The 57671-nt window shown below is 46.8% G+C and carries 53 protein-coding genes and 1 tRNA gene (1 of these 54 cut by a window edge); 21 read left to right on the top strand and 33 right to left on the bottom strand.

The genetic code is table 11. The features are described from left to right. The 3 genes from ylqF to fdxA all read right to left on the bottom strand — a co-directional run. On the bottom strand, positions 1 to 359 hold the start of the coding sequence (ylqF, locus tag F458_RS0101005) for a ribosome biogenesis GTPase YlqF (protein ID WP_018981505.1). Its footprint begins 640 nt before the window's first position; the window shows 359 of its 999 coding nt (coding positions 1–359); it begins with the start codon at positions 357 to 359; its stop codon lies beyond the left edge, outside the window. A 90-nt stretch (positions 360 to 449) separates the two neighbouring features. Continuing rightward, on the bottom strand, positions 450 to 1187 hold the full coding sequence (locus F458_RS0101000; RefSeq protein ID WP_026294395.1) for a TrmH family RNA methyltransferase: 738 nt from the start codon (positions 1185 to 1187) through the stop codon (positions 450 to 452). Between the two features lie 166 nt (positions 1188 to 1353). After that, complete coding sequence (fdxA, locus tag F458_RS0100995) at positions 1354 to 1677, bottom strand: ferredoxin FdxA (RefSeq protein ID WP_018981503.1); 324 nt, start codon at positions 1675 to 1677, stop codon at positions 1354 to 1356. Positions 1678 to 1862: 185 nt separating this feature from the next. On the opposite strand from fdxA, the gene F458_RS0100990 reads away from it, so the two are divergent. Together F458_RS0100990 and F458_RS0100985 are read left to right on the top strand one after the other, a co-directional pair. Then, on the top strand, positions 1863 to 3470 hold the full coding sequence (locus tag F458_RS0100990; RefSeq protein ID WP_018981502.1) for an NAD(P)/FAD-dependent oxidoreductase: 1608 nt from the start codon (positions 1863 to 1865) through the stop codon (positions 3468 to 3470). Between the two features lie 412 nt (positions 3471 to 3882). Continuing rightward, positions 3883 to 4650, top strand: coding sequence for a PEP-CTERM sorting domain-containing protein (locus tag F458_RS0100985; RefSeq protein ID WP_018981501.1), 768 nt, complete (start codon positions 3883 to 3885; stop codon positions 4648 to 4650). Between the two features lie 150 nt (positions 4651 to 4800). Here the strand turns inward: F458_RS0100985 and F458_RS0100980 are convergent, their stop codons facing one another. Genes F458_RS0100980 through F458_RS0100965 form a run of 4 tightly spaced genes read right to left on the bottom strand, consistent with a single transcriptional unit; the run spans position 4801 to position 10476 of the window. After that, positions 4801 to 6414, bottom strand: coding sequence for an amino acid ABC transporter ATP-binding/permease protein (locus F458_RS0100980; RefSeq protein ID WP_018981500.1), 1614 nt, complete (start codon positions 6412 to 6414; stop codon positions 4801 to 4803). Continuing rightward, a complete protein-coding gene (locus F458_RS0100975; RefSeq protein ID WP_018981499.1) occupies positions 6414 to 8072 on the bottom strand; it encodes an ABC transporter ATP-binding protein/permease in 1659 nt (552 codons plus the stop codon). The genes F458_RS0100980 and F458_RS0100975 overlap by 1 nt, the downstream gene beginning before the upstream one ends. 2 nt (positions 8073 to 8074) lie before the next feature. Beyond that, complete coding sequence (cydB, locus tag F458_RS0100970) at positions 8075 to 9082, bottom strand: cytochrome d ubiquinol oxidase subunit II (protein ID WP_018981498.1); 1008 nt, start codon at positions 9080 to 9082, stop codon at positions 8075 to 8077. A gap of 11 nt (positions 9083 to 9093) precedes the next feature. Then, complete coding sequence (locus F458_RS0100965; RefSeq protein WP_018981497.1) at positions 9094 to 10476, bottom strand: cytochrome ubiquinol oxidase subunit I; 1383 nt, start codon at positions 10474 to 10476, stop codon at positions 9094 to 9096. Between the two features lie 333 nt (positions 10477 to 10809). Between F458_RS0100965 and F458_RS0100960 the strand changes: the two genes are divergently transcribed. Together F458_RS0100960 and F458_RS0100955 are read left to right on the top strand one after the other, a co-directional pair. Further along, positions 10810 to 11454: a hypothetical protein gene (locus F458_RS0100960; protein ID WP_156824136.1), complete on the top strand. Its 645-nt coding sequence runs from the start codon at positions 10810 to 10812 to the stop codon at positions 11452 to 11454. Positions 11455 to 11794: 340 nt separating this feature from the next. Continuing rightward, a complete protein-coding gene (locus F458_RS0100955) occupies positions 11795 to 12997 on the top strand; it encodes a transporter (RefSeq protein WP_018981495.1) in 1203 nt (400 codons plus the stop codon). Positions 12998 to 13010: 13 nt separating this feature from the next. On the opposite strand, the gene F458_RS19990 is transcribed toward F458_RS0100955, so the two are convergent. Beyond that, entirely contained in the window at positions 13011 to 13790 is a 780-nt protein-coding gene (locus F458_RS19990; RefSeq protein ID WP_018981494.1) for a winged helix-turn-helix domain-containing protein, read from the bottom strand. Between the two features lie 434 nt (positions 13791 to 14224). On the opposite strand from F458_RS19990, the gene F458_RS0100945 reads away from it, so the two are divergent. The 9 genes from F458_RS0100945 to F458_RS0100900 all read left to right on the top strand — a co-directional run bounded on the left by F458_RS0100945 (position 14225) and on the right by F458_RS0100900 (position 22973). Beyond that, positions 14225 to 15460, top strand: a complete 1236-nt coding sequence (locus F458_RS0100945) for a hypothetical protein (RefSeq protein ID WP_018981493.1) — start codon at positions 14225 to 14227, stop codon at positions 15458 to 15460. Between the two features lie 64 nt (positions 15461 to 15524). After that, on the top strand, positions 15525 to 15872 hold the full coding sequence (locus F458_RS0100940; protein ID WP_018981492.1) for a hypothetical protein: 348 nt from the start codon (positions 15525 to 15527) through the stop codon (positions 15870 to 15872). Beyond that, positions 15872 to 16558 (top strand): C39 family peptidase, encoded by a 687-nt coding sequence (locus F458_RS0100935; protein ID WP_018981491.1) that lies wholly within the window; start codon positions 15872 to 15874, stop codon positions 16556 to 16558. Before F458_RS0100940 ends, F458_RS0100935 begins: the two co-directional genes overlap by 1 nt. Before the next feature lies 1 nt (position 16559). Further along, positions 16560 to 16988, top strand: a complete 429-nt coding sequence (locus tag F458_RS0100930) for a hypothetical protein (protein ID WP_018981490.1) — start codon at positions 16560 to 16562, stop codon at positions 16986 to 16988. Between the two features lie 456 nt (positions 16989 to 17444). Then, positions 17445 to 18020 (top strand): DVUA0089 family protein, encoded by a 576-nt coding sequence (locus tag F458_RS0100925; RefSeq protein WP_018981489.1) that lies wholly within the window; start codon positions 17445 to 17447, stop codon positions 18018 to 18020. Between the two features lie 276 nt (positions 18021 to 18296). Next, positions 18297 to 20828, top strand: coding sequence for a UvrD-helicase domain-containing protein (locus F458_RS18835; RefSeq protein ID WP_018981488.1), 2532 nt, complete (start codon positions 18297 to 18299; stop codon positions 20826 to 20828). Positions 20829 to 21043: 215 nt separating this feature from the next. Further along, a complete protein-coding gene (locus F458_RS18830) occupies positions 21044 to 21394 on the top strand; it encodes a hypothetical protein (RefSeq protein WP_018981487.1) in 351 nt (116 codons plus the stop codon). Between the two features lie 71 nt (positions 21395 to 21465). Continuing rightward, entirely contained in the window at positions 21466 to 21933 is a 468-nt protein-coding gene (locus tag F458_RS0100910) for a YchJ family protein (RefSeq protein WP_026294393.1), read from the top strand. Positions 21934 to 22337: 404 nt separating this feature from the next. Beyond that, on the top strand, positions 22338 to 22973 hold the full coding sequence (locus F458_RS0100900; protein WP_018981484.1) for an SDR family oxidoreductase: 636 nt from the start codon (positions 22338 to 22340) through the stop codon (positions 22971 to 22973). Positions 22974 to 23017: 44 nt separating this feature from the next. On the opposite strand, the gene F458_RS0100895 is transcribed toward F458_RS0100900, so the two are convergent. From F458_RS0100895 to yceD, 14 genes are all read right to left on the bottom strand, one after another. Further along, a complete protein-coding gene (locus tag F458_RS0100895; RefSeq protein WP_018981483.1) occupies positions 23018 to 23578 on the bottom strand; it encodes a pyridoxamine 5'-phosphate oxidase family protein in 561 nt (186 codons plus the stop codon). Between the two features lie 9 nt (positions 23579 to 23587). After that, positions 23588 to 24361 (bottom strand): TatD family hydrolase, encoded by a 774-nt coding sequence (locus tag F458_RS0100890; RefSeq protein ID WP_026294392.1) that lies wholly within the window; start codon positions 24359 to 24361, stop codon positions 23588 to 23590. Positions 24362 to 24418: 57 nt separating this feature from the next. Beyond that, positions 24419 to 25321: a DNA polymerase III subunit delta' gene (gene holB / locus F458_RS0100885; RefSeq protein WP_018981481.1), complete on the bottom strand. Its 903-nt coding sequence runs from the start codon at positions 25319 to 25321 to the stop codon at positions 24419 to 24421. Next, positions 25312 to 25935 carry a dTMP kinase gene (tmk, locus tag F458_RS0100880; RefSeq protein ID WP_018981480.1) on the bottom strand — a complete coding sequence of 208 codons (624 nt, stop codon included), beginning with the start codon at positions 25933 to 25935 and terminating at the stop codon, positions 25312 to 25314. Before tmk ends, holB begins: the two co-directional genes overlap by 10 nt. Positions 25936 to 25943: 8 nt before the next feature. Further along, complete coding sequence (gene mltG, locus F458_RS0100875) at positions 25944 to 26957, bottom strand: endolytic transglycosylase MltG (RefSeq protein WP_018981479.1); 1014 nt, start codon at positions 26955 to 26957, stop codon at positions 25944 to 25946. Next, positions 26947 to 27753 carry an aminodeoxychorismate lyase gene (gene pabC, locus F458_RS18825; RefSeq protein ID WP_018981478.1) on the bottom strand — a complete coding sequence of 269 codons (807 nt, stop codon included), beginning with the start codon at positions 27751 to 27753 and terminating at the stop codon, positions 26947 to 26949. Before pabC ends, mltG begins: the two co-directional genes overlap by 11 nt. 123 nt (positions 27754 to 27876) lie before the next feature. Next, a complete protein-coding gene (gene fabF / locus F458_RS0100865; RefSeq protein ID WP_018981477.1) occupies positions 27877 to 29115 on the bottom strand; it encodes a beta-ketoacyl-ACP synthase II in 1239 nt (412 codons plus the stop codon). 75 nt (positions 29116 to 29190) lie between these two features. Beyond that, positions 29191 to 29430 (bottom strand): acyl carrier protein, encoded by a 240-nt coding sequence (gene acpP / locus F458_RS0100860; RefSeq protein ID WP_018981476.1) that lies wholly within the window; start codon positions 29428 to 29430, stop codon positions 29191 to 29193. Positions 29431 to 29626: 196 nt separating this feature from the next. Beyond that, positions 29627 to 30367, bottom strand: coding sequence for a 3-oxoacyl-ACP reductase FabG (fabG, locus tag F458_RS0100855; RefSeq protein ID WP_018981475.1), 741 nt, complete (start codon positions 30365 to 30367; stop codon positions 29627 to 29629). Between the two features lie 10 nt (positions 30368 to 30377). Beyond that, positions 30378 to 31307: an ACP S-malonyltransferase gene (gene fabD, locus F458_RS0100850; RefSeq protein ID WP_018981474.1), complete on the bottom strand. Its 930-nt coding sequence runs from the start codon at positions 31305 to 31307 to the stop codon at positions 30378 to 30380. A 36-nt stretch (positions 31308 to 31343) separates the two neighbouring features. After that, positions 31344 to 32309, bottom strand: a complete 966-nt coding sequence (locus F458_RS0100845) for a beta-ketoacyl-ACP synthase III (protein ID WP_018981473.1) — start codon at positions 32307 to 32309, stop codon at positions 31344 to 31346. Further along, positions 32306 to 33331 carry a phosphate acyltransferase PlsX gene (plsX, locus tag F458_RS0100840; RefSeq protein WP_026294391.1) on the bottom strand — a complete coding sequence of 342 codons (1026 nt, stop codon included), beginning with the start codon at positions 33329 to 33331 and terminating at the stop codon, positions 32306 to 32308. Before plsX ends, F458_RS0100845 begins: the two co-directional genes overlap by 4 nt. A 21-nt stretch (positions 33332 to 33352) precedes the next feature. After that, entirely contained in the window at positions 33353 to 33523 is a 171-nt protein-coding gene (gene rpmF / locus F458_RS0100835; protein ID WP_018981471.1) for a 50S ribosomal protein L32, read from the bottom strand. Positions 33524 to 33526: 3 nt separating this feature from the next. Then, positions 33527 to 34054 carry a 23S rRNA accumulation protein YceD gene (gene yceD / locus F458_RS0100830; RefSeq protein ID WP_018981470.1) on the bottom strand — a complete coding sequence of 176 codons (528 nt, stop codon included), beginning with the start codon at positions 34052 to 34054 and terminating at the stop codon, positions 33527 to 33529. Between the two features lie 149 nt (positions 34055 to 34203). Here yceD and F458_RS0100825 point away from each other — a divergent pair, with 149 nt between their 5' ends. Beyond that, positions 34204 to 34839 (top strand): Maf family protein, encoded by a 636-nt coding sequence (locus tag F458_RS0100825; RefSeq protein WP_018981469.1) that lies wholly within the window; start codon positions 34204 to 34206, stop codon positions 34837 to 34839. Here F458_RS0100825 and F458_RS0100820 read toward each other — a convergent pair. Together F458_RS0100820 and rluC are read right to left on the bottom strand one after the other, a co-directional pair. Further along, positions 34828 to 35481 (bottom strand): HAD-IA family hydrolase, encoded by a 654-nt coding sequence (locus F458_RS0100820; protein WP_018981468.1) that lies wholly within the window; start codon positions 35479 to 35481, stop codon positions 34828 to 34830. The genes F458_RS0100825 and F458_RS0100820 overlap by 12 nt on opposite strands. Next, complete coding sequence (gene rluC / locus F458_RS0100815; protein WP_018981467.1) at positions 35481 to 36422, bottom strand: 23S rRNA pseudouridine(955/2504/2580) synthase RluC; 942 nt, start codon at positions 36420 to 36422, stop codon at positions 35481 to 35483. The genes F458_RS0100820 and rluC overlap by 1 nt, the downstream gene beginning before the upstream one ends. Before the next feature lie 646 nt (positions 36423 to 37068). On the opposite strand from rluC, the gene rne reads away from it, so the two are divergent. Further along, complete coding sequence (rne, locus tag F458_RS0100805; RefSeq protein ID WP_026294389.1) at positions 37069 to 40311, top strand: ribonuclease E; 3243 nt, start codon at positions 37069 to 37071, stop codon at positions 40309 to 40311. A 48-nt stretch (positions 40312 to 40359) separates the two neighbouring features. Then, positions 40360 to 41346 (top strand): phosphotransferase, encoded by a 987-nt coding sequence (locus F458_RS0100800; protein ID WP_018981464.1) that lies wholly within the window; start codon positions 40360 to 40362, stop codon positions 41344 to 41346. On the opposite strand, the gene F458_RS0100795 is transcribed toward F458_RS0100800, so the two are convergent. Then, positions 41330 to 42268 carry a LysR family transcriptional regulator gene (locus F458_RS0100795; protein ID WP_018981463.1) on the bottom strand — a complete coding sequence of 313 codons (939 nt, stop codon included), beginning with the start codon at positions 42266 to 42268 and terminating at the stop codon, positions 41330 to 41332. The genes F458_RS0100800 and F458_RS0100795 overlap by 17 nt on opposite strands. Positions 42269 to 42623: 355 nt before the next feature. Here F458_RS0100795 and F458_RS0100785 point away from each other — a divergent pair, with 355 nt between their 5' ends. Further along, positions 42624 to 43082 carry a YaiI/YqxD family protein gene (locus tag F458_RS0100785; protein WP_018981461.1) on the top strand — a complete coding sequence of 153 codons (459 nt, stop codon included), beginning with the start codon at positions 42624 to 42626 and terminating at the stop codon, positions 43080 to 43082. A 20-nt stretch (positions 43083 to 43102) separates the two neighbouring features. Continuing rightward, entirely contained in the window at positions 43103 to 43603 is a 501-nt protein-coding gene (locus F458_RS0100780) for a GNAT family N-acetyltransferase (RefSeq protein WP_018981460.1), read from the top strand. 88 nt (positions 43604 to 43691) lie between these two features. Here the strand turns inward: F458_RS0100780 and F458_RS0100775 are convergent, their stop codons facing one another. Together F458_RS0100775 and F458_RS0100770 are read right to left on the bottom strand one after the other, a co-directional pair. After that, positions 43692 to 44489: a substrate-binding periplasmic protein gene (locus F458_RS0100775; RefSeq protein WP_018981459.1), complete on the bottom strand. Its 798-nt coding sequence runs from the start codon at positions 44487 to 44489 to the stop codon at positions 43692 to 43694. A gap of 11 nt (positions 44490 to 44500) precedes the next feature. After that, a complete protein-coding gene (locus tag F458_RS0100770; RefSeq protein WP_018981458.1) occupies positions 44501 to 45619 on the bottom strand; it encodes a porin in 1119 nt (372 codons plus the stop codon). Between the two features lie 615 nt (positions 45620 to 46234). Here F458_RS0100770 and F458_RS0100765 point away from each other — a divergent pair. Beyond that, on the top strand, positions 46235 to 46708 hold the full coding sequence (locus F458_RS0100765) for a LabA-like NYN domain-containing protein (protein ID WP_018981457.1): 474 nt from the start codon (positions 46235 to 46237) through the stop codon (positions 46706 to 46708). Between the two features lie 158 nt (positions 46709 to 46866). Here the strand turns inward: F458_RS0100765 and F458_RS0100760 are convergent, their stop codons facing one another. After that, positions 46867 to 47415, bottom strand: coding sequence for a DUF2058 domain-containing protein (locus F458_RS0100760; RefSeq protein ID WP_018981456.1), 549 nt, complete (start codon positions 47413 to 47415; stop codon positions 46867 to 46869). Positions 47416 to 47426: 11 nt separating this feature from the next. Continuing rightward, on the bottom strand, positions 47427 to 50066 hold the full coding sequence (topA, locus tag F458_RS0100755) for a type I DNA topoisomerase (RefSeq protein WP_018981455.1): 2640 nt from the start codon (positions 50064 to 50066) through the stop codon (positions 47427 to 47429). A gap of 359 nt (positions 50067 to 50425) precedes the next feature. Between topA and astB the strand changes: the two genes are divergently transcribed. Then, a complete protein-coding gene (astB, locus tag F458_RS0100750) occupies positions 50426 to 51766 on the top strand; it encodes an N-succinylarginine dihydrolase (protein WP_018981454.1) in 1341 nt (446 codons plus the stop codon). 59 nt (positions 51767 to 51825) lie between these two features. Here astB and F458_RS0100745 read toward each other — a convergent pair whose 3' ends face one another. Further along, entirely contained in the window at positions 51826 to 54102 is a 2277-nt protein-coding gene (locus F458_RS0100745; protein WP_018981453.1) for an Ig-like domain-containing protein, read from the bottom strand. A 122-nt stretch (positions 54103 to 54224) separates the two neighbouring features. Between F458_RS0100745 and F458_RS0100740 the strand changes: the two genes are divergently transcribed. Next, a complete protein-coding gene (locus tag F458_RS0100740) occupies positions 54225 to 55571 on the top strand; it encodes a dicarboxylate/amino acid:cation symporter (RefSeq protein ID WP_018981452.1) in 1347 nt (448 codons plus the stop codon). Positions 55572 to 55582: 11 nt separating this feature from the next. Here the strand turns inward: F458_RS0100740 and lolE are convergent, their stop codons facing one another. From lolE to F458_RS0100725, 3 genes are all read right to left on the bottom strand, one after another. Next, on the bottom strand, positions 55583 to 56818 hold the full coding sequence (gene lolE / locus F458_RS0100735; protein ID WP_018981451.1) for a lipoprotein-releasing ABC transporter permease subunit LolE: 1236 nt from the start codon (positions 56816 to 56818) through the stop codon (positions 55583 to 55585). Next, positions 56815 to 57507 carry a lipoprotein-releasing ABC transporter ATP-binding protein LolD gene (gene lolD, locus F458_RS0100730; protein ID WP_018981450.1) on the bottom strand — a complete coding sequence of 231 codons (693 nt, stop codon included), beginning with the start codon at positions 57505 to 57507 and terminating at the stop codon, positions 56815 to 56817. Before lolD ends, lolE begins: the two co-directional genes overlap by 4 nt. An 87-nt stretch (positions 57508 to 57594) precedes the next feature. Then, positions 57595 to 57671, bottom strand: a tRNA-Asp gene (locus F458_RS0100725).

The following is a 57671-nucleotide window of genomic DNA, read 5'->3' as shown; positions in this document are numbered from 1 at the left end:
GTGATCATGGCATTTATCGACTTTACCTGAGCATCTTTTTGCGCGCAGACGCTGCGAATGAGATTAATAATTTGCTTACCACCTGCCGGGTTATCATTGGAAGTCGTAATTGTTTTAACGCCGCGCTCCGATTCCAGGTGCGCCTGCCACTGTGCGGTAAGTTCAGGGTCAGCCAAATCAAATTTATTCAAAATTTTAATACAGGGTTTGTCGCCTCTGATTTTAGCAATTTCCGGATTTTCGCTGGAAAAGGGAATGCGGGCATCAAGCACTTCAATTAAGACATCAACCTGACTTAATGATTCTTTTATTTCTTTCAGGGCCTTGTGCATATGCCCTGGAAACCACTGTAACGCCACGTTTTTTTTCCTTTACATTAATAAAATAGGAGCAAGTTTTAGCCCAAACGAACCGGATGTGCTGACTGGATAACACCCTGTTATTGCCCATCAAAGGGTTAACTGAAAAACCGATAAGGTGACCGCACTGGCCAGGTTCAGCGAATCAATTTTACCGCTACCGTTAATAGTAAATGGCTGTGCATCGCATTCAACAAGTGCCTGAGCAGGGACACCACGTGCCTCATTGCCGAATAAGTAACAGTCAAAGTCGCGAAAGTGACTATCACTGATGTTGGTACCCTGCATATCTAGACAGGCAATCGAACTAAAACGGCCCGGCAAAGCAGATAAGCTCACATCCAGCTCAACAGGAACATGAAATATGGCTCCCATGCTGGCGCGAACAACTTTAGAGTTATACGGATCCACACTGCCCGGGCTTAGTAACAAACGAAATTGTCCGAACCACGCCAGACTGCGCAAAATCGTGCCCAAGTTGCCGGGGTCCTGGACTTCATGCAGATAAATACAGCGTGCACTTGATTTGCCCGACGCAGGCGCTTTGCCGGGTATTGGCACACAGGCAATAATTCCCTGTGGCGACTTAGTATCGCTAAGCTGGCTCATTTGTCGCTGACTGACTGGTTTTACAGTGTACTGACTATCTAACTGTTCAGCCCATGATTCGTATTCCGGCGTCACATAGAGTGTGATCGTTACATTGGTATACCCGGCAGTGCAGGCTTTATCCAACTCCAGTATTAAGTGCTCACCTTCTACCAGATAGAAGCCAAACTGTGAGCGATATTTTTTTTGATGGAGCTTTTTGACATCATCCAGTTTCATAATCACCTGTTTTTGTGCCCTGGTGTGCATTCGCTTTCTGACCGATTCCAATGATACTTCAACGTCGATACCCGTAAACTGCGTACCTTATACGCGTTCAGTGTCTGTTTTCAGGTATGCCGGCAATTGTGAATATTGGCGTGTCCTATTCGTGAAAATACCCGGGCTAATAGTTAAGCAGCCCAATTTTATCTGGTACACCGTTCCACTCATCAGCATCTGCCGGTGCGGGTTTAAGCTCTGTGATGTTAGGCCACTGTTGTGCCAATTCATCATTCAGGGCTAAAAACGGTGCCTGGTCAGGCGTTAAGTGGGTATCCTGCACAATTGCATCCGCCGGGCACTCTGGCACACAAAGCGCACAATCTATACAGATAGCCGGATCAATTGCTAAAAAATTAGGCCCTTCAAAAAAGGCATCCACAGGGCACACTGCAACACAGTCTGTATATTTACAATTGATGCAATTGTCGGTCACTACAAAGGTCATTACTAGCTAGTTACGAGATTATTTTTCATAGCTGACAAGTCTAAAGTAGCACGGTCAAAAAACAAGTTTTCTTCATACACTGGCTTGTGCAATCTGTCCCGGCCCTATCTAAAGCACAATAAGTCATTTAAAATGCCCGGCCCTGACAGAAAAGGCTGTCCGGTGTTTATAAGAGTAACTGTATTATGCTGCGTTTAACCGATATTAAATTACCCCTTGATCATGATGAGCAGGCTATTGAACTGGCTGTGCTGACAAGGCTGGACATCGGTAAAGATGACCTCAAGGCCGTTACCGTGTTCAAGCGCGGTTATGACGCCCGGAACAACAAAAATATACTGCTTATTTATACGCTGGACGTGGAGGTCGCTAATGAGGCGGAATTGTTACAGCAATTCAGTCAGGACCCCCGGGTACGGTTGACGCCGGATATGCAATACAAGTTTGTAGCTGAAGCGCCGGCTACACTGACCCAACGCCCGGTGGTAGTCGGGCTTGGTCCCTGCGGGTTATTTGCAGCGTTGATACTGGCGCAAATGGGTTTTAAGCCTATTGTGGTCGAACGCGGTAAAGCGGTGCGTGAACGTACCAAAGATACCTTTGGCTTCTGGCGCAAACAACCGCTCAATCCTGAGTCGAATGTGCAATTTGGTGAAGGCGGGGCCGGTACATTCTCTGATGGCAAACTGTATAGTCAGGTTAAAGATCGTAAGCATTATGGTCGCAAGGTATTGCACGAATTTGTCGCGGCCGGTGCACCCGAAGAAATTATGTATGTCAGCAAGCCGCATATTGGCACCTTTAAGCTGGTCAACATGGTGGAAAAAATGCGTGCCCAGATCATCGCGCTGGGAGGCGAAATTCGTTTTAGTACTCGCGTGGAAAAGCTGGATATTCAGGATAATAAAATTCAGGGCTTGTTTCTTTCTGATGACCAATACCTGGCCAGCAATCATGTGGTACTGGCAGTGGGTCATAGTGCCCGCGATACCTTTAAAGCGCTTTACGACCAAGGCGTCTATATCGAAGCCAAGCCTTTTTCGGTGGGTTTTAGAATTGAACACGAGCAAAGTATGATTGATCAGTGCCGGTTTGGTGACAATGCCGGCAATCCTATTTTGGGCGCCGCGGATTATAAGCTGGTTCATCATTGTAAAAACGGGCGAACTGTCTACAGCTTTTGTATGTGTCCTGGCGGCACAGTGGTCGCTGCAGCCTCAGAACCTGGCCGGGTAGTCACCAATGGCATGAGCCAGTATTCACGTCATGAACGTAATGCCAATAGCGCTATTGTTGTGGGCATTACACCTGAGCAGGATTTTCCGGGTCATCCGTTGGCTGGCATTGCTTTGCAACGGCAGTTGGAAGAGCTTGCCTACACGGCGGGCGGAGAAAACTACCATGCGCCCGCGCAGTTGATCGGTGATTTTCTGGCTGGCAAACCCAGTTCCGATTTAGGTGACGTTGCCCCCTCCTACACCCCGGGGGTCACGCTGACAGATTTAAGCAAAGTTGTGCCTGACTATGTCACTCAGTCTATTCAGGAAGCTATACCGGCGTTCGATAAGCAGATCAAGGGGTTTGCCAAACGGGACGGGCTTTTAACCGGCGTTGAAACCCGCACCTCTTCTCCGGTATGTATTAAACGCGGTGCCAACTATCAAAGCGTGAACACCCAGGGCCTCTACCCGGCTGGCGAAGGGGCTGGCTATGCAGGTGGTATCTGGTCGGCAGGTATCGATGGCATCCGGGTAGCAGAGGCCGTTGCGCTGGCAATGATCGGCAGTGACTAATACCGCTGTCATATTCCGTGTAGTTGTAATTAGCTTCCGTTGCAGACGCTTTGAAACGCGCCGAGTAATGCCTGAACCTATGCTGCATAAACTTGCATAAAAACAATAAGCCGCTCTAATCTTCAGTACCGGGCACTATAGGTATCTATCAGATGTTTAAAGTCGAGGTCGGCTGACAGACAAGTCGAAAAAAATCATAGTCGCGTACAGATATTGATTTCTTTGATTATAAAATAAACTAATTAATGTCAAAATAATTAACACTTTAGTATTATAAGCATCTTAGAAAATTTATAACTTATTGTATTTCAACATTTATTACGGTTGGCACATTTGGTGCATTACCCGGTCAGATCAACCTTTTAATCGCGTCGGAATAACCCCTGCGATTGCAGTAGTAAAGGAAAATACAATGAAACTACGTCATATTTTTGCCTCCTTAGCCTTATCTCTTACAGCTATCGGCTCCGCCAGCGCTGCTACCATTATACTTGATGAACCAGGTAGAGGTTTTACCTCCAGTGCGATGGCAGATGCACCCTTAGGCAATGGCGCGTGGTCTGCCAATACCTTTGGAGAACCTGAAAGTTATTCTCAACAGTATATTTTATGGGAAAGTAGCGCCGCTGATGCTGACTATCGTCTGGGCGATTTGATGAGCTTAAGTTTCGAGACACTGAAACCTTCAGGCGACAATGACTTTTTTATACAAATTTATACATTCAAAGATGGTACAAATGATGGCGCTAGTTGGTACGGCCAACGCATCACCTTTGACCCGCTTTATGCAAAAAATAAAAATGCACCGGCCGATACCTGGAATACGTGGTCAACCGCAGAAGGTGAAAACCAACTCGCTATATATGACCATCAGAATTTTGGTGGATATGAAGCTCCTACATTTGCTGAGCTTATGGACGAAAATTACAGCGATGATGAATACTACACTTTCCCCGGGGTAAATTATGCATCAGAAATTATTAAGGGAATTGTAGTGAAGACCGGCAGTGGCTGGGCCAACACATTCGAAGGATCTATAGATAATATCAATCTGGAATTTACCGGCAACCGCAGCTTACAGATTGATTTAGAACCTGCTTCTGTTCCTGCGCCGTCTACTTTTGTTTTATTCGTACTGGCCCTGGGTGGGCTGGCGGCGCGCCGCATTAATCGCGCGTAAAAACTGTAAGCAGTAGCGCTGCTAAACCCATTTGTGCATAACAACGGGTTTAGCAGCCTTTATTATCCATCATTCTACGCCTTCTGAAATCCCCCGCTACCTGATCTTTCGCAACAAGCTGAGCTATCAGCCAGCCCCTACTTGTATGTTTCAGGTTTGGCCAGCCAGCCTGTCAAATGTCAGCTTTACCACATCGGCATCGTCAACCGGAAAGGTGTGGCTGATAACGATAAGTATACGGCTTTCATACAATGGTTTTATATTGGAATAGATCCGCCGGGCCAGCGCTGTTTCAATGCCCGTAAAGGGCTCATCAAGAATACATATTGATCTTTGCTGCAGTAACACTCTGGCCAGCGCCAGACGACGCTTTTGCCCCCCGGAAAGCAGAATACCCGCCTCTTCAGGCTGGCAATTGAGACCCTCAGGCAGTGTTTTAAGCAGAAAAGATAACTCAACCAACTCCAGCACGCTTATCAACTCGGCGTCACTATAGCGGTTGGCCGGGTCAAGATTGTCGCGAAGGCTGGCGTCCAGAAAATCTGGATGTTGTGTCAGATAAGTCACGGCTGTGTTGTCAGTTGTGTCAGGCAGTGTAATATAGCCCGCTGACAAGGGGTGAACACCCGCGATCACACTGGCCAGCGTAGACTTCCCGCGGCCGGATTCGCCCTGTATCCAATAAATGTTGTCTGGCTCAAATACCGCATTTACCTTATTCAGAATTCTGCGATGAGACTGAAAAGCACTTACCCCGGTTAGCTGTAAATTTTGATTATTGCCTTTAACGTAAAACTCCGATTCCGGCATGTTATCGCCAACCCGGCTGTCGAGACGCCGTGCGGCTGCCAGTGTTTTTCCATATTGCGCTAACTGCCCGGGCAGTTCAGCTATTACCTCAGCCCACACCAGCGTGCTCAAGGTAAGCATAATCGCCTGGGCAGCCTCAGCCGGAGATGCTGTAAGCACTAACAGCGTATAAGTGAAGGTAAACACAAATAACCCCTGCCCTGCCATATTCACTATAGTCTGCGCGAAAGACGTGTGCTGAAAATAGCGCTTCTCGATAGCCGTAATTTGCTCAGACAATTGCATTATATGCTTACAGGCATCCTCTTCGTGGTCCCAGACAACAAGCTCTGTCATGGCAGCTGTGATATTCATCGCCAGGTGTCTGTGTTTATAGCGATAATGAAGAAGTTTTATGGCCAGCACCCGCTGCATGCGAACCATCCGGATAACAGTCACTAACGTGATAACCGCAGCCACAAATAGCGCCGCCGCTAATATTGCTGTGTAAAATTGCCAGAAAATAGCCAGCACAACGCTCGCACCAAGTGATGTGACAACTGGCATAAATATTCGCAGATACAGGTTATCCATTGTGGCTATGTCGCCCACATACTGCTGTACTTTTTCAGAGAGGCTGACGGTGGCCTTAGACTGAAACGATGCCAGATTTAAGCCAGCGAAGAATTGTTCCCTCCAGGCGGCCTGCAATGATAAAACCAAGTCATGACTAAATAGCCGCTCACAGTAACGACTGACGGTTCGCCCCACTGCGAAAAATCGAATACCCGCACCTGGCGCGTAGACCTCAAGTGTCATCATCACTGCCGATGCCGTAATTAACCAACCCGACAAGGAGAGCAGGCCCACCCCGAATAAGACCGTCAGCAAGGCCAGAGAGCAAACAAAAACTGCGATAAATTTTGTACCGCTAAGAGGACGTAACCATTGAGTTAATAGCTTTACATCCTGCATTAATCGTCCACCCGCACAGTAAGGTCAGCCATCGCTATTAATGTTTCATCATGGGTCGCCACTATTACCAGTTTGCCGTTGTTTGCTGCACTGGCCAGGCATCCCCGAACGATATAGGCGGATTGCTCATCAAGGTTTTCGGTTGGCTCGTCGGCAATGATAACGGGCTTGTTGCTCAGCAAACATCGTAACAATGCGATACGACGTTTTTCACCGCCTGAGAGCCCCTGACCTTCTGGTAAATGAGTATCCAGGCCAAATGTCAGTTGTGAGAGCAACGCCGCCATGCCAATTTGCGACAGGCCTTTGATAATCGCTTCATCACTATGTGTTTCAAACTGATTGATGGTATTGCGCAGTGATCCTGCGGGTAAAAAAGGCTCCTGAGCCAGATATGCAAACATGTGGCGGTAGTTAGCGGGCCGGACCAGCACGCCCTCATAGGGCTGCATACCAGTGATAATGCGCAGCAGTGTTGTTTTTCCGCTACCAGAGCCACCACATACTGCGGTCAAAGAAGAACACGGCAATGTGATATCTGGAAAAGAAATAAAATAACCACCGGGTAACGCTGCACTTAATGCCTTCCAGTATATTAGGCGGCTCGTTCTGGTACCGTCTGTGAACGCTGTGGTTAGGCTTTGCTGGCCTTCGGTCAATTGCCCGCCTGCATTTCTGCTCATGTTACAAATGAGCGAGGCTGCGCCTAACGCCTCTGCTCTGTCATGATAACTTTGTGCGAACTTACGTAATGGCGAGAAGTATTCCGGCGCAAGCAGCAGTAAATACAGGCCGCTAAAAAGTGTCAGCGTATCAGCGCTAAGCCAGCTGATATAACCCAGCAGGCCAAATCCTACATACAAGGCAATAGCGGCGATAGCAACACTGGAAAAAAACTCCAGCACAGCCGAAGAAAGAAAAGCTATTTTAAGTACCGCCATGTTGGCGTGCTTGTATCTTTTTCCTGCTTCGACAACTTCTTTTGTGGCAATATCTTGCGCATCGAAAAGATGGAGAAGAAGCAGGTTTTTTACTTTGTCAGTGAACGTTCGGTTTAACAAATAAGCTTCATGACTATGTTTTCTGCTGACTTGCTCTGCCCCCATGCCCACGATGACCATAAATATCGGAATGATCGGTCCGCTTAACAGAAGTAATGTTCCGACAACCGGGTTGACAGCAACACTAACCACTAAAATGATAAGGGGTGACAGAACCACCAAATAGCGGTTTACTGTAAATCGCTCAATATAGCCTTCCAACGCTGCAATGGGCTCGCTAACGAGCGCCCCGTCTGCACGTCTTATAGTGTGACCTGACTTAACCAGCGCCTGCCAGTCGCCTAAAATGCCGGCAGATGCTTGGTCCAATGCCTGACGGGCCGCGATACTGGCAAACCATTGCTGAACAACTGGCATCGTCACCCTCAGCAGGGTAACGATTGCCAGCCAGAAAAACGGCCAGTAAAGCCGAGCAACAACCACCTCGTTCACAATAACTTGCTCAGCCAACCAGGCCACCAGATACAACTGAATGACTGTAGCGAACGTGTGAAACACTCCTGCCACTACTGCCAGCCGGGTAGATTGCTTAACCCTGGCAGACAGACCTTTGAGGTAACCTGCAGGCGATATCGCCTCGCGCGCTTTTTGGATCAATGTTAATGGTATCCATCATCCGCAGTCACCTTGCCTCGGAAAACCCAGTATGTCCAGGCGGTATAAGCCAGCACAATGGGAATGACAAAAAGAAAACCGATCAGTAGAAACAGCTGCGATTCCGGCGCTGAAGCAGCATCCTTAAGCGTGTAAGTGGGTGGCACCACGTAGGGCCACTTGCTGGCAAGCAAGCCAAGATAGGTGAAAATAAACATGCCCATCGTGGCCACGAATGGTGAACCCTGGCGCTTTTTGGATACTGAGCGGTAGAGCCAAATGACACATAAAAAGCCGAGCACGGGTAACAACCAGATGTATGAAGGGCCACTAAACCATCTGTCGGCGGTAAAAGTATCTACAAAAGGGGTCCAGGTACTAATGACACAGAATACTGCGACTACCACAAACAATAATGGTTTTACCAGCCTGTACGCCCACTGCTGCGTGGCGCCGGTCGACTTCATCACCAACCAGGTAGCGCCCAGTAACGCATACCCTGCCACCAGCCCTAGTCCGGTAAACGCGGTGAAGGGAGTAAGCCAGTCGAAAGCACCGCCTACATAACGCATGTTTTCCGTTTCAAACCCCTGGATATAAGCTCCTACTACAGCACCTTGCGCGAATGCGGCAATCGTAGAGCCTATGGCAAATGACCAGTTCCACAGATAGCGCGACGTATGGGCTTTGAGCCTGAATTCAAAGGCCACACCGCGGAAAATCAGCCCTGCCAGTAATAAAAACACCCCGATATAAAGCGCGGGTAAAAATATCGTATACACAATGGGAAAGGCAGCCAGAAGACCCGCACCGCCCAATACCAGCCATGTTTCATTGCCATCCCACACCGGTGCGATAGAATTCATCATAATGTCCCGGTCTTCTTCTGTCGGCGCGAACATAAATAATACGCCAAGGCCGAGGTCAAAGCCATCCATTAGCACGTACATGATTACACCAAATGCGATAATACCAGCCCAGATGTAAGTTAAGTCGAAGATAGGTTCACTCATCACTATTGTCCTTAATCAAAGCTAACATCAGCAGCCGACAGCGGCCGTTTGGGGCGATGCTGTTCATCATTAACATGATCGGGAACTTCCGTGCCTTTTTGCAACACCCGGGTTAAATAGTACAGGCCAGCAATAAAAACACAGGCGTATACCAGCATATATCCAATCAATGTGAATAGCGCCATGCCACCGGTAAGCGAGGGAGTGACTGCCTCAGCATGTGTCATTTGTTCATAAACAAGATAAGGCGCCCGTCCTACTTCGGTGACAATCCAGCCCGACAAAACAGCGATGAACGGCGTTATCGTCATTACTCTTAACGTCTGCAAATACCAGCGTTTGTGCATGTAAGCCCGCTTGCGACGTAATAATAAGCCCGTAAAAGCCACCAGCACCATAAGCAGCCCCATTACTACCATCACACGAAATGCCCAAAACACAACGGGGACATTGGGCTGTAACTCTGGAGGTTTTTCTTTGATACCGGGTACCACCCCGTCCCAGTCATGGGTTAAGACATAACTTGCCAGCTTTGGAATTTTCACTTCAAAGTGGTTGGTCTGGTTTTCCTGATCAGGTATGGCAAATAAAAGCAATGGCGCGCCTGCCCGGGTTTCCCAATTACCCTCCATGGCTGCCACTTTTGTAGGCTGATGCTCCAACGTATTCAGGCCGTGAAGATCCCCGACAAAAACCTGTAAAGGGGTTAAAAACAATAACAGCCAGAGTGTCATGGACAAGGATTTTCGATGCAACTGCATATCGTGTTTTTTAATCAAAAACCAAGCGCTTACACCCGCAACAACAAATCCACCAGTTAAAAAGGAGGCTAATGCCATGTGCGAGAATCTGTACCAGAATGAATCGTTGAAAATTGCAGCCTGCCAGTCAACAACCCGATAAATTCCATCGATGACTTCAACACCCGCGGGAGTATGCATCCAGCTGTTTGCTGACAAAATCCAGAAAGAGGATATAAACGTGCCAAATGAAACCATACAAGCTGCAAAAAAATGAACACCATTTGGGACCTTTCCACGGCCGAATAACAATATTCCCAAAAACGCCGCTTCAAGAAAAAAAGCGGTTACGACTTCGTAACTTAAAACCGGTCCCAAAAAATTTGCCGTAGCCAGCGCAAAATTACTCCAGTTGGTACCAAACTGAAACGACATAACAATACCCGATACCACTCCCATACCAAACACAACTGCGAATACCTGCGTCCAAAATGCGCCAAGCCTTTCCCACTTTGGATTATCAGTTTTAAACGCCATGCCATACACCAGCGCCAAATAAGATGCCAGACCTATGGTGAACACTGGAAAAATTGCGTGAAAAGAGACAACAAAAGCAAACTGAATGCGTGAAATGACAACGGGGTCGAGCTCCATTTGTATATCCTTTTATTGCAGGTTGGTTAGCGCAGATTGTGCAATAATTAAACGTTTTAAATTTAAAATCGTACTAAAAGCACTTATATCGCAATTGTACGATATAAAGGTTTATAGGGAGGGTCAAGTTACATTTTTATTATATCCAACCTCCATTAGGAATAAGCAGAGGGTGATTTCAACAAGATGGGACGGTTGCACAACATTACATTTGTCTAATTTTTAAACTATTGAAATTGGAGCAACGTAAATTCAGGTTAGACATAAACGCGCATTGTGTAGCACTAGAGATAGGTAATTGCGTGTGATTTTCCATCACAAAAGAGGATTTACATGATGAAAAAAGTCGTAACAGGCGCCCTTGCTGGTGCTGCTATCTTGTTTCATACGCCGGTTTTTGCTGCGCCAATTATGGGTGGCCAGACCAATGTTCAGGTGACGGCACCTTTAGCGGATTTGGGCATCACCCCGGCGCTGCTTAACGGGGAGTTAGTTTCTGCAGAGCCGCTTACTCTGGGTTTTGGCATTACCGGAGGAGATCTGGATTTCACTTCTCTTGCAGGCACCATTGAACACACCGGATCCAGTATAAGCTTAACCGGGGACTTAGGCACAGACGACGAAAGCGATGATGTAACCGTAGTGTTGAGCGACTTTTTAATCGACACAACCACGGCAACGCTGGCAGCAGATGTTAATGGTGGAGGAATGACGGATTTGTTTAGTCTTGATCTGTCAGGCCTTGATGCCGCTGCCATAACAGATTTGGATAATCCTCAGATTTCCCTTACTTTTTTAAGCGCGGCCAGCGAACTGCTGGAAGATGTTTTTCAGCTACAGGAAGGGGCCTTAATGGGCGCGCAGTTTGGTCTTGCTGCAACCTCTCCTATGCCCGCTGAAGTTTCCGAGCCTGTGCTTTTCGGCGCACTTGCCGGTGGTTTTTTCGGCCTTGCACTTTACAGACGCAAGGTCAGATAATGTAAACGTCTGTTGAAAAGCCGGTTGCAGCAAACAACGCCATCCGGCTTTATTTACTGCTTTTTAATGCTATGTAATGTGTATTCCAAATAGTATTGCAGTCTTGCAGACTCACTCCCTGTATTTAATATCGCGCCTGGTTAGCCTCTGTGTACTGCTTTGATACCTGCATGTCGTAGCGTCCTATCATTAAGCGATAAGTTTTGTAAAAAACCGCAACATATTAATTCTCATCGCTAAATGTTAGTCATTTATATTGTGAAACAGCGCACCCTCATATACATTTAAAAAGCTGTTTATTTTTCAACCGCAATATGACAACCCTGGCTAAGGAAACGGCATGGAGCACCTCAATCAGAAACAGCCTGTCGCAATACCATTATTTGTAATGTTGAATTGTGCTTTAGTATTTGCACCACAGACATCAGCACAGTCGGCATCGTCACCCGCTTATGAAGATGAGTTGAGGCGCCAGGGTGCGCTGATAGAGCAGTTACAAAAAGAAATCGACGCATTAAAAAAGCAGCACCATTCTGATGAGCCCCCACCAAATAAGCAGGCTTTTACAGCAACCCGGTCATCCGCTGCGAACCCACAACCCCAGGCTCCCGTAGGGCAGAAACCGCCAGAGCCCGAGGCTGATGTAAGAGCATTGCCGGAGTCTAACAGTAGAAATGGGGTATTAGTGGGCGATGGTCAATGGGCAATGGAGACTTCACTTAGCTATTCTTACAATGATAATAATCGGGTATTTCTTGATGGTTACTCATTTATTCCTGCTTTGATTGTTGGTCTTATCGATATTCGCGAAGTGAAGCGTCATAGTGCTATTGCGAGCCTGTCACTGAAATACGGGCTTACCGAGCGCTGGGAAATAGAAGTAAAAACCCCTTATGTTGCCAGAAACGATACGCAACGCTCACGACCAGTGAGTGTCAGTGTCAGCGAAGATGAGATTTTTGATGCAAGTGGTGAAGGGCTTGGGGACATTCAGGTTGCCACCCGGTATCAGCTCAATGAGGCAGGTAACGGCATCATTTATGTCGCTAATCTGCAGGCCTCCTTTCCAACCGGTACTAGCCCTTTTGATGTAGAATTTATTGAATCAACACCTGGCGCCGTTTTTCCCACCGAGTTACCTACAGGTGCCGGCTACATGAGTATTCAACCAAGTCTGAGTGCGATTTACCCGACTGATCCGGGCGTGTTTTTTGGTAATGTCAGCTATTCCTATAATGAAAAAATAGAGGATGAAGAGATTGGCGAAGTCGATGCAGGAGATGGAATTGGGGTTAGTTTTGGACTGGGGTTATCTTTGAATGCCCGCACGTCAATGAGCGTAAGCTACGCCCATAAGCATGTGCTTGAATCTAAGATAAACGATGTAAAAATTGATGGGAGCGAACTGGACATCGGTCAACTGATTATTGGTTACTCGTTCCGCTACTCTCCTTCAACCAATATAAATGTATCAATGGCTGTCGGTGTCACTGATGATGCCCAGGACATTCGGTTAAATCTGCGGGTCCCTATTACATTTTGATAAATAACTAATTTTACAGACAAAGCTGGTAACCTACCCCTTTGACCGTAAGCAAACATTTGGGGTCGCAAGGATCAGGCTCGAGTTTTTTGCGTAGTGTATGAATATACTGATAAAGGTCGGATTTGTTGGCCCGGGAGGTATTAGGCCAAAGCTGCTTCATAATAAATTCGGCGGTATAGACCTGAGACCGCTCAGATAAAAGCATGGTAAACAGGTCAAATTCTTTTCGGGTCAGTTGTAGATCGCGGTTGTTTTTGAACACTGTTTTGGTCTGATAATTTACGCAGATATCGCCAATCTGAACAGGCGAGTCAGCACGGGTTTCAATCTTTTTCACTTGCCCATTATGGTTCGATGAAATACGCCTGTCCGGACACCGGCGCCGTTCTTTTACCCGTCTTTCATAGCCTGAACCTGGCACTCGCGTATTATTGAATAAACGATCGAGTTCGGGCAGGATTTCAAACTCTTCAATGAATGTCAGGTTTGAGTAAGCACGCGCTTGCGGGGGGACGTTTTGTCTATACACAACCAGTATCGGCAGTCCACTGCTATGGCTCGCGATGTCGATGATCTGATGAAAATCAGACGCGAACTGCTCAGCAGAGTATCTTGCATCAATTACCATCAAGTCGGTTACGTTTAAATCATCACACGAGCTTGAGCCATTTAACGTATTCAGGCAGGTCACCGTTAGCTTTTTACTTCGGCAATAACCAGTCATCAATGCCGAAAATGAGATGTCTTTTGATATAACTATGATGCTGCGGTTATCAGATAATACTGTCATTATTGTATCCTTGACAAAATGAGCAGCGAGAACACGATCGAAGATTGCATTCAACATTCAGATAAACCGTTGAAACGAAAGTGTCTCTTAACGTACGAGTTAACGAGATGTCAGCACATGTTCCCTGTCACCCCCCTTGGGGCTGCCCCCGATAGTCGGTTGAGCATCAACACATATTCCATACTTCTTTTATTTTTCGATGCCCATGCGGAACATACACTAACTGTTAAAAGTGTGATGCATTATTTCGTAATTGCAAATTTTGAGTGTTTTTTGAGCACCTCTTGATGGAATTTTGAGTTTGCCGTGAACTAAAGTTTTGAAGCGGGCGGAAGTGAGTCAGCCCCACACCCAACCTTAAAGGCGTTATCGTTGCTTCGAACAGGCAAATATCGTCGTTGGCAACAAAGCGCATTTCAACGGAGAATGAAATAATGAAAACCTTTAATAAGAGTTTACTTGCCACCGGTTTGACAATAGCATTTGGTCTTTCCGCTAGCGCATTTGCTAATCCTACCAACACCGCTGATGAAGTGATAGATTCTCAAACAGCGACAGCTACTGCCGATAGTACCGGTGCAGGGTCTGCTGCTGCCAACGATTACTCCACCGCAATGACGGATTACAGCACAGATAATTCGAATAACTCAGATAACAGTGACAGCTCTGACAACTCAAATAACAGTGATGGCAGCAACGCCGCGGGTACAGACTCTGCCGCCAATAACTACAGTTCTGCCATGAGCGACCGCTCAAACAACTCCGATAACTCAAACAGCTCGGATAACTCTAACAATTCAGACAATTCTGACAATTCAGACAGCTCGAATAATTCAGACCAAAGCTATGCCAGTTCAACAGACGCTGGTGCCAATAACGGCAGTACCGCTATGAGTGACCGGTCTGATAATTCTGACAGCTCGGATAACTCCGATAATTCTGATAACTCGGACCGCTCCGACAATTCAGAACAAAGCTATGCCAGTGCCACAGATGCCGGTGCCAATAATGGCAGCACCGCGATGAGCGATCGGTCCGATAACTCAGACAGCTCTGATAATTCGGACAATTCCAACAACTCAGATAACTCAAATAATTCGGATAATTCTGACAACTCGGATAACTCCGATAATTCTGATGGCAGTTACGCCAGTGCTACCGATTCTGCTGCAAACAACGGCAGTACGGCAATGAGTGATCGTTCAGATAACTCCGATAATTCCAACAACTCAGATAACTCAGATAACTCAGATAGTTCTGATAACTCAGATAACTCCGATAATTCAGATAATTCAGACAGCAGCTACGCCAGTGCCGATGAAGGTGGTGCCGCGGCAAATGGTGGAAGTACTGCTTCAGTAAGTTCTACTGACAGTTCCGATAACAGCTCAGTCATGAGTGACGGCACAGGCACTGCAGCTGGAGATAACGGTGCTACCGTATCTGCAACATACAGTGTCAATGAGTCAGTACTCACCGGTAGCGTAACCGGAAATTATGTTGAGTACAGTCAGGATAATGGCGCCAGCCTCACTGCGAGCAACAGTATGGAGAACACTTTCACCGGCACAGCAGGTATCAACCAGAATGTGCAAAATGTTGGTGAGAACGCGCTCGTTCAGCAGCAGGTTTCCTTCCAGGGTAATGTGAACGTGGATCCTGCTCAGTAAAAGTCGTTTGAGGGTTGAAAAGCATGCCCGCCGCAGGGCGGGCAAGCCTATAAGGAATATAGCTATGAAGCCCGTACATGTCTTCAGCTGTTCACTGATGAGTTTCGCCTTGCCGTTATTTGTGTCAGCTGATACTCCCCCCGCGCCGGCAAATTTATTCACTCATCCGGTGGAACTCAAAGAGCTGGATGAAATACGTGGTCTAAGCGGTATTTTAGATATCACCAATATCGCTAATTTAGAAGCGGTACTGGCAGATAATGATGCCTCAAACAGTGTCACAGGCAATAACGTCATTGACGGCAGCTCATTTAATGAGGCCAGTGGTGTATTCTCAATAATTCAAAATACCGGTAATAATGTCATCATTCAGGACTCAACCATTATCACCGTAACCATTCACCCAGACTAATGAAATACATACTAAATAAAACAACAACCGCGATTGCACTGCTGCTAAGCACGCACCTGGCTAACGCTGGCATGATAAATATTGCTGATGATTATAGCGTTCGCCTGGAAAGTATGGTTGATAAGCGCTTTGATCGTATCTACCGACAACAATTTGATTTTAGTTGTGGTTCCGCCACACTGGCGAGTCTGTTGTCCTTTCATTACAACGATACTGTAGATGAGCTGAGCGTATTTAAAGATATGTTCAAACACGGTGATAAAGAAAAAATCCGGGCGCAGGGTTTTTCATTACTGGATATGAAGCGTTATCTGACTCGGCGCGGCTATATATCCAATGGTTTCAGAATTACATTACAACAGCTCGCGCAGGCAAAACGACCGGCCATCACCATAATAAACACCGGCGGATATATGCACTTTGTGATTATAAAAGCGCAACGAGATAATCGCATTGTGGTTGGCGACCCAGCCGTGGGACTCAAGATTATGACGCAGGAGGAATTTGACGCCGTTTGGGAAAATGATGTCTTCTTTCTTATTCAGAATAATGAAGATGTGGCGGCATATCATTATCAATTCGACAAACATCAGCAACCATACGCGCCCGCTAATCTGGCCATGCCGGTGGATATACAACGGCTGGATATATTAAGCGTTGTGGCTCCCGGAAACTGGGATTTTTAAAATGAAAATCTTTCTTTGCACCGTCCTGTCTCTGATAATGCTGTGTATAAGTACAGAGCATGCAACGGCCGAAAATTCTTTACATAAGATAGCCTGGCAACAGGTTTCTGATACAGAGCTGGACACGCTGCGGGCAGGTTTTTTATTAGAAAATGGCATGATTGTAAACATTCGATATGATAAGCAATTATTCGTCAATGGCGACCCTGTCAGTAATACCTACTTTGATACTGCCGATGCGGTTAATTTATCAACCGACTTACTACCGGGAAATGAGCTTCGTACAGTTTTGCAAAATAATTTAAATGATCAAATCCTGTCCTCGTTAACACATATTGATATCTCATTAAGCCGGCTTGGCGATGTTCAAAAAGGCATGGCTCAGACCCATTTGTATGAGACGCTTTTTTATCAAAATATAACGAACTAATCCCATCGCAGATAAATGCGGATATTTGTTTTACCCTGAGTCAGATTATAGGGGCGCGTTTATTAAAAGTTGACGCCACAAAAACAGGCTGTGCAATTATTTCGAATGCAAACAACCAACTGGGTTGTTCAAAGTGTCCGTGATTGTGACTACGAGGTTTAAACGACCTTACAATACAAAATGTGATTTCGGTTAGAATTAGTAAGGCGCTGGTTCGCAATCTACGTTAAGAGTAAAAACAGAGATAGGAGTTATTGTAACCTTCAAAATAATTATCCGATTGACTGTTAAAAAGCTGTCAGTTTCTTTTACATATTTGAATATACGACAGCATTATTTCCTCTAACCGCAAGTAAAATAAAAACATTTCAAATAGAGCGCGTTTTTTGCTTAAGACTTTTGCTTTTAAAAGTAGTTTGAAAAAGCAATACAATGTTGATTTTACGAGGAAAATTCATGTTAAGAAAACTATTAGCAATTACGCTGTTTTGTTGTGTTTCATCGGCCCATGCCAGTCTGATAAATTTCACCGGCAATATTGCCTTTCATAATGATGTGGTCCAAATTAACTTTTCAGTTGCTGAAGATACCGAAAATGTACGAGTATGGACAGATTCCCATTTAGGTGGTGAAAACTTTGATCCTATAACCGCCCTTTGGGATGGCGCTGGCAATCTCCTGGATGAAAATGATGATGACGCCGCAATAAACCCTGATACTCAAACCATTTTTGATTCAGGCTTTATTCTGCCATTTCTTGCAGCGGGAGATTATATCTTCACTGTTGCTACATATAGCAACTTCGCAATAGGCGATACTCTGGCTGACGGTTTTGCCTACGATTCCGAGGAATCAATTGCGTTGAGCGAGTGGTGCCAACCAGCAAACGATTGTAATGAAGGTACATTCTGGAGTGTCTGGTTGGATGGCGTTACTGATGCCGATGCGCCTGAACAGGTAGCTGTTCCAGCCCCGGCATCAGCCTTGCTGATACTTACCTCTGGTATTTTACTACTTCGTCGCCGTACTTAATTAGGCATCCTCTGCAAATCCCCAGTTCTGTGGTATGGGGATAGCTATCACCATTTCTGTGCAAAATTATCGTCCTCCCTCGCGCATCCATCCCCCCTGCGATCGCATTCAGGCAGCCGCATAGCCCGCCTTTTGATATTGTTTTGCAAGCCTGTACTAAATCCTGAGACAAGCTTATGATACGCCGCTTTTTCACTGAGAAGTTATAAGACGTCTTCTGGCACGGCGTCTTCGCTGAAACTACAAATATTTGCAATAAACTACCCTAAGGTTCTTATGACTGAAAACTGCGTTACTTGTGCACCGAATGCTCTTGGCAGGCTATTCGAAGTTAAACACATTGCGCTGATAAATAACGAACTAGTCGTGTATGACGGTGAGTACGAGAAGCGCTTTCCCGTAAGCGACTTAAAAGCGTTTCCGTATTTCAGAAAGGGATGGCTGGGCGGTACCTTAATTCTGTATTTTGCTGATAAATCCATTGCATTGCGTCTTCTGTCTAATAAGGTTTTGCCGCAGCTAAAGCGCGCTATTCACAAGGTAATCAGTGCAAATGCGTGTTTGCTTATCAGCGCCGTCTGGCAACGCTTTGAAAATTGTGTAATCAAAAATTACCTGCGTGACTCTCAGATTAAGCTTCTTGAAGCTGAAATAAACAAAGTGCTGCACCTCTACACGCCACTTTTAGACAAACCTGATAGTCTTGCTGACAAACAATTACAACAACTTCGCACTCTTCAAAACATAAGCCCGCTATCTGAATCGGCCGCTTCTCTGCGCAAAAGGTTCGAGCAATCTCGTTTAGCATCCAGATCCGGATTTTTTGATCATGCTGAAACCTACCCATTAACTGAGCAGCAGCGACTTGCGATTATACGAAACAATGATCGTAACCTGGTACTTGCTGCTGCCGGAACCGGAAAAACCTCAGTTATCGTCGCCAAAGTACTGGATTTAATTGAGACTCATCGCGCTGATCCCGACACGCTTCTGATACTGGCATATAACAATGCCGCCGCTAAAGAATTAAAAGCACGAATAGAAAATCGCGCACTTAAGATAGGTATTCCTTATAAACACATTCCGCAGGTTCTGACCTTTCATGGATTAGGACGTCAGATACTTTCTCGCTCTGGCGTGCCTGCCATACTATCGCCGCTGGCTAAAAGTGGCTCAGCACTCGAGGCATGGGCAACAGATTGGTTTTCAAACGCTATACAACATAGCGAACATTCATTAAAGATATTTATTAAGTTACTCTGCTCAAGTACTAGCGCGCCTTATACAAAGACGTCTACTGGGCAGGAAGTAATCAGAAATCGCAAATTATTTTGTACTTTGAACGGTGAGCATGTCTCACATTATCACGAATTGCTCATTGCTAACTGGCTATACTTGTATTGCTTACCCTACCAGTATAAACCAGCTGCTTCTGACACGCGCTGTGCCCAGGGTTATTGTCGCTCGTGTTTCCACCTCAGTGAGACAGATATTGTTGTTAAATACGCAAAAAGCGACACTACCAGAGCTGCCAATGCTTGTTTCACGGCAGATCATACCAACAACACACAAGCCCCATCTGAATCTACCCATTTTGCTAAACGCAGCACCCTGCACGTCATCGTATTTCACACCGACGTGGCTGAAGGCAACGTAGAGAGCACACTGGAAACCCAGTTAAACAATTTAGGTATAAGCTTATCATTACGACCTTCCCGAGAGGTTATTCACGCGTTACACGAGTTTGCAGGATTTAGCAATGTGGTAAAGCGCTATATCAAATGCTTACAGGCTATTCGGACCGGCTCATTGTCGCCGGCAGAAACTGTGCGCAGGTTACACGCCCATGACCTTATTCGTGCAGATGATTATGCGGACCTGCTTACGGCCTTTGTTGAAGCGTATAAAACACACTTGCGCAAAGAAAGTCATATAGACTTTGACGATATGATAATCAGAGCTACCGAGTGTGTGGCTTCTGGCGAACACATCTATAGGTATCGCCACATTCTGGTGGACGAATTTCAGGATATTTCCGAAGCGCGAATGGCTTTTCTAAATGCGCTTATCAATAAAAGTGACAGACCGATGCTCACTGCTGTTGGTGATGACTGGCAATCAATCTATCGTTTTTCGGGAAGTAATCTTGCATTGATGACCCGTTTTACCCATTATCAAGGTACGCATTCACTCACCACTCTGGAAAAAACATTCCGGTACAACAACAGTATCGCGCACACGGCCGGCGCGTTTATTATGAAGAACCCCGAGCAGTTCAAAAAAACAATCACAACCCACCAGACTGTTGCTGCTTCTCAGGTATATCTGCTGGATGATATTGCCGAAGGGAAAATAAATTTGCCCAAAAAAACCCGGCAAATTATCGACAGAGTTTCAGCGGCAAACCCAGACGGGTCCATTGCTATTCTTGCGCGATACAACCATTTACTTGAAGAAATAAAGGCTTACCTTGAGCACCACACTACAGCCAGCAATATAAACTTTTGGACATTCCACAGCGCTAAAGGTCTTGAAGCAGACTACTGTATTGTTATCGGGTTATCAGATCAGGGTCTTAGCTTTCCTGCAAAGCAACAAGACGAAATACTGGTTGAGGCACTGCTTTGTGTGTCTGATAACTATTTATATGCAGAGGAGCGTCGACTGTTTTATGTGGCGCTGACGCGGGCAAAACATAAATGCTATCTCATCGCAGACAGTAAATCGCCATCAGCATTTACCCAAGAGCTACTGGCTGACGAATTCAACGTAAATATCGCAACAGACGCTTTTATTCAGGGCGAATGAAAGGTGTTAGCTATATTATATTATGTAGCGGATACAGCAAATTAACCACTCGTAGTATCTTAAAATTACGCGCTATTGAATTATCACCCATATCCTTTGAGGAGTAGTGCCCTCCTGAAAAAGAGGAAGATGCTCAAAATCCCGGCAAAAAACACTTGCATGTTTATTTATACAGTACTACTGTATAGATACTGTATAAATAAACAGGTTTTGTTATGACTACACATTCACGTAACGAATTTCAGCTCCCTCTGCCACTGGACAGTGGTGTGGTTCCACAACCTAAGCCGTTGGGATGGAGGTACTTGCTGGCCGATAATATTGCATTCTCAAAAGACGTTGAGGATGGCATTCGTATTCAGAAACCCGCGAGAGCAAAGCTGGCAGCCTGGCTTATCCGGCTCATTCAGTGTGGTCAGTGTGAAACTATTTATGTAGAAAACCTGAGTCTGACAAAGGCCGAAAAAAACCGCATAGATAAATTATGTGAATCGCGGCCGGTTACGATTGTAAATCTATCGGTGAGTGCTGATTCTGAACAGAATATTGTAATTGGGCCATGGTAACCAAATGGACAATATCGATTATCAGCTAACAGACAGATATACTGCCCACTTTGGTTAGCCGGTAGTTTTTTATGAAATGTTATTGTTGTTCTGGCGCTACGTTTTCGGCGTGTTGCGAGCCTCTTATTACACGTAAATGTGAAGCCACTACGGCTGAAGCTTTAATGCGATCACGGTTCACCGCTTACTGTTTAAATGATTACGATTACATTTTACAGACTTACTGTTATTCCAAACGGCAGGAGTTAACTGAAAATGTATTAAGAGAAAGTGCCGCAGGTATCACGTGGTTTGCGCTAAATGCCATTTCGTTGCCAGGTCAGGAGCCGGCTGTGGAATTTTCTGCGTTTTACTTTGAAGGAAAAAGAGTGGGCGTTCTTCACGAAACTTCTCTATTTGTGCAGGAGGCATCCGTCTGGAAATACCAGACTGGTACAATTCACCAGGACAGTGGCTTTTTAAAGATTGGTCGCAACGATCAGTGCCCGTGTAAAAGCGGTAAAAAATTTAAGCAATGTTGTTTGCGAAAAATTGCCTGAGCAATCATTTTTACAGCAAAGTACTCGCTAATATGAATTTGCATACGGGTTTTTAGTTATTGTTCTATCCTAAGCACGTTGATAGTGTCTCTAATAACTATATAAGCTGCTTACTCGCTGTTTGCCCGTAAAACATATACCGTCAGTATATTCTTTATCCTGGCTTTTCTAAGTGACTCCCCTGTTATCAGTAGATAATGATCATAACGACTACCGGTTTTGTGATTTTTCAAAAGTGAGACCATTTTGCGCAGCTTTTTATCATTAACCTCTTCGGGTCTGGCACTTATATACAAGGATGGCATGTCATATAGCGTATAGACCTGATCTTACCTGTCAGTCACAGAGAATTAATTAAGACTATTCTATTTTGAAGTTAATTCTTTAAGCAACAGGAGATCCAGATGAGTAATATTTTGGTCATAGGTGCAAGCGGTCAGATTGGTAAACAGGCGACCGAAAAGCTATTGGACGCAGGTCACACAGTTACCGCCATGGTTCGCAATAAAGACAAAATATCTGATGTAAGTGGAGATAACCTGTCTATTTATGAAGGCGATCTTGAAAAAGATTTCTCGACAGCTTTTGATGGTTGTGACACTGTAGTATTTTGCGCCGGTTCTGGCGCCGGCACAGGCCCGGATAAAACATTATTAATTGATTTGTGGGCAGCCAGAAATGCCGTAGAGTTCGCGAAAAAAGCCTCAGTAAAGCAATTTATTATGGTCAGTTCTGTGGGCTCTGATGATCCAGACGCTGTCGACTCACCAATAAAACCCTATCTTGTCGCCAAACATATGGCCGATAAGCATCTGCAAAATAGCGGCGTGGCTTACACCATCTTGCGCCCTGGCTCATTGACTGATGAAGCGGGCACTGAATATGTACAGGAAGTGTTGCCCGGAGACGAAGATAAACGCGAGATACCTCGTGAGGATGTCGCCACAGCCATTGTGTACAGTGTCGATAATGAAAAAGCTTTGAATCGTATCTACGGGCTTTTTAAAGGCGATCAACCATTGAAATCTGTTATTCAGTAATCACGAAGCAGCACCACTCCATAGTCGCTAACCGAATTTGGCGACTATGGGACTATCGGCTGCGTTGTCCAATTTCCCGATTCATCTAGCCAATGCTTTTCACGATGCTGTGGATTTCCCTGTAGTGAAAGATAATCAACCGCCAGTACCCGAAACTTCATCACACTAAAATGCTCAGGTGGTTGTGTCATATCCTCACTTACCCGTAATGGTGCATCATTCTGGCGCACTGAAGAAGGTCTTCCCCAAAAATATTGTTTGCGACCAGCATCTGATAGCTTCGACCAGTACGTTTCAATCAATGACTTATCATCCTTGCGATTGTAACAACGGGCATTCACGGTAAACCGATATTGCTCGCGGGTTTTAGAAAAATACCAGCATATTGATGCCATTGGCTGATGAGTAAGTGATTCCCATTTGGCTGAGCGAGTATCAGACACAATGACCAATGAATAATCTTCATCTTCAAGCTGTCGAAAAACCACGGTACGATTTTCGGGAACACCTTGTGTGTCTACTGTAGCCAACTGAAAATAACGACTTTCAGGCTGATTTCGGGTTTGATGTAAACTCTTCGTAAGACGTTGTTTCCAGGCTGACATATTGGTTTCTTACCCTGCTTTGATCTGGTCGAAAAGACGATAAAAATTTTGGGTCGTGGCGCTGGCCACCTGTTCTACAGGAATCCCCTTCAAATCAGCAATAAATTCGGCGACCTCGACAACATAACCAGGCTGGTTACTTTTACCACGGTGGGGCACCGGAGCCAGCCACGGAGAGTCGGTTTCTATTAACAAACGCGCCATTGGCACTGCTTTGACCACCTCCCGAAGTGCTTCTGCCGAGTTAAATGTCACTATACCGGAAATGGAGATATAAAAATCCATCTCCATGGCTGCCTCAGCCATTTCAAGCGTTTCGGTAAAGCAATGTAACACCCCTTTCGTACCGGCATCCTTGTACTCACGAAGCAGGTTAATGGTATCTTCCCGTGCATCCCTGGTATGAATGATCAATGGTTTCTGCAGTACATTGGCAACATTAATATGGTCGATAAAGGATTGGCGCTGCACAGCCTGGGTATCGGCGCTGTAGAAATAGTCCAGCCCCGTCTCACCGATAGCGATGACTTCTGGCCTGGATGCTTTCTGTAGCAATTTTTCATAACTGCAGGCATCTTCCTGATGGAGTGGATGCACGCCGCACGACACCGATACATCATTAAACCCCTGCACTTTTTCATACATCGCATCGAAATCTTTAACCGACACACTAACGCATAAAAAATGTTCGACGCCACGCTGACGGGCGAAGTTCAGCGTTTCTTCCAATGGTGTATCGCCTTGTTCAAGACGGTCGAGATGGCAATGAGAATCTACAAACAAAATAACCTCTTAATAAGTGCTGATAGGGTTTGGCAATGGAAAACACAACAGGTTCAGTTAGCCAAGACGATTCGCTGGCCGTTTTACTTCGGCCAGCAGACTGCTGAGGATCATAATTTTATTAACTCCTGGATTTAGTAACACCTGACGGCTTCGAATACACGATTGATACAAGTTAAACATCGGCGGGCTGTTATCCTGCAAATAAGCCTGGTGCGCATACTGCTGAAGCCAGTCTACGATGGTAGCAGCAGAGTCTTGCCACTTGGTCGCCAGAGAAACGGCATCATTGTTGCCTTCTAAAAGCGTTTCCAAACCTTCCTGATATTGTACATAGCTTACCCCGGACGCGCCTTCCTCAAGCGCAGACTGCACACGCAGCGGTGCCCCACCATACGCGTCAAGCAAAGCCTGGGTTGCATTATGAATGCCTTGATCGCGCAGCCATTGCAGCGCAACTTCAGTGTGGGGGCGGGATAAAATATGTTTTTCACACCGGCTTACGATGGTCGGCAGCAACTGTGCCATGCGATCAGTTACTAAAATGATGAAGGTATTATCCGTCGGTTCTTCAAGTGTTTTTAATAACGCATTCGCTGCCGATTCGGTCATACTGTCTGCCACTGGAATTATTAACACTTTACTGCCACTAAGCTGGGAGGTCGCATTGAGTCGGCTTATGCCCTCACGAATCTTATCAACTCCCAATTGCTTGTCGCTGGTGAGTTCACCGTAATCAGGATGTGTGCTGGCGTCAAACAAAGCGCAGGACTGACATTGCTCACAGGGCCCTTCGTTATCGGGCGATTTACACAGCATCGTTTTAGCCAGTGCCCGGGCAAGTTCATATTTACCAATACCTGCCGGGCCGGTTAACAATAAACCATGATGCAAGCGCCGTTTCAACAAGCGGTCCACCAACTGTGCAAAGACTATTGAGAACCACGGAATCACTGACATTCTAAAAACCTGTTTAGCGAGGACATTACATCCTGGTGGACCTGGTCAATGGGCTGCATAGCATTGATCGTAATTATCGACTCATCGTTGCCTGCCAGTTCTATATAACGCGCTCTGGTACGTTCAAAAAATGCCAGCCCGGCCTGTTCGATACGGTCTAATTCCCCCCTGCCCCGCGCTCTTTCAAGGCCGGTTTGCGGGTCAACATCAAGATACAGGGTTAAATCGGGTGTAAAATCTTTAAGCGTAATTTCACTTAATGTTCGCATTATGTGTTCATCTATTTGCCGGCCGCCACCCTGGTAAGCCAATGAAGATAAATTGTGACGATCGCCGATAACCCAGACATTGTTATCAAGTGCAGGAAAAATAGTGTTGACCAGCAACTGGCGGCGCGCAGCATACATCAACATCAATTCGGTTTCCTGAGCGACATGTTCCTGCCAGGGATGCTTAACACATTCTCTAATGGCCTCGGCCATAGGCGTCCCACCCGGCTCCCGGGTGGTAATACACTTATAACCCGCCTTTTTTACTCTGTTGAGAAGAAGTTGTATCACCGAGCTTTTTCCGGCCCCTTCCAGCCCCTCAACAACAATAAACTTTCCTTGCATAATACTACCTACCTGTTGTTAAGCTGATACTTTTGCACCGCTGCATTGTGTTGCTCTAACGTCTGCGAAAATTGGTGAGAACCATCTCCTTTGGCAACAAAATACAGGGCATCGGTGGTTTGTGGCTGTAATGCGGCTTCAAGTGCTGGTCGTCCGGCCATCGCAATGGGTGTCGGTGGAAGTCCTTTTATCACATAGGTGTTATAAGCCGTCTTCTGCCGCAAGTGAGCGCGGGTAATGTTACCGTCATAATCCTCACCAATACCGTAGATGACAGTTGGATCAGTCTGTAATCGCATGTTCTTCTGTAACCGATTAACAAAAACGCCTGCAATTTCAGCGCGTTCGGCAGGCACTGCAGTCTCTTTTTCAATTATAGAGGCCAGAATAAGTGCAGAATAAGGACTTTGCAAAGGCAACCCCTGCTGTCGTGACTGCCAACGTTCGCTTAAAAACACCTGCATAGCATCCATCGCCCGGATTAATAAAGATGACGCTTTGGTATCAGCGGTAAAATGATAAGTATCAGCCAGAAACAATCCCTCAAGCGACTCAAGGCCACTCTCCGGCGGCCAGGGCCATCGAGATTTTAGTTTCGCCAGTACCTCCGGGGTCAGGTCGTAGTCAATGAATGGGTGCTGGCTCAGTAACGTCTGCCACTGGGAGAATGTTAAACCATCGATGAGACTTACTGAGAACTGATGCTCTGGCCCGCTTGCAAAAGTATCAAAAGCTTCGGGCATCGTCATCCCCGGGCGCAACTGGTATGTTCCTGCGCGTATATGAGTACCGGAAAAAACAACCTTGAGCCATATTTTGGCACTTATATCGCTGATGTCTGTTAACTTTTTATCTTTGAGTCTGGCCAGAGCACTGTGCCCCGTGGTTCCCTCATCAATCGTTATAAGAACGGGATTGCTAAGTATCAACGGCTCGTCCACCTGTTGTTGCCAATAACTGATGCTAACGGCAATACCCAGGATGATAATGATTAAAACTAAAAGAAAACGCTTAAAACCCATTAATTTCGTCCTGATAGGCTGTTTTTATTTCATCCTGCAAGGTCTTTACCGGCCCGATTGGCAGCGAGATTTTTTGCCTTACATGCAGGGTATGTACTGGTACTATTTGCATTAACGCGTTGGAGATAAGCATGGCTGAAGCCTGTTCGGCTTCCTTCAAAGAGAAATTTCCACACTCGACCTTATGCCCCTGATCCTGTAAAAACGATAATAAAAACTCACGCATTACACCTGCGACACCACAATACGCCAGCGACGGCGTACACCATCGATCATTTTTCAGCCAAAACAGGTTTGCAGCACTGGCTTCAATAATATTATCGCATTGATCGCACACGAGAACATCGTCGGCGTAGTCAGGGATTGTCTGTTTAATCAACACCTGTTCCAGACGATTGCAGTGTTTTAAACCTGCCAGTAGTGGCTGTCTGGATAACTTCACAGAACTTAGCGCAAGAGAAATACCAGTAGTACGCCAGTTGTCGTAAAATAATGGGACCGGGTGATGTGAGAAATATAAACAAGGCTGCGACTGCTTATCCCGAGCATAACCCCGGCCCCCCTGCCCGGCACTAATCAAAAGTTTGAGGGTTCCCGATGATAACACTCTGGCCTGCTCACTAACTGCCCGGGATAACTGACAGGTATCAAGTTTAACGCCCAGTTTACTGGCATCCCGACGAAGTCGCTCCACATGCCGGTTGAACAGCGCGACCTGACCATTCACCACCGACATCGTCGTAAAGACGGCATCGCCATAGTTGGCAGCCCGATCATTAAGTGGAAATGTTTGCACGCTTCATCTTTCCATCGTCTGTGATTTTCACGATGTTGAGTATAACAATCACAGTAGGCAGAAGGTAGCGCTGCTTTGAAGAGGATGTATAGAAAAAAGGCAACCAATCTGGTTGCCTTGTAATTACAGACGTCTAAAAATCAATGTGCCGTTGGTGCCGCCAAATCCGAACGAATTACATAATGCGTAGTCTGATTCGAACTTCTTCGCTTTGTGAGCGACAAAGTCCAGGTCACAACCCTCATCGGGTTCATCCAGATTAATGGTGGGCGGCGCGGTTTTATCTCTAAGCGCCAAAATTGTAAATATCGCCTCAACAGAACCGGCTGCGCCCAACAAATGACCGGTCATCGACTTGGTAGAACTCACCATTAATGAATGAGCGTGCTTACCAAAGACCTGCTTTACAGCAGCGACCTCGGCTTTATCACCGGCCGGTGTTGATGTACCGTGCGCATTGATATAGCCAATTTCGTCGGGTGATAACGCCGCATCACGCAATGCATTAACCATAGACGCTGCAGCGCCTTCACCATCTTCTGGTGGAGATGTCATATGATACGCATCACCACTCATGCCAAAGCCAATCAATTCACCATAAATGGTTGCCCCCCGGGCTTTCGCGGATTCGTACTCTTCCAACATCACCACACCGGCACCTTCGCCCATCACAAAACCATCTCGGCTTTTGTCCCAGGGGCGGGACGCACCTTGTGGGTCATCATTGCGCGATGATAACGCCCGCGCGGCAGCAAAACCGGCAATACCCAGCGGCGTGATAGATGCTTCAGCACCGCCTGCAAGCATTGCGTCCGCATCGCCATATGCAATAGTACGTGCGGCTATTCCAAGATTGTGCACGCCCGTAGTACAAGCCGTTACCACATTCAGATTAGGACCTTTTAATCCTTCCATGATGGAAAGAAAGCCCGATATCATATTGGTAATGGTGGATGGCACAAAAAACGGTGATACCCGTTTGGGGCCACTCTCCATCAGTTTTGTGTGGTTTTGTTCAATCTGCTGAAGACCGCCAATACCTGAACCTATCGCAACCCCGACGCGGTGTGCATTATCACTATTGATAGTCAAACCAGAGTTAGCTAACGCCTGTTTTCCAGCTGCTATACCAAGCTGGATAAAGCGATCCATCTTCTTTGCTTCTTTTTTTTCTATATATTCTTGCGGGTCAAAGTCATTAACCTGACCGGCAAAACGAGTGGAATAGTTACTGCAATCAAAATGGCTAATTTCACCGATACCGCTTTCACCAGAAAGCACTCGCTGCCAGGTTTGCTCAACCGTCGCAGCCAGTGGTGACAACATACCAAGACCAGTAACCACTACGCGACGTTTTGTCACACAAAAGCCCTCGCATTGGAACTAGGTAGGAAATAGAAAACGGCTCATGGTGAGCCGTTTTGCTAAGTGCTGCTATTACGCGTCTTTGTTTGCGTTAATGTAGTCGATAGCTGACTGAACAGTAGTAATCTTTTCTGCTTCTTCGTCAGGAATCTCTGTATCGAACTCTTCTTCCAACGCCATCACCAGCTCTACGGTATCAAGTGAATCTGCGCCCAGATCGTCAACGAACGAAGCTTCAGACTTTACTTCTTCTTCTTTAACGCCCAGTTGTTCTACGATAATCTTTTTAACGCGCTCTTCGATGTTACTCATAATTCTAGGTTTCCCTTAACGTAACTAGATATAAAAAGTGCCGCTAGTTTATTTTGCAAGTTCTACGCTTGCAAGCACCAGACTAAACTAATTTTCTGGTCTAACCAGCAACAATCCAAAGTGTATTCAACAAATTATTAACAATATAGCATAACAAATAGTATATTATTCAACTATTTGCGGTGTATGCTACACACTAATTCATGTACATTCCGCCATTCACGTGAATAGTTTCACCGGTAATATATGCGGCCCCATCACTGACTAAAAAAGCAACAGTTGCGGCTATTTCATCCGGACTACCGAGACGGTTGGCAGGAATATCTTTAAAAATTGCTTCCTTTTGCTCCTCGGATAGCGCCTTGGTCATGTCTGTATCAATAAATCCTGGAGCCACCACATTGATGGTAATTCCGCGTGATGCAACTTCTCTGGCCATAGATTTGCTAAAGCCAATTACACCCGCTTTTGCAGCGGCGTAATTAGCCTGACCAGGATTGCCAGAACTGCCCACCACTGAGCCGACATTAACAATACGCCCCTGCTTTTTCTTCATCATGCCCCGTAAAACGGCTTTCGACAAGCTGAAAATTGCTGTCAGGTTCGTATCGATAATATCCTGCCATTCATCGTCTTTCATTCGCATGAGCAAATTATCACGGGTTATGCCAGCATTATTGACCAGTATGTCTACACCACCAAAGTCTTCTTTGATGCGTGTTAAGGTTTCTTCAATGGAGGTTTTATCAGTAACATTCAAGCACATTCCCCTACCGGAAAATTCAGCAAGATATGTACTGATATTTTCAGCACCAGCTTCGCTGGTTGCGGTACCGATTACTATCGCTCCTTGCTGGGCAAGTTGCTGTGCAATGGCCTTTCCTATACCGCGGCTGGCGCCAGTTACCAGTGCGATTTTTGACGCTAACTGTGTCATTTTATTGTCCTTATGCTGAACGCTCAGCTACATCCGAAGGCGTATTTACTGCAGAGGCGTTGAGTGATTTATCAATACGTTTAATTAATCCGGTAAGTACTTTACCCGGGCCGATTTCAAGTACTTCTTCAACCCCCTGCCCGGCCAGATAAACGATAGTATCTGTCCAGCGTACCGGACAATACAACTGTCTGATAAGCGCATCTTTGATAGCGGAAGGCTCAGACTCACTTTTCACATCAACATTATTTATTACCGCTGCCTTTGGTGCGGTCAACGAAATAGCGGCGAGCGCTTCTTCCAATTGGTCAGCTGCCGGCCGCATCAACTCACAGTGGGAAGGAACGCTTACCGGTAGTGGCAAGGCTCGCTTGGCGCCTGCTTCTTTACATGCACTTGCAGCCTGTTCCGTGGCCGACTTCTCACCAGCAATAACCACTTGACCAGGCGAATTAAAGTTTACCGGAGAGACCACTTCACCCGTAGCAATGGCTGTTTGCTGACAAATATCCGCGATCTTCTCGTCATCAAGGTTGATAATTGCGTACATAGCACCGGCTCCGGCGGGCACCGCCGCCTGCATATATTTGCCGCGCGCTTCGACCAATCTGACCGCTTCGCTAAAACGCATTGCACCAGCACAGACTAGGGCTGAGTATTCCCCCAGACTGTGGCCGGCCATGTAATCTGCTGTAATACCCTTTTGCTCTAGTAAGCGAAATATGGCAACACTGGCGGTTAATAAGGCAGGCTGAGTGATATGGGTTTCATTCAGTTTTCCGTCAGTATCGTTTTGTACCAATGCCCACAGATCATAGCCAAGTGCATCGGAAGCTTCCTGAAAGGTATCCAGAGTTTGAGGATAAGCATCGGCCAGTTCTGCAAGCATACCCGGAGACTGTGATCCCTGACCGGGAAAGACAAAGGCTGTACGAGTCATAGTCGTTCCTTATTGTTAGATAATCTTCAATGCGGCTCAATACCGTACCAGCGCTGAAGCCCAGGCAAAACCCCCGCCGAAGGCTTCCAGCAGTAAATTTTGGCCACGCCTTATGCGACCATCCCTGATGGCAGTATCCAGCGCAGTGGGCACGGTTGCAGCTGAGGTATTACCGTATTTTTCAAGTGTTAGCACAACTTGATTAAGCGGCATATTAAGCTTTTTCGCGGTAGCTTTAATGATTCTGAAATTGGCCTGATGAGGCACCAGCCAGTCCAGCTCTGATTTCTGCATATCATTAGCCTGAAGCGTTTGCTCCACTAACTCGGAAAGTTTAGTAACGGCAACTTTAAATACTTCATTGCCTTTCATCACGCCCCAGTTTTCATGCACGGACTTTTCATCACCCCGGCTTGGATTTCCGACATACAATAAATCTTTGTACGAGCCGGCGGCCTGGATATGCGTAGATAAAATACCGGGTTCGTCACTAGCCTCTATAATAGCTGCACCCGCTGCATCACCAAATAAAATAACCATGCTTCGATCAGCCGGGTCGATTAAGCGACTCAGGCAGTCTGTTCCTACTACTAAAATTCGCTTAGCCATACCTGACTTGATATATTGATCAGCGACGCTCAATGCATAACACCAACCAGCACAGGCAGCGGCAACATCAAACGCAGGAATGCCATCGATACCCAGATGATATTGAATTTCGCAGGCTGTGCTGGGAAGTGAATACCGGCCGCTGGTCGTGGCGCACACTATCATATCAATATCGCAAGGCCGCAATTCAGCGGCATCCAGCGCCTTCCTCGAGGCTTCTACCCCCATTGTCGCGGCCGTTTCATCAGCACCTATAATGCGCCGCTCTTTTATTCCTGTTCGATCGGTAATCCACTCATCGGTGGTATCAACCATGGATTCAAGATCTGCGTTGGTACGCACTTCGCTGGGGTAATAGCTGCCCGTCCCGATAATTCGTGAATATTTACTCAAAGTTGCTCCAACAGTACCGTTTCTATTTTGCTTTTTATTTTTTCCGGAACACGTAATTGCGCTTCTTGCATCGCCTGGACTATCGCATAATAAAATGCATCGGCCGACGCGTTTCCGTGACTCTTTACTACAATGCCGCGCAATCCTATCAGACTGGCACCATTATACTGGTCGGGGTTCACGCGATTATAAATAGATTTTAGAAGCGGCAGAGCAATTCGGGCCATCGCGCGGGTCCACAAACTGGCAGCAGACAGGCGTTTTACTTCGTTCACGACAAGTTTCGCAAGGCCTTCACTCGATTTAAGTGCCACATTACCGGTAAACCCATCTGTGACTACAACATCTGCATAGTCGGTGAAAATATCATCACCTTCGACATAACCAATATAGTTAAGTGCCGGCGTCTGTTTAAGTTGCTGATGCGCCATTTTAACCAGTGCATTTCCTTTGATGTCTTCTTCGCCCACATTGAGTAATGCGACCCGTGGATTAGACTTGCCCATCATTTCTTCTGCCAGCACTGAGCCCATCACGGCGTACTGAAAAAGGGTATCGGAGGTGCAATTGACATTCGCGCCTAAGTCTAACAGCAACACTTTGTGGTGACCGGCGGTAGGCATAAATGAAACCAGTGCGGGACGGTCTACCCCCTGCAACGTCTTTAAACGATAATAAGCCAGCGCTAACAAAGCGCCTGTATTACCGGCGCTGACACAGGCATCGGCTTTGCCTTCGGCAACCAATTCTACAATTCGACGCATGGAGGAGTCTTGTTTGTTCCGCAACGCAGAAGCCGGTTTATCGTCCATTTCAACCACATCATCACAATGCTCGATACGCACGCGTTGACGTTGCTCACTACTGAGCTGAGCCAGTTGCGGTTCGATTACGGCTCGTCGGCCACAGAAAATGAAATCGGTATGGGGATGTTGCTGAACAGCTCTCAGTGAGGCTGAGAGAATAACAGGGGGACCGTGATCGCCCCCCATGATATCTAACGCAATGGTTAGCTTTGACAAAATGTAAACTATCGAACGCGGTTAGCGTTCGATAACTTTTTTGCCTTTGTAGTAACCATCAGCGGTTACGTGATGACGACGATGCGTCTCACCTGATGTTGAATCAACAGACAAAGTTTCGCATGTCAACGCATCGTGTGAACGACGCATACCGCGCTTAGAGCGCGTTTTACGATTTTTTTGTACGGCCATAACTTACTCCTGGTCTCGCTTAAGTTCTTTCAAAACCGCGAAAGGGTTTGGTCGCTCTTGTTCCGGTTCGATTTTTCCAAATGTCATATCTTTTTCACCAATCGGACACGCCTCCTCTGCATGAAGGGGTACAATAGGTAAGCCGATAATCAATTCGTCTTCTAACAGTTGAAGCAAATCAACATTTCCGTGGTCATCGACCTCTACCGGATCGTAAGCTTCGGGTAACATGTCAATCTCGTTGGCCCCCTGCACGGGACTGTAACAAAAATCAACATTAAGCGGTTGATTAAACTCGCCATTACACCGCTGGCAGATAAGTGTTACCTGTGTTGAAAGATGGCCGTGAAAGACAGTAAGACCCTGCGCGTCTTTTTTGAACTGTACTTCGGCGTCCACCCACTCATCACAGTTAACCACTGCACCGAGTAAACGTTCCATATCACCACTGGCAATTACGCCCTGATAATCAGAGCGCTTGACAGCACTTTTAACCGGATCGACTTGATGGGGTAATTTCACTTTCTGCATAGGGCGCGAATAATATAGCTTCAACCCCTGACTGTCAAAGGTTAATCAGCCAAAATTTGAGGACGGCAAAGAATACCCGATTCGGTACCTTTTCAAGGGTGTGTACAGCAATTACACTAGTAGACCGACATAAAAAGATACAAGCAATTATGACTACCCTTTTGCTCGCCTCCTCATCCAAATATCGTAAGGCGCAACTTGCCGCACTGGGCCTTGACGTAAAAACCATGGCGCCAGATATAGATGAAACCCCTGCTAAGGGGGAGTCTGCAGAGAAACTGGCGATGCGACTGGCTAAAACAAAAGCGCAAAAAGCGGGCAATGCCAACCCTGATTATCTGACACTGGGCGCTGACCAGGTCGCGATGGTAACCACTGATGAAGGCGTAACCTTACTGGGCAAGCCAGGCTCCATCGACAAAGCCTGTGAGCAGCTTATGCTTTGCCAGGGGCATACTGTTTCGTTTTATACAGCACTGTGTATTTATCATGGCACAACACAGCGTTGTATCACTCAATATGAAATCACCAACGTGTACTTCAGGGCATTGACACCCGCTCAGATAAGTCAGTACGTCAGCGCAGAGAGGCCACTGGATTGCGCAGGCAGCTTTAAATGTGAAGGTCTCGGGGCGCTCTTGTTTGACCGTATAGAGGGACGTGATCCCAATAGCCTGATAGGCCTGCCTGTGATGCTGTTACGCGATCTACTCACCCACTTTGATGTGGATTTGCTCGAACAGGCAACCGCTGCGTATAGTAAAAAGCGTGCGTCACTGACCTAGCAGAAATGTCTGCATGTGATAGATTGAGTCAACAATGGCGACCGGTTCATGAGCGGCTAACCGATCACTTTCATGCACCCCGTAGGAAACCGCCAAACGATCCATGCCGATTTCCTGCGCCATCTGCATGTCGTAAACTGTGTCACCGACCATGAGCGCGTCATGCGCACTGAAGCCGGTCTCGCTGAGGATTTGCCTGAGCATATCCGGCGACGGTTTGGAATCTGCTTCACAGGCTGTTCGGGAAGTAACAAAAAAATGCCCTGTCTGCGTATTTTTCCAAGCTCTGTCAAGACCCCGCCGGGCCTTGCCGGTAGCCACCGCCAGTGTCTTGTTGTGAGCTGATAATGTGTTTAGCATGTCCATGGTGCCAGTAAACAACGGACAGGGTGTGACATCCTTTTCCAGATAGGCATCTTTGTACGCGGTTAATAATGCGTCGGTTAATTTATCATCCCGGGTATTAAACAAAATTTGTATAGCGGGGCGCAAACTGATCCCAATGATATTTCCCACCGCATGAGCATCAGGTATCGGCACATCGCATTGAGCAGCGGCCTGTTGCATACAACTGACAATCTTGCCCGCCGAATCCATCAACGTGCCATCCCAGTCAAAAATAATTAATTGATAGTCTTTCATCACAAGGTGTCCAATATCCGACATAGTTGATTATCAAGGGGGGCGGTAAATGTCACCGGCTCACCACTTTTAGGATGTATAAACCGGATGCTGGATGCATGTAAAAAAAGCCGGTTGAGACCAAGCTTGCGCATCTTTTCATCAAACTGCGCATCACCGTACTTAGTATCACATGCTATGGGATGACCGGCATGCAGGCAGTGCACACGAATCTGATGCGTGCGCCCGGTGATGGGAGAGGCTTCCACCAATGTCGCGCCAGCGAACTGTGATAAAATGCGATAACGGGTTTCTGATGGTTTACCGGCCTCGTTCACATTAACCAGCCGCTCACCAGACTGAAGTACATTTTTTTGCAAAGGCGCCTTCACTTTGAAGCGGTTTTCCGGCCACTCACCCTGCACCAGCGCCTGGTAGCGCTTATCCATTTGACCATCACGAAGCTGTTCGTGCATATGCCTTAATGCTGACCGTTTTTTGGCAATGAGAATGCACCCGGACGTATCGCGGTCAAGCCGGTGAACCAGTTCCATAAATTTTGCTTCAGGGCGAAGCGCTCTAAGCCCTTCAATCAAACCAAAACTTAATCCGCTGCCACCGTGAACGGCGATACCTGAAGGTTTATTAATAACCAGGATACGATCGTCCTCAAACAGGATCTGTTCAGCCAGGCTTGCAACCTTATCAAGTTTAGGGTTGGGTTTATCATCGGCCGGGGAAACCCGTACCGGCGGAACCCGGACAATGTCATCTGCCTGTAATTTATATTCTGGTTTGATTCGGCCTTTATTTACCCGCACTTCACCTTTTCGCAAAATACGGTAAATCATACTTTTCGGCACGCCTTTTAACTGCGTACGCAAAAAATTGTCGATGCGCTGACCGGCAAGGTCCGCATCAACGGTCACAAATCTAACTTTGGGAGGGCTCTGTTCTTTCATGGCGCAAGAGTATAAAGGATTTCAGTAAAACTACCTATTACAGTTTGCATGTACTTAACGAATTGTCTGGTTATTGGCCGGATGCTTCTTAAAACACAGTATTGTCGCTCGCCGATGTGATTTTGCTAAAATAAGTCCGGCACTAACTGTTTCTTTCCTTGCTAATTTTCTTACGATAGTGCGATAATCAAAGGGTTTAATGAATATAAAAAATATCATTAAACAGGTTTGAACAACCTTAATGTAACAGCCGCAATGATTCGGCAGCCTAAATTCATTGCCTGAAGTGAGCCGCGTAGGTAGTACTAAAACCTACCCTCACCAGAATATTGCGGCACCAAAACACCATGTTCGCCGTTTAGAAAGACAGAATTGAAATGACAACCGCCCTGAATACAGCAAACTGTGTTGGCGGTGATAAAAATGATGTACGAGACAGGGCCGGTCGTTCCCGACATCCGCTAAATCACAGCCCGAGCTGCACGATTGTAAGTAAAATATCAGGTGCAGATAAACAAGCAGGCTACGCGGATAATACGACGTAACAACAAAGTCCGCACCTTGCCGGGAGGCATCGTGGCGAGGGTTTGCACATGTCAGTTTAATTTTGTGTCTAAGCGGCTGTAGCAAAACAGAGTTAGATACAATGAAAAGAATGTTAATTAATGCAACTCAACAAGAAGAGTTGCGTGTTGCCCTCGTTGACGGGCAACGCTTATACGATCTGGATATCGAAAGTCCCGGTCATGAGCAAAAAAAGGCCAATATCTATAAAGGTAAAATCACCCGCGTAGAACCCAGTCTTGAAGCCGCTTTTGTTGACTATGGTGCCGACCGCCATGGTTTCCTTCCCTTAAAAGAAATTGCCCGCACTTACTTTCCTAAAGGTTATAAATTCGAAGGTCGTCCAAATATTAAAGACGCCATCAAAGAAGGACAGGAAGTTATTGTCCAGATTGATAAAGAAGAACGCGGACAAAAAGGGGCAGCGCTCACGACGTTTTTATCACTGGCGGGAAGCTATTTGGTTTTGATGCCAAATAATCCGCGTGCTGGCGGTATCAGCCGCCGTATTGAAGGTGACGAGCGTACAGAGTTAAAACAAGCGTTAAGCAAATTAGAGTTACCCGACGGAATGGGCCTGATTGTCCGTACTGCCGGTGTGGGTAAATCCTACGAAGAATTAGAGTGGGATCTCCGGGTTTTATTGAAACACTGGGAAGCCATTCGTGAAGAAGCCGACAAGCGTTCTGCGCCCTTTCTGATACATCAGGAAAGTAACGTTATTGTGCGTGCGATTCGGGATTACTTGCGTCGCGATATTGGTGAAATTCTGGTGGATAAAACTGCCGTTTTTGAACAGGCTGTACAGCATATTGAACTGGTTCGTCCGGATTTTGCCAGCCGGGTTAAAAAGTATGATGGTGGCGTACCATTGTTCAGCCACTATCAGATTGAAAGTCAGATAGAGTCTGCATTTCAACGTGAAGTGCGATTACCTTCAGGCGGCTCAATTGTTATCGACCCCACTGAAGCCCTGACATCCATTGATATCAACTCAGCCCGCGCGACAAAAGGCGGAGATATCGAAGAAACCGCCTTTAACACTAATCTTGAAGCCGCCGACGAAATCGCACGGCAGTTGCGTTTACGGGATTTAGGCGGTCTTGTGGTTATCGATTTTATCGATATGACGCCGGTACGACATCAGCGCGAGGTCGAAAATCGTCTTAAAGATGCTGTACGCTCCGATCGTGCCCGCGTTCAGCTAGGACGCATCTCTCGTTTTGGCTTGCTGGAGATGTCTCGTCAGCGTTTACGTCCATCGCTGGGCGAGTCCAGTCATCATGTATGCCCACGTTGTTCCGGCCACGGCACCATTCGGGGAACCGAATCTTTAGCGCTGTCTATTCTGCGTATTATTGAAGAAGAAAGCATAAAAGATAACACCGGGCAAATTGAAGCTCAGTTGCCGGTGCCCGTTGCAACGTATCTGCTAAACGAAAAGCGTAAATCCGTTAATGTTATTGAGCAGCGACACGGCGTGCAGTTGCTTATTATTCCAAATCCGAATCTGGAAACTCCTCATTATGAGGTCAGTCGCAGACGTCCGGACGAGCTGGTTGAGGATGTCAGCTATGGTGTCACGCTCATTGATACCCCTCAGACTGAGTCCGACAAACCTGTTGCAGCGCCTGCTAAACGCGAAGAACCTGCGATAAAGGGGATGGTGGCGCCGGATGCGGCTCCTAAAGTGCCGGAAAAAACAGCGCCTAAGCAGGAAGAAGTTACGCCTTCTTTATTTACCCGACTTTCAACCTGGCTTGGCAAGCTACTTGGCGATACTTCTGAAAAAGAAACCCAAGAGACTGAAGATGCGCGTAAAGAACAAGAGCAAAATACGCGTAAAAATCAGCACCGCGGTCAGGATAACCGTAACCGCAGGCCGCGCAATAATAAACAGCGTCGTCCACGTCAGGAGGATGCCTCTGAGGGTGATGAGAATAAAAACAGAGGCGGTCAGAATAAGCCTGCACAGGATAAACGCGGTGGCAAACCTGCCAGCGGTTCGCAAAACCGTAAGCCTCGTAAGCAGCAGCGCAATGATAAACCTGACAATAATGAGGCAAAAGACGGCAGAGACGTCAAAGAGCAAAATGACAGTGCTGAGTCACAGAGTCCGAAAGACACAACACCAGCGCCTAAGAAAAAGCAGGTTGCTGAGCGTCGCAAACGTCGCGACATGCGCCGTTCGGTTCGGGTAAATGCAGACGAGAATAAACCGAAAGCGTCTGCAGCACCTGCTGATAAAGTATCCGCTGATACCGACAGCACTGCCCAGCCAGCGAAACAGCAGCCTTCGGATAAGACAGACAATACGTCAGTGAAAAGCGAGCCAACCTCTGAACAAAACAATGCGGCCACTGAGCAGACCACCGAGGAAAAGCGCGACACGGGTCGTACTCGCAGCCGTCGCTCTCCACGCCATGTAAGAGCAGCAGGTCAGCGGCGTAAAAAAGGTGAGCAGGAAGAGTTTACTTCTGAATCATCGTCAAAAGAAGAAACAGCACGGCCAGAGCAGGAAACTATTGCCCAACCGGTTGCCGAGAAACAGCAGATGAACGTGAAAACCGCTGACAGCAGCGATGCCGAGGCAGAGTCCGCGTCTGGCAAGCCTCAGAAAATGACAGCGAAAGCTGCGGATCCTGTGGCCTATGATGCAAAATCTGAAGCTGCTGCATTTGCCAGTAATGAGAGCGCTGAACAACCATCTTCTGCACAAGAGACGCTGACTGAACAGGAAGATCAACAGGCTAATACAGACCAGAGTCAGACTATTGCACAGCCGGTAGAGCAGCCTGATAAGGTAGAAGCTGATTCGATAGATACATCCAGTGAGGCTAAACAGGATGAGCTGGCATTGGATGTTCCTGAGTCGAAAGCCACCCCAGAGGATAAGCCAAGGGAAAGATACCGCACCGATGGCCAGCCTGTTAAAAATGACCAGAGTGAACCCCGGCAAGTTGAAATCAGCCTGGATAGTGACGACGTTGTTGCGTCGGACGATGAGACAAGCACGCCCGACAGCGAGAACAGCGCAACGTTGTCTACCCCGGTTGAAAAGCCGTCAGAAGTGACTGTTCAAGCTTCCCAGGCCACCGCAACTTCATCTGGTCAACTGGCAGCCAGTGGCAGAGGCAGAATCAGTGTTTCGCACCCCACCGCGCTGCCTGAGTCTGTCGAAGCCAGTTTTGGTGATATTAACCTGGTTGCACGTAAAGACGACGACCGCCCTGCACTAGAGGTATCCGGACGCCGGGCCAGCGCAAACGGCGCGAAATCAAGAGCGTCAGCGCCAGCCACTAACCCGGGCAATGACGCAGCGTAGCCGCTATCGTATCAGGCGACGGAAAATAACCGTCGCCTGACTTTTATTATGGAAGTGGCACCAGAGTTTATAGATTGGGTCAGCGATGCCCTGAATGATAATGAGATTTCGCAATTTTCATTGATTCAGAATCTGTGGAGTGGCTATGGCCAATGCTTTCGATTTTACAGCCCCAAAAATAAAACGTCGTTAGTTGCCAAAGCAGTCAAGCCATCTACGATCCCTACCCACCCTAAAGGCTGGATCAGCACACACAGCCATCACAGAAAGCTGTCGTCTTACCTCGTAGAAACACACTTTTATAAATACCATAGCACCCGCCTGACTATACCTGTTCCTACATTGATACATGCGTGGGCCGACGATAACACTATGCTCCTGATTATGTCAGATCTGAACAGTCAAGGTTTTGATCAGCGCAAAAACACCCTCAATGTCGATGAGGCAAAGCATGTGCTCATCTACCTTGCACGCTTTCATGCGACGTTCCTTTCCACCTCGGCCAACGAATCTGGTCTGTGGGACCGTGGTACTTACTGGCAACTTTCCACCCGGCAGGGTGAGTGGAATGCGATGCCCGACTCTGAGCTTAAACATTACGCTCAGTTATTACACGACACATTGGCCCAGTCGCCCTATCAGACAATTGTACATGGTGATGCTAAGGTCGCTAATTTTTGCTTCAGACCAGACAGCCATGCTGTCGCTGCGGTAGATTTTCAGTATGCTGGTGCTGGTGTAGGTGTTCAGGATGTTGCGTATTTCCTCGGTAGTGCGCTCAATACAAGGGATCAACTGACACACACCGGGCAGTGTCTGGACGTATATTTTAATGCGTTGTATGAGGCGTTAAACCATTCTTCTGTAGACAGAGACCACCTCGAAAGTTGCTGGCGAGCGCTTTATCCGGTTGCCTGTGCCGATTTCAAAAGATTTTTAACCGGCTGGAGTCCCGACCACTGGAAGCTGAACCAAGTATTAGATAGGTACAGTGAGGCAGGGATAAAATATGTCAAATCTAAGGCAGCCCGCTAAGCTGCCCACGTATAATGTCACTTACCCACTGACGCACCATAAGCACGAGTGAATCTTTATCGCGAGACGTATGCCAGTATATATGCAGCGGTAACGTTTCGGCTGCAAACGGCAGGGGTAATGCTACCAGCGGACACATGCTGGTAACTGCTTTCACATGCGCTTGCGACAGTGTCAATATCATATCAGAGTGCAAGGCCAGTTCCGCTGCAGCCTGAAAATATCTGCACTGGGTCCGAATGCTTCGCTGATAACCTGCTCTGGCCAGCGCGACATCCACATAACTGTGGTCATTATCATTTTCTGTCACCAACACGTGCTCTGCCGTTATATAAGCAGATAATGTCATGCGCTTTGCAAACGGGTGATCAGGCCGGCAGAGCGCGAAAAATGATGAATCACACAGTCTTTCATACATAATACCCTGCGTGGTTGGTAAGCCCGTCGCAACGGCCAGATCTAATTCACCGCCGCTTAGTTGATTATTTAGCGCCGATAACGGTGCCTCTTTACTACACAGACTAATATGGGGTGCACTACGCTTAAGCTTTTCCTGAAGTTTATCAAGTAACAGCCACTCTATGACCGGTGATACGCTTATCGAAAAGATACGACTGACAGAGCTGGTATTGGGTAACCAGGGCTGGTTTACACTCAGGCTCAGTGTATCGATTGACTGCTGCACCTGAGGCATAATCTGGTGACAGCGCAGGGTAGGCTCCATCTTTCTGCCACAGCGTTCGAACAGAGGGTCGTCAAGCATGTCACGCAACCGGTTTAGCGCGTGACTTACCGCTGGCTGCGTTAAGGACAACTGCTGTGCCGCTGCGGTGATGGTACGTTCCCGATAGATGGTCACTAATACCAAAAATAAATTTAAATCGACTCTACTGTGCACCCGACTTTCATACTTAACTGGCATTCATGTCTTTGTGTAGCAGTTTCATGGCGCTCTGTATACCATTTCCCGGCGATTAATCATCATAATATTCAGTAAAGCTGTAAATGACGGTTTCATCTTTAATCGCTTAAGGTTTCAGGGTCCGGGTACCCTGCTCAAAATGACCTTTACCGCGCGAAATGAATTGTGTGCTACAAATACCATGGTGTTGGCCGTTGCTATTTCTGGGCTTCTCATATACTTTCCTGCTAAGCGTAGTAAAAATAGTGATGCCAGCATCAGGCTTATTTAATGATACTTTACCAGCAGGTAACACCTGCCGGAGCGTATCACAACATTATTGTTAAGATAGCAAAGCGATAAAGGGGAAAAACGATTGTCAGTTTGGGTTGATGCAGATTCCTGTCCGGGGGCAATAAAAGAAATTCTTTTTCGTGCTGCGCAAAGAACAAAGGTGCAGGTCACACTTGTGGCAAATCATTATATGAAAACACCCGCCTCCAAGTATGTAAATTTGTTGCAAGTAAGCAGTGGCTTTGATGTTGCTGATGATGAAATAGTCAAGCGATGTACTCCGGGCGATCTGGTAATTACTTCGGATATCCCCCTTGCTGATGAGGTCATCACAAAAGGTTGTACAGTTATCAGTGCCCGTGGCGAAAAACTGACCCGGGAAAATATAAAGTCCAGACTAAATATTCGTGATTTTATGGATACAATGCGTAGCAGTGGTATTCAAACCGGCGGTCCCCCCGCTCTTTCGCAGTCTGAAAAGCAAGAATTTGCCAATCAGCTGGACCGTTGGCTCAACAGGCACCTTTCTGGCGCTCAGTAACCTTACCATGACCAGATAATATGGATATTCGCATCATTTCCCCAACTGAAGCTTTTCAAACCTGCTATCAAGAGTATATAGATGAGCTGGGCGATGAAGAACGCTACCCAATGCCGATGGATTTGGATTACCGCAATTTTCCGGCACTGTTGAGAACGCTGGAAGATTATAAATATGGTATTAACCTTTCTGAAGGACTCGTGCCAAACTCGACCTACTGGTTGATTTGCAACAACAAGCTTGCCGGTGTGGCTAATCTTCGTCACTGTCTGAACCAACAACTTGAACTTGCAGGCGGACACATCGGTGTGGGTATCAGACCGTCCTTTCGCCGAATCGGACTGGGCGCCCTGCTACTTGCATACACGATTCAAAAAGCCCACGACAAAGCCATCAGACCGGTGAAAATTCATTGCTATAAGGATAATTCCGCCTCCGTGGGAATGATAACTGCGTGCGGCGGAAAATTATCAGGTACTGCAAAAATAAATGATCAAACAGTGCTTCATTACACTGTTTGAAAAACTCAGGCAGTTAGTTTCTTCGGTTTACACTAATTCTGACTAAAAACCCCGACGAGGGGCCAGGGTTTTGAGCTGTTTTAACTGACTAGCGACGGTCGTAATTTACTGGCCTTTCCGGGTGCTGGTAAAAACCCTGTTTAAGCAGACGTTTAAACCTTTGCATTTTGCCTTCCAGGACCAATTCTTCCAGCCCCTTGTTGAACAACTCAACAACCAGACCACTATTTTTGCGGCCTTTGGGTACAAGTAAGTGAGTTGTATACGTCGAGACATAGGATTCCAGACGCTTGACTTTATTTCGATCAGATTGATTGAACTGTCTTTCAAGCAAATACCAGCCCGTCAGCTCGTCTACTGGAAAAATATCGATTTCGCCATCCATCAGAGCCCGAAGATTTTCCTCATCCGAATCATAGGTGATTACATTTTCGTTGTCTTCAATGTACTCACCAAGCTCGTCTGTATATAAATACCCTTCTGTCATGCCCATTTTATAGTCACTCAGATCGTTCAATGTGTTCCAAGACTGTATTGGGCTGCCTTCACGTACATAGAAGACCAGGCTTTCCGCGGTTATCGATTTACTATGTATAAACTCATCTTCGCGGCTGCGCACAAAGTAACCATATGATACCGCATCGTACTCACCGTTTTTTGCTGCTTCCAGCGCTTCTTCCCATTTTAAAGAGGTAAATTCAACAACAACGCCGGTTTCCAGAAAAGCCTGATTGATAATATGATTAATGTAGCCATTATGCTCCATATCGGTAGAGGTAAACGGCGGATACTCTGTTGTCGCAATTTCAAGCTTTAGCCAGGCATGCGCCCAGCTTTGCGCAGGAAATAGCAGTGCGATGGTTAAAAATAATGTAAAAATACGCATATCAGTACCTTTTAGAAATAAATGCCAAGACTAATGTTCAAACGATGTGTGGTATCTTGCAGGCCGCCCAGATCCAGGCCGATACCAGGACCACCTGAGAACCACATATTACGCCCCTGAATACTGTCTACATAAACAAACAGCTTGTCCCAGCCAAAGCTACAACCATTAACCCACTGAGAGGATGCCTTCTGCGCGTCGACATCACCTTCCACACGACTGTATTCAGTGTAGCAAGTTAGGTCTGTGATAGTTTTGAATTTCATCGGCACAGAATACACAAGGTTAGCCATGTAGCTTGCGCCCTCTGCAACCTGTAAAAAAGGCGCATTGAACGATGATAACGCTATTCTATCTCGCAATTGTCCCTCCGGCGCTTCAAGGTTGTAGTCAAAATCGATGTACTGTAGTTCGACTTTGACCGGCCCCTGAAGGTGGCGCAAGTGTAGAGCATAAGCTTTCATATCACCATTTTCGAGGGTATCCAGATTCAGGATATCGCCATACTGAAACGACGCTCCTAAATCAGTGGTTGAACCAGAAAAAAAGTTCGCCGTATAATTCGCTCTTAAATTGTACTGGCCATCTTCTTTGTTCCGGTACTCGCCATCATCGGCGACATCAAAGGTATAACGACCATAAGTCGACGCGTCGTTGTACTCATCATTCAGAAAGTATCCCAGATGAAAATCCCAGTTACCGCGGGTGTAGTTTGTTGTGATACCTGCATCATAATCATCTTCAAAGCCCAGATAATAGTTTACAGAAAACCAAAAACTGTTTGAGGCAAATGGCAACAGACCAAACGGCACTTTAGTAATACCGGCTGTAACATCCAGTTCTTCATCAAAGGTATAGGTTAAATCAGCGTAACGGACAGTGTCGAAATCGACGTTTTCATACCAGCGATACTCAGCTTTGTAAGAAAAATTGTCTAACTCACCGGACAAATTCAGTCGCAGTGACTCAAAGCTAAAACCGTCACGAATTTCTGCTTCCTGCCAGTCTAAGTGGCCGTAGTTAACGCGTATATGCCCACCAATATCGACTGGCAGCTCGTCAGCAAATGTTGGTGATACTGACAAGACACCCGCGGTGAGTACAGATAATTTGGTCAGTTTCTTATTCATTTATGAACCTTAATATTTAAAAGTATGGATCTCTGAGTCAGTAATGACATTTACCAAGTTCAGAAGCGGATGCCCGGGTTAAGTATGCATCTGAGCAAATACTTTTATAAACAAGACAGCGGGTCTGACAGTTAGCCAGTAGCACCCTGTTATCCGTTCTCACGAAAACAGATTTGATACACAAAGAATGTATCGCTTATAAGCTGAAAAAGATCACTTCTTTCTCTTTAATTCCAGCGTCTTATAAAATCAATGACGTGTAAAAATGGTAGCAGCATTTCAGTTTAAATGCGGCATTTACTCTCTTATAAGCACTACCAGTAAGGCATGCTGTGATAAACTCGGTGGCGCAAAAATTTAGTCAAGGTGCAGGCGCTGTCAGGCATTTAACCCAGCGTTGAAGCATGCGCCTGATTATCAATTCGAAGAGCGGTACTATTCATCGCAGGTGAAAAGATAAAGAATAGTCTGAATTATTGCTGACTGTATACGACAAGCTTAATACACCGCAAAAAGGTGAGTGCGCTCATCAGGGTAGAACAATCGATACGAATGTCCTCCGGCGCGTTACAAGTCTGCCCAGTGTCTGTGTGTTTTCAAAAAAAGGAGTCTGCGATGCAAACTGTTAGTCTGTTTGTAGATGTGCAAAATGTATACTATACCACCAGAGCAACCTTCCAACGCAATTTTGATTACAATGCGTTCTGGGCTCTGGCCACTGAAAACCGAAAAGTCGTAAACGCGAATGCTTATGCCATTGATCGGGGTGATCAAAAACAACAACAATTTCAGAATATCCTGCGGGCGATTGGCTTTGATGTAAAACTCAAACCCTTCATTCAGCGGAGTGACGGCTCCGCTAAAGGGGATTGGGATGTAGGTATCACCATTGATGTTATGGAAGCGGCGCCAGAAAGCGATGTTGTTATCCTGATATCAGGTGATGGTGATTTCGATTTGCTGGCCAGAAAGGTACGCGAACGCTATAACTGTCAGGTAGAAGTTTATGGTGTCGAAAACCTCACTGCATCGAGCCTGATGCTTGCCGCCAGTTCCTTTCACCCAATAACACCAGCATTGTTGCTTTGAATATGCGTAGTCTGAGCAGCTGAAACAATATTCTGGAGCCATTTATCAAACCCGCTCCGACAGAGCAGGTTTGATGTTAAAAGCCGCCCTGCTGAGGGCTGATGGCCTAAAAATGCCTGGCTGACGTTACTCAGGTTCGGTGAACTGAAAAATCTACTTTACCAGGTGAGATCATCAGGAATTTCATATTCGGCGTACCAGTCATCTTCTGCTGCACTCTGGCTTTCATTTTCCAGCACGTCCGCCCGGTAGATTACTGAGCTTTCATCACGCTCCGCAATTTTATCCGCCACCGGCATCGGGACCAGATGATACTCCTCATCTAGCTTAACCACGGCCAGCCGCCCCTGTGTAACCTGAGTGCGGACTGTTTCTGAAACCCGCAGACGTTTAACCACATTATCATCAGTAAAATTGAGCACAACATCATCCTTGCCTTTCGGCTGAGAATTTATTGTGATCAACTGCCTGACCTGGGCCACAATGGAGCGTTCTTCCCTGGCTTTTTGCTGCTCTTCGTTAAGTGCTCTGTCCCGCGCCTTCTTTTCCTCTATCGCTTGTTGCGCAGCTTGTTTATTTTCATCTTCAACCTGCTGCTTATTTTTATTCTTAAGCTTTTGTTTTTTACGCTTTTCCTGTCTGGCCTGACGGGCCGAAGATTTATCCGCGAGCCCGGCCTTAAGTAGCTGATCCTGAAGTGACGCCACAGGAGTACTCCTTATTTCGATTTTTTACGGGTATCTTTGACTACCCATTTACCATTTTCATGCCACGCCGACCAACCTGACGACTTGCCATTTTCATTTTCTGCCATCACATATTGCTGTTTTGTTTTGCGACTAAAACGAACCACCGTGGGGTTACCGTCAGGGTCCTGCTGTGGCGCGTCTGCCAGATAATAGAACTTCGGCGAGATCCGATCACGAAAACGGGCCAGTTCTTCTACCTTAGGCGCGCGGGTTTCCCGGGATTTCGGGAAATTATGAGCAGCCAGAAAGATGCCCGACGCACCATCACGTAAAACAAAATGCGCATCACTTTTTTCACAGGCGAGCTCCGGTAAATCGACCGGATCTTCCTTAGGTGGTGCCGGCTCACCGCTACGAAGCAGCTTACGGGTATTTTTACATTCGTCGTTCGTACAGCCAAAATATTTACCAAACCGACCATTTTTTAGCTGCATGTCACTGCCACATTTATCACACTCAATCACCGGCCCATCATAACCTTTGATTTTGAATGTGCCGGATTCGATATAGGTCCCGTGACAAGTAGGCGCATTACCGCACACGTGTAATTTACGGGTTTCATCCACCAGATAGCTATCCATTGCAGTCCCGCAGACCTGACAGCGTCGCTTAGCACGCAACGCCTCGGTTTCCATTTCTTCGTCGTCATCGACCTTAACAACCTCATCGCCCGGCGTCAGGTTGATCGTATTTGTACAACGTTCTTTAGGCGGCAGATTATAGCCAGAACAGCCCAGAAAGACGCCTGTACTGGCGGTGCGGACGTTCATTTCCCGTCCGCATTTGTCGCAACTTATGCCAGCAGGAATAGCCTGGTTGCTGCGCATGCCGCCTTCTTCTGCCTCTTTCTCGGCTGTGAGAAGCTTGCCGTAAAAGTCTTCGTAAAAACTGTTTAATACCTGTTTCCAGTTTTTATTGCCGGTAGCGATATCATCCAGATGCTGTTCCATATTTGCGGTAAAATCGAAGCTCATCAAATCATCAAAATTTTCCATTAACCGGTCATTGACGATTTCACCCATTTTCTCAGCATAAAAACGCTTATTTTCCAGCCTTACGTAACCCCGGTCCTGTATGGTCGAAATGATACTGGCGTAGGTTGACGGACGTCCTATGCCACGTTTCTCCAGTTCTTTGACCAACGATGCTTCGTTAAAACGAGCAACAGGTTTGGTGAAGTGCTGTTTTGGATCCAGCGCCTTCAGATTCAGCTTATCGCCCTGCTTCACATCAGGTAACAAGCGATCTTCTTCACCTTTTCTGCGGATCTGCGGCTGTACTTTGGTCCAGCCATCAAATCTCAGCACCCGGCCCTTCGCAACCAGTTCGTAGTCACCCGCAGAGACCTTAATCGTGGTTGCATCATATTTCGCCGGAACCATCTGACAGGCCACAAACTGACGCCAAATGAGCTCATAGAGCCGCTGTGCATCGCGTTCCATGTCGTTGAGGCTCGCCGCGGTCACACTGACGTTAGACGGTCTGATCGCTTCGTGAGCTTCCTGTGCTCCTTCTTTACTGCCATAGCGATTGGGACTGTCCGGCAGATACTTATCCCCGAAATTGTCACCGATATAATCACGGCAACTATCCAGCGCTTCTTTACTCAAATTGGTAGAGTCGGTACGCATGTAAGTGATGTGACCCGCTTCGTACAGACGCTGAGCCATCATCATGGTTTTCTTTACCCCAAATCCCAGCCGGGTGCTCGCCGCTTGCTGCAGCGTGGAGGTAATAAAGGGCGCCGAGGGCTTACTTTGGGTTGGTTTCGATTCACGACTTTCAACGGTATAGCTGGCATCCTCTAACGCATTGACCGCTTCGTCAGCCTGCCCTTTGTTAACCGGCTTAAAGGCATTGCCCTGATAGCGGTTAACCAGCATCCGCAGTGCAGTCTTGTCAGCTGAGTTTAAGTCGGCATGTATATCCCAAAACTCTTCAGGGACAAACGCTTTAATTTCACGCTCACGTTCTACTACCAGACGCACGGCTACCGACTGAACCCGTCCAGCAGACAATCCCCTTGCGACCTTCTTCCATAACAGCGGTGAAACCATAAACCCAACCACGCGGTCAAGAAAACGGCGCGCCTGTTGGGCGTTGACCCTGTCGACATTTACCTCACCGGGATGAGAAAATGCGTCCTGGATAGCATTTTTAGTGATTTCGTTGAAAACCACCCGTTGGTAAGATTGCTTTTTGTTATCCAGCAATTCACGAAGGTGCCAGGCAATAGCCTCCCCTTCCCTATCCAAATCAGTTGCCAGATAGACCGTATCCGCTTCCTTAGCCAGTTTTTTAAGCTCATTAACAACTTTTTCTTTTCCTTGCAGCACCTGATAATGGGCGTGCCAGTCGTTTTGCGGATCTACGCCCATGCGATCTACGAGCTTACGATACTCATACTGGCGCAAGTACTCTGTGCGCTCTTCTTCGGGAAGCGTTTTAAGCTCTTTCGCCGGCCGTTTCGGCTCAACGTTGCCCAGCGCTTTCGTAGGAAGATCCCGAACATGGCCAACTGAAGATTTTACGATAAAATTTTTGCCGAGATATTTATTTATCGTTTTGGCTTTGGCCGGAGACTCGACGATGACCAGTGATTTTGCCATAAAATTTAAATAAACCTGTTTTATATCATTGACTTAAATGGCCAATGATTTGAATTTTGCGTCGAATGGAATGCCTGAAGGACGCCTGTGCTTTTTTAACATATATCGATAAAATGAATGGAAAACAAGTTCTTCTTAATAGTTATTCGCTTAACTGCCTTGAAAGCGCCCAAAACCTGTTTACTTTTCATCCAGCCTGATTGGCAATGCACTGAAAAACCGTATAATGCGGGCATTCCAAACGCGACTTTTACATTAAAGCATGTTTGTTTTACTTTGTGAGACTTACGCTGCGACTATAAAAAAAGACCGCTCCAATATCGTAGCAGTCTCTGCTACAAGAACAAACCGAGGAACGCATGAAGCATTTTGAAGTGAATTTTGACGGCCTGGTGGGCCCTACCCACAATTATGCAGGACTTTCATTCGGCAACGTCGCATCGCTAAACAACGCCAATGCGGTAAGCAGTCCACGACAAGCGGCTAAACAAGGTCTTGCCAAAGCCAAAGCGCTGGCCGATATGGGGATGACACAAGGTATTCTGGCACCGCAGGAGCGGCCTGATATCAATACCCTTCGCCGCCTGGGGTTCACCGGCTCAGACGCCCGGGTTCTGGAGAATGCGGCAAAACAATCCCGCCAGGTATTCCTGGCCTGCTGCTCAGCGTCCAGTATGTGGACTGCCAATGCCGCTACTATATCACCAAGTGCTGATACTATGGATGGTCGCGTGCACTTTACGCCGGCCAACCTCACCAATAAATTTCATCGTTCATTAGAACCACAGGTTACCGGCCGTATCCTGCAGGGTACATTCGCCAATGATAAGTATTTTGCGCACCATTCGCACCTGCCAGACAACGAGCATTTTGGAGATGAAGGTGCGGCCAATCATACTCGCCTGTGTAATGAGTACGGCCAGGCAGGTGTAGAACTCTTTGTATATGGCCGGCATGCCTTTGACAGTACTAAACCTGCCCCGACCCGATATCCGGCCAGACAAACACTGGAAGCCTCACAGGCCATTGCCCGTTTGCACGGACTGGAACAAGAATCAGTGGTCTACATTCAGCAAAACCCGGATGTCATTGACCAGGGCGTGTTCCATAATGATGTGATTGCTGTAGGCAATCAAAACGTCCTGTTCTTCCACGAGCAGGCTTTTTACAAGAAAGAAGAAGCCCTGGCTGAGGTCAGACAGAAGTTTGGTGACAGCCCGTTACATCTCATAGAGGTGCCTACTGATGAAGTATCTGTGTCTGATGCGATAAAAACTTACTTATTCAATACGCAGATCATCACATTACCTAATAATGATATGGCTATTATAGCGCCTACTGATTGTCAGGAAAATGAAGCGGTTAGCCGCTATCTTGATGCATTAGTGGAAAAGGGTACGCCAATCAAGCAGGTAAAATACTTTGATGTTAAACAAAGTATGCGTAACGGCGGCGGCCCTGCATGTCTGCGATTGCGTGTGGCCCTGACTGACAGCGAGCTTGACGCGGTAAATCCAAATACTTTGTTGAACGATACGCAGTTTGCCCGCCTCAATACCTGGGTGGATAAACACTATCGTGATGCGCTGACTGAAGATGATTTGCGCGATCCGCAGCTCCTTGTAGAGTCTCGTACGGCTCTGGATGAACTGACGCAGATCCTTAATATTGGTTCTGTGTATCCTTTTCAGCAGGATTAACAACGACTTTTATTTAGCGGCACAAAAATGAAAAGCCCCGAGAATGCGGGGCTTTTTTATCATAACGTATCTAGACAATTATTACTTAGACCGAAAGGACTGTATGGTGGTGGAGAGTCTTTTGAAGATAGGTCTTCTGAGGCCACACCTAGTTTGTAACGTGTATAAGCCATTGCTTCACTACGAGTAGATCTGGCAAATACAGAAATTTCAACTTCAGCAAAAGCACCATATTGCTTCGGATACCTGTACTCTATCACCGCCTGACCATTTTCATCTGTAACACCTTCGCCATCAAAGGTAACGCTTCCAACATTACCGGGAGTAAGCATTCCATCACCATTGCCGACAACTTGCTTTCCGTCCTCTTTAAATTCTTCATTAGCGTCTAAATTTCCATTTCCATTAAGATCTTCATTTGGACACGCTGTATAAGAAGCGGATAATTTCCATTTGGAGAGACTATCGTCCCACTCCCAACCACCTTTGTAGAACTTCCCATTCTCGGAATATTTAATAGGCGTAGCAGTTACATTAAGAGACTCACCCTGGATTGGCCTGCCCGCAGAGTCTGTCACAAAAACAGAGAACCTTTTCAGGTACGTTGTAGTATCCGGTGACTCAATTCTATTCCCAGTGCCAATCACGACGTCGAAAGGCCGATTAGCAACTGTTAGAACAACTGTATCTTCCAGAGAACTATTAATACTTGCAGTTACTACAACCGAATCTTCACTCGTTACCGAACCAGAAGTAAAAACTGTGGAAGCAACTCCATTACTGTCTGTCGTTGACTGTGAAGGTGAAATTGACCCGGTAGAAACATCGTCCACTACAAATGAAACCGTAGCATCTTTGACAAGATTACCTCGAATATCTCTGACTATGGCTGTTATAGTGCTGGTTTGTCCATCGGGTCCTAAAATATCAGGGGTTGCGTCGGCCTGAACAGTGGCTGGCTCGGTAGCAACAAATTCAATTTGCACCTGAGCAGTGACTTCCTCGCCATCACTGTCAACGCCAGTCGCGGTTATTGCTGCAAGACCAGCATTGTTGGATTCAATGCTAAACCGAGCGTTACCATTTGCGTCAGTATTGTCATCAGCCGCTGAGATAATCCCTCTGGAGGTTGTGAAAGTTACATTTCCCCCGGCAAAAGGACTATTTTCTTTACTCCACAGAATAGTCATAGGTTGCTGGGTATTTAACGGAATATCTTTGACCGGTAAATTAACAAAGGCAAAGTCATCTTCCTGAACAGTAAGTTTAAACTCGGTGTTAGCGTTTAGTGCAGACGCTTTAATAGCGTCCTCGCCGGATTTCACACCCTGGTAAAGCACGGTCACCTGACCATTGCTTTCGGTTGTTACTGACATCGCGCTGGCAAATTCGGGGTTGTCACTCTTTTTGGATAATTCACCGTGTTCAGCAACAACATCAATCGACTGATTAGCCAGCGGCACACCGTCAGAGTCCTGAACCCGCAACGTCATTTCAGCAGGTTGCGAGAGTATGACAGACTTAGGACCGTTGACCGTTACTTCCGTACCGGTGATTGCAACCTCCAGTGTTTGGGTTAACTCACCCACTGTAGCAGTTATCTGAACGGTGCGATTTTGCGCATTATTTCGGGTCGTCAGTGTTGCCAGCGCACGACCACTGGCATCCGTCTGGGCCTGGTCTACCTGGATTTCCACGCCGGATTCGCCGGGTGCAGAAAATGCCACATTCTGCCCTTCCATCAACACGCTTTGTGCATTCTTAACCAGCGCCGTCAGTTGCGCTGAATCCGAACCGCTGGAAGGTAGCTGTACTTTGTCGGTATAAAGATTGAGCGAATCCGGCTTTGCGCTTATCTGTGCAGTGCCGGTTGATGAGAACGTAGTGGTACCGACTTCACCGTCTGCTGTTGTCGCGGTAATCGTGCCATCTCCTGCAGCAGAGCCTACTGACAGTGTTATCGATGCCAGGCCATTTTCGTCCGTACGCGCAGTTCCTGTATCGTTTCCGAAGCTGGCCAGATTATCGTCAGATAGAGAAAACGTGATCAGAGTATCTGATTTAGGATTGCCGTTTTCATCGGTCACGGAAGCACTAATTGTCAGTACATTGTCCTGAGTGAGGTTCTTATCATCTTCTCCGGCGCTATTTTTTGTATCAACCAGCACGGAGTATACGGGGTCTGTCTCTTGCTCATCGGTTCCACCGGTAGTCCCGGTGTTTGACCCGGTGGCATTTGTTCCGGTGTCACTGCGTTCAAGGGATTCACCGCCCCCGCAGGCAGCCAGTATGAACAATGTGCTAATAAGTAGCAGGGAATGGGCAAATGCACGCATAATTATCTTCCTGAACCTCTAATTAATGGAGTAGTGGTGTATTTGTTGTTTAAATCTTTTTCGAATCTGGCAAACTAGCCCGCGTCACAAAGAATAAAAAACAGAAGTTTCAGGGAACATTCATGTCTCAAAGCGAACACAAGTACAGTTTAACGACCAGAATATTTATCGGCCTGGTGGCCGGCACACTTGTTGGCGTTTTACTCCAACTACTTTTCGATGATAGCGGAGATTTACGCTTCACGATATTCGGTTACTCCTTTTCCACGTATAACATTCTTGTGGAAGGTATATTTTCCACCCTGGGGCAAATCTTTATTGCCAGCCTTAAAATGCTGGTGGTGCCGCTGGTTTTTGTTTCCCTGATTTGCGGCACGTCTTCGTTAACAGAGCCCAGCAAACTTGGGCGCCTGGGTGCCAAATCCATAGGCCTGTATATTTTCACAACCGCCGTAGCAATATCACTGGCTTTAAGTCTGGCTTTGTTAATCGGGCCCGGCGATGCCGTCAGCATCTCGACCGATGTTACTTATACCGCTAAGGAAGCTCCCTCGCTGTCGTCGGTTATCGTCGATATGTTTCCCACTAACCCGATTAACGCTATGGCCCAGGGTAATATGCTGCAAATTATTATTTTTGCAGTCTTGTTAGGTGTGGCAATGGCGATGTGCGGTGACGCAGGTAAACGCATTGCTAACTTCTTTGAAGATATAAATACCGTCATCATGAAGTTAGTCACCATTATCATGAATCTCGCACCTTATGGTGTATTTGTGTTGATGGCGAAGTTGTTCAGTTCCATTGGGTGGGAAATGTTAGAAGGGCTTACTGTATATTTCCTTCTCGTTCTGGGCGTATTGTTTTTACACGCGATACTTACCTATTCAGCCATGCTTAAAGCGTTTACCGGTCTGAACCCCATAATTTTGTTCCGCAAAATGCGAGACGCTGCCCAGTTCGCCTTTACCACTTCAAGCTCCAGTGCCACCTTACCGGTAACTATGGAAACCGCGCGAAATAAGCTAGGTGTGGGCAAATCGGTTTCTTCTTTCACCCTTCCTTTAGGGTCAACCATTAATATGGACGGCACCGCTATTATGCAGGGTGTGGCGACTGTATTTATCGCCAATGTTTATGGTGTAGATTTGGCCTTGCAGGATTATCTGATGGTGGTCCTCACCGCCACACTGGCCTCCATCGGCACCGCCGGTGTACCGGGGGTTGGTCTGATTATGCTAGCCATGGTGTTACAACAGGTAAACTTGCCGGTTGAAGGAATAGCGCTGATTATAGGGGTAGACCGCTTGCTGGATATGACACGAACAGCCGTCAATATTACCGGCGACTGTACCGTTGCCTGTATTATTGCCAAAAGTGAGAATGAGCTGGATGAGGCCAAGTTTAACGATTTGAATGCAGGCCTCGAAGAAGAAGAAGTTGATTTAGAGCATTTTGACAAAAACAGCTAGCCGGGAACCGGCTAGCCATTCAGTGCGCTGGCCGGTGCCACTTTGGCGGCGGTCGAGGCCGGGTAAAGGGTTGCAATAATAACCAGAATAAGCGCCACCACCACAGTAACCACAACATCCATAACCTGCAGCTGTGACGGTAAAAAATTAATAAAATAAATATCACCAGAAAGTATTTCTGTCCCCAGGATATTTTCAATACCCTTCACCAGTGTGGCCAGATTTGGCGCAGTAATCACCCCCAAAAGTGTTCCGGTGACGATGCCGGTGAGCCCGTTTATCATGCCCTGAACAATAAAGGTGCGGCGGATCAGGCTGTCCGGCGCGCCCATGGTTTTGAGAATAGCAATGGCTGAGCGCTTTTCCCTTACGGCCATTACCAGGGTTGATACGATGTTAAAACAGGCCACCGCAATGACAAGTGTCAGAACGATATAGACAACGACACGAACCAACTGAATATCATTGTATAAATGCCCTTGCGTTCGAGTCCAGTCAGACATATACACCGGCTGAGGAAAACTATAGCCAATATTGCGCATAACATCGTTAGCGGCAAACGGATCCTGCAAGGTAAAGCGCAGACCTTCTGCTCCAGATACTATCCCCGCCTTGGCAGAAGCGGTAGCCAGATGCATCATCCCCAGATAATTATCCATTTCCCCCCCCACTGTAATCGCGCCGGCCACCTCTAATTTCACCAACTGGGGGGCTTTAAATGATAAATCCTGTGAGGAAGTCGGGATCAGAACACTGACTTTATCACCCGGCTGCAGCGCAAGCTTGTTTAGGATCCCCTGCCCCAGCAACACGCGATTTGATGCTGCAGTAAAGCGGGCCCAGGCCCGTTTTTCCACCTGGTTCAGCCACGCGGCATTTTCAGAATAAAGAGGATCAATGCCAGTTAGCTCTACCGGCATCAATTCACCTTTTTGCTGCAGCATGCCGGTAATTTTGGTGTAAGGAGAAACGGCTTTTATCCGTGGATCCTGCTCAAACTCCTCAGCCACTGCCCGCCAGTCCTGGATGCCTTCATCAGAGACTGAATAAAGTTCACCGTGCGGTAACACTGCCAGGATACGATGTGTTAATTCTCGTTCAAAGCCGTTCATGATGCTCAACAAAATGATAAGGACAAAGCATCCCAGCCCAATACCAAACGTCGAGGAAAACGAAATAAATGAAATATAGCGATTTTTCTGTTTTGCCTGGCGAAATCGCCTGGCCAGAAGCCAGACCAGATTCATAGCGGTTTGCTCCGGCTTTCGCTAAGCTCACCATCCTGAATGGTGAGCGTTCGATCCATCTGCGCAGCCAGCTCTGTATCATGGGTAACCACGACAAAACTGGTTCCCAGTTCATGGCTCAGCGTTCTCAGCAATTGGTATATCTGCACCCCGGTCTGATGATCAAGGTTCCCGGTCGGTTCGTCAGCCAATACCAAAGAGGGCGTGTTTACCAGTGCTCGGGCGATCGCTACTCGTTGCCGTTCACCTCCCGACAACGCCGCCGGCTTATGGGTCAAACGATGAGATAAATTGACCTTTTCCAGCATTGATGCTGCGCGTTTTTTTGCTTCTGTAGCACCGGTCTTGCCAATAAGAAGCGGCATAGCGACATTTTCAAGCGCCGTGAATTCTGGCAATAAATGGTGAAACTGGTAAATAAACCCCATATGCGCATTCCGTAATGCTGCCAGTTTGGAGGAAGACATGGAAAACAAAGACTGACTTTGGAACGTTACGTCACCGCTGCTGGCGGTATCAAGGCCACCGAGAATATGCAACAACGTGCTTTTGCCTGACCCTGAACTACCCAGAATTGCAATATGTTCTGCACTATCGACATGAAATGAGACATTATTAAGCACGGCTGTTTCGTTAGCGCCGTCAAAATAGGTTTTGCTGACGTCTTTGCAGACAAGAATGTGTTTCATTGTACCCTATTAAAAGCCAGGTTTTACCAGCTTAGATGGTACCGTGATAAGGGAAGATAACCAAGATGAATCAATGAGATATTAAGATGGCGGAGCGGACGGGACTCGAACCCGCGACCCCCGGCGTGACAGGCCGGTATTCTAACCAACTGAACTACCGCTCC

It is taken from the genome of Salinimonas chungwhensis DSM 16280 (assembly GCF_000378185.1).
In the GTDB taxonomy this organism is placed as follows: Bacteria; Pseudomonadota; Gammaproteobacteria; order Enterobacterales; family Alteromonadaceae; genus Alteromonas; species Alteromonas chungwhensis.
This window is presented reverse-complemented; position numbering and strand designations above follow the sequence as displayed.

Excerpts from the sequence above, each read along its gene's own strand:
- F458_RS0101000 (WP_026294395.1), bottom strand. The coding sequence starts at position 1,187 with ATGAAACTGGATGATGTCAAAAAGCTCCATCAAAAAAAATATCGCTCA.
- fdxA (WP_018981503.1), bottom strand. The coding sequence starts at position 1,677 with ATGACCTTTGTAGTGACCGACAATTGCATCAATTGTAAATATACAGAC.
- F458_RS0100990 (WP_018981502.1), top strand. The coding sequence starts at position 1,863 with ATGCTGCGTTTAACCGATATTAAATTACCCCTTGATCATGATGAGCAG.
- F458_RS0100985 (WP_018981501.1), top strand. The coding sequence starts at position 3,883 with ATGAAACTACGTCATATTTTTGCCTCCTTAGCCTTATCTCTTACAGCT.
- F458_RS0100980 (WP_018981500.1), bottom strand. The coding sequence starts at position 6,414 with ATGCAGGATGTAAAGCTATTAACTCAATGGTTACGTCCTCTTAGCGGT.
- cydB (WP_018981498.1), bottom strand. The coding sequence starts at position 9,082 with ATGAGTGAACCTATCTTCGACTTAACTTACATCTGGGCTGGTATTATC.
- F458_RS0100965 (WP_018981497.1), bottom strand. The coding sequence starts at position 10,476 with ATGGAGCTCGACCCCGTTGTCATTTCACGCATTCAGTTTGCTTTTGTT.
- F458_RS0100960 (WP_156824136.1), top strand. The coding sequence starts at position 10,810 with ATGATGAAAAAAGTCGTAACAGGCGCCCTTGCTGGTGCTGCTATCTTG.
- F458_RS0100955 (WP_018981495.1), top strand. The coding sequence starts at position 11,795 with ATGGAGCACCTCAATCAGAAACAGCCTGTCGCAATACCATTATTTGTA.
- F458_RS19990 (WP_018981494.1), bottom strand. The coding sequence starts at position 13,790 with ATGACAGTATTATCTGATAACCGCAGCATCATAGTTATATCAAAAGAC.
- F458_RS0100945 (WP_018981493.1), top strand. The coding sequence starts at position 14,225 with ATGAAAACCTTTAATAAGAGTTTACTTGCCACCGGTTTGACAATAGCA.
- F458_RS0100940 (WP_018981492.1), top strand. The coding sequence starts at position 15,525 with ATGAAGCCCGTACATGTCTTCAGCTGTTCACTGATGAGTTTCGCCTTG.
- F458_RS0100935 (WP_018981491.1), top strand. The coding sequence starts at position 15,872 with ATGAAATACATACTAAATAAAACAACAACCGCGATTGCACTGCTGCTA.
- F458_RS0100930 (WP_018981490.1), top strand. The coding sequence starts at position 16,560 with ATGAAAATCTTTCTTTGCACCGTCCTGTCTCTGATAATGCTGTGTATA.
- F458_RS0100925 (WP_018981489.1), top strand. The coding sequence starts at position 17,445 with ATGTTAAGAAAACTATTAGCAATTACGCTGTTTTGTTGTGTTTCATCG.
- F458_RS18835 (WP_018981488.1), top strand. The coding sequence starts at position 18,297 with ATGACTGAAAACTGCGTTACTTGTGCACCGAATGCTCTTGGCAGGCTA.
- F458_RS18830 (WP_018981487.1), top strand. The coding sequence starts at position 21,044 with ATGACTACACATTCACGTAACGAATTTCAGCTCCCTCTGCCACTGGAC.
- F458_RS0100910 (WP_026294393.1), top strand. The coding sequence starts at position 21,466 with ATGAAATGTTATTGTTGTTCTGGCGCTACGTTTTCGGCGTGTTGCGAG.
- F458_RS0100900 (WP_018981484.1), top strand. The coding sequence starts at position 22,338 with ATGAGTAATATTTTGGTCATAGGTGCAAGCGGTCAGATTGGTAAACAG.
- F458_RS0100895 (WP_018981483.1), bottom strand. The coding sequence starts at position 23,578 with ATGTCAGCCTGGAAACAACGTCTTACGAAGAGTTTACATCAAACCCGA.
- holB (WP_018981481.1), bottom strand. The coding sequence starts at position 25,321 with ATGTCAGTGATTCCGTGGTTCTCAATAGTCTTTGCACAGTTGGTGGAC.
- tmk (WP_018981480.1), bottom strand. The coding sequence starts at position 25,935 with ATGCAAGGAAAGTTTATTGTTGTTGAGGGGCTGGAAGGGGCCGGAAAA.
- mltG (WP_018981479.1), bottom strand. The coding sequence starts at position 26,957 with ATGGGTTTTAAGCGTTTTCTTTTAGTTTTAATCATTATCATCCTGGGT.
- acpP (WP_018981476.1), bottom strand. The coding sequence starts at position 29,430 with ATGAGTAACATCGAAGAGCGCGTTAAAAAGATTATCGTAGAACAACTG.
- fabG (WP_018981475.1), bottom strand. The coding sequence starts at position 30,367 with ATGACACAGTTAGCGTCAAAAATCGCACTGGTAACTGGCGCCAGCCGC.
- fabD (WP_018981474.1), bottom strand. The coding sequence starts at position 31,307 with ATGACTCGTACAGCCTTTGTCTTTCCCGGTCAGGGATCACAGTCTCCG.
- rpmF (WP_018981471.1), bottom strand. The coding sequence starts at position 33,523 with ATGGCCGTACAAAAAAATCGTAAAACGCGCTCTAAGCGCGGTATGCGT.
- yceD (WP_018981470.1), bottom strand. The coding sequence starts at position 34,054 with ATGCAGAAAGTGAAATTACCCCATCAAGTCGATCCGGTTAAAAGTGCT.
- F458_RS0100825 (WP_018981469.1), top strand. The coding sequence starts at position 34,204 with ATGACTACCCTTTTGCTCGCCTCCTCATCCAAATATCGTAAGGCGCAA.
- F458_RS0100820 (WP_018981468.1), bottom strand. The coding sequence starts at position 35,481 with ATGAAAGACTATCAATTAATTATTTTTGACTGGGATGGCACGTTGATG.
- rluC (WP_018981467.1), bottom strand. The coding sequence starts at position 36,422 with ATGAAAGAACAGAGCCCTCCCAAAGTTAGATTTGTGACCGTTGATGCG.
- rne (WP_026294389.1), top strand. The coding sequence starts at position 37,069 with ATGAAAAGAATGTTAATTAATGCAACTCAACAAGAAGAGTTGCGTGTT.
- F458_RS0100800 (WP_018981464.1), top strand. The coding sequence starts at position 40,360 with ATGGAAGTGGCACCAGAGTTTATAGATTGGGTCAGCGATGCCCTGAAT.
- F458_RS0100795 (WP_018981463.1), bottom strand. The coding sequence starts at position 42,268 with ATGCCAGTTAAGTATGAAAGTCGGGTGCACAGTAGAGTCGATTTAAAT.
- F458_RS0100780 (WP_018981460.1), top strand. The coding sequence starts at position 43,103 with ATGGATATTCGCATCATTTCCCCAACTGAAGCTTTTCAAACCTGCTAT.
- F458_RS0100775 (WP_018981459.1), bottom strand. The coding sequence starts at position 44,489 with ATGCGTATTTTTACATTATTTTTAACCATCGCACTGCTATTTCCTGCG.
- F458_RS0100770 (WP_018981458.1), bottom strand. The coding sequence starts at position 45,619 with ATGAATAAGAAACTGACCAAATTATCTGTACTCACCGCGGGTGTCTTG.
- F458_RS0100765 (WP_018981457.1), top strand. The coding sequence starts at position 46,235 with ATGCAAACTGTTAGTCTGTTTGTAGATGTGCAAAATGTATACTATACC.
- topA (WP_018981455.1), bottom strand. The coding sequence starts at position 50,066 with ATGGCAAAATCACTGGTCATCGTCGAGTCTCCGGCCAAAGCCAAAACG.
- astB (WP_018981454.1), top strand. The coding sequence starts at position 50,426 with ATGAAGCATTTTGAAGTGAATTTTGACGGCCTGGTGGGCCCTACCCAC.
- F458_RS0100745 (WP_018981453.1), bottom strand. The coding sequence starts at position 54,102 with ATGCGTGCATTTGCCCATTCCCTGCTACTTATTAGCACATTGTTCATA.
- F458_RS0100740 (WP_018981452.1), top strand. The coding sequence starts at position 54,225 with ATGTCTCAAAGCGAACACAAGTACAGTTTAACGACCAGAATATTTATC.
- lolE (WP_018981451.1), bottom strand. The coding sequence starts at position 56,818 with ATGAATCTGGTCTGGCTTCTGGCCAGGCGATTTCGCCAGGCAAAACAG.
- lolD (WP_018981450.1), bottom strand. The coding sequence starts at position 57,507 with ATGAAACACATTCTTGTCTGCAAAGACGTCAGCAAAACCTATTTTGAC.